This window comes from Mesorhizobium sp. M0048, assembly GCF_040323405.1.
Taxonomy (GTDB): Bacteria; Pseudomonadota; Alphaproteobacteria; order Rhizobiales; family Rhizobiaceae; genus Mesorhizobium.
On sequence record NZ_JAMYUV010000045.1, the window covers coordinates 1 to 44,967 of the forward strand.

The 44,967-nt window shown below is 62.7% G+C and carries 50 protein-coding genes and 3 pseudogenes; 24 read left to right on the top strand and 29 right to left on the bottom strand.

What is annotated here, in order from left to right:
• Positions 1-203, top strand: a pseudogene (groEL, locus tag NKJ84_RS26170) (chaperonin GroEL); the annotation flags it as partial.
• A gap of 311 nt (positions 204-514) precedes the next feature.
• Here the strand turns inward: groEL and NKJ84_RS26175 are convergent.
• The gene (locus tag NKJ84_RS26175) at positions 515-1,123 is read right to left on the bottom strand and encodes a TetR/AcrR family transcriptional regulator (RefSeq protein ID WP_352508846.1); all 609 of its coding nucleotides are present in this window, start codon (positions 1,121-1,123) and stop codon (positions 515-517) included.
• Positions 1,124-1,226: 103 nt separating this feature from the next.
• Between NKJ84_RS26175 and NKJ84_RS26180 the strand changes: the two genes are divergently transcribed.
• The 3 genes from NKJ84_RS26180 to NKJ84_RS26190 are packed head-to-tail and all read left to right on the top strand — an operon-like array spanning position 1,227 to position 3,139.
• Complete coding sequence (locus NKJ84_RS26180) at positions 1,227-2,237, top strand: zinc-dependent alcohol dehydrogenase family protein (RefSeq protein WP_352508847.1); 1,011 nt, start codon at positions 1,227-1,229, stop codon at positions 2,235-2,237.
• Positions 2,238-2,288: 51 nt separating this feature from the next.
• The gene (locus tag NKJ84_RS26185) at positions 2,289-2,756 is read left to right on the top strand and encodes an OsmC family protein (RefSeq protein WP_352508848.1); all 468 of its coding nucleotides are present in this window, start codon (positions 2,289-2,291) and stop codon (positions 2,754-2,756) included.
• On the top strand, positions 2,753-3,139 hold the full coding sequence (locus NKJ84_RS26190) for a nuclear transport factor 2 family protein (RefSeq protein ID WP_352508849.1): 387 nt from the start codon (positions 2,753-2,755) through the stop codon (positions 3,137-3,139). The genes NKJ84_RS26185 and NKJ84_RS26190 overlap by 4 nt, the downstream gene beginning before the upstream one ends.
• A 102-nt stretch (positions 3,140-3,241) precedes the next feature.
• Here the strand turns inward: NKJ84_RS26190 and NKJ84_RS26195 are convergent, their stop codons facing one another.
• Positions 3,242-3,757: an OsmC family protein gene (locus NKJ84_RS26195; RefSeq protein ID WP_352508850.1), complete on the bottom strand. Its 516-nt coding sequence runs from the start codon at positions 3,755-3,757 to the stop codon at positions 3,242-3,244.
• A gap of 54 nt (positions 3,758-3,811) precedes the next feature.
• Positions 3,812-4,227, bottom strand: a pseudogene (locus NKJ84_RS26200) (GFA family protein).
• 191 nt (positions 4,228-4,418) lie between these two features.
• Here NKJ84_RS26200 and NKJ84_RS26205 point away from each other — a divergent pair.
• The gene (locus NKJ84_RS26205; protein ID WP_352508851.1) at positions 4,419-5,453 is read left to right on the top strand and encodes an AraC family transcriptional regulator; all 1,035 of its coding nucleotides are present in this window, start codon (positions 4,419-4,421) and stop codon (positions 5,451-5,453) included.
• A gap of 61 nt (positions 5,454-5,514) precedes the next feature.
• On the opposite strand, the gene NKJ84_RS26210 is transcribed toward NKJ84_RS26205, so the two are convergent.
• Both NKJ84_RS26210 and NKJ84_RS26215 read right to left on the bottom strand, forming a co-directional pair.
• Positions 5,515-6,126 (bottom strand): LysE family translocator, encoded by a 612-nt coding sequence (locus NKJ84_RS26210; protein ID WP_352508852.1) that lies wholly within the window; start codon positions 6,124-6,126, stop codon positions 5,515-5,517.
• Between the two features lie 86 nt (positions 6,127-6,212).
• A complete protein-coding gene (locus tag NKJ84_RS26215; protein WP_254820655.1) occupies positions 6,213-6,632 on the bottom strand; it encodes a nuclear transport factor 2 family protein in 420 nt (139 codons plus the stop codon).
• Between the two features lie 169 nt (positions 6,633-6,801).
• On the opposite strand from NKJ84_RS26215, the gene NKJ84_RS26220 reads away from it, so the two are divergent.
• Positions 6,802-7,722 carry an AraC family transcriptional regulator gene (locus NKJ84_RS26220; protein WP_352508853.1) on the top strand — a complete coding sequence of 307 codons (921 nt, stop codon included), beginning with the start codon at positions 6,802-6,804 and terminating at the stop codon, positions 7,720-7,722.
• Between the two features lie 38 nt (positions 7,723-7,760).
• On the opposite strand, the gene NKJ84_RS26225 is transcribed toward NKJ84_RS26220, so the two are convergent.
• The 8 genes from NKJ84_RS26225 to NKJ84_RS26260 form a co-directional block, all read right to left on the bottom strand.
• Complete coding sequence (locus NKJ84_RS26225; protein ID WP_352508882.1) at positions 7,761-8,099, bottom strand: YkgJ family cysteine cluster protein; 339 nt, start codon at positions 8,097-8,099, stop codon at positions 7,761-7,763.
• Positions 8,100-8,149: 50 nt separating this feature from the next.
• Positions 8,150-8,314 carry a hypothetical protein gene (locus NKJ84_RS26230; protein ID WP_352508854.1) on the bottom strand — a complete coding sequence of 55 codons (165 nt, stop codon included), beginning with the start codon at positions 8,312-8,314 and terminating at the stop codon, positions 8,150-8,152.
• Between the two features lies 1 nt (position 8,315).
• On the bottom strand, positions 8,316-8,723 hold the full coding sequence (locus tag NKJ84_RS26235) for a hypothetical protein (RefSeq protein ID WP_254820653.1): 408 nt from the start codon (positions 8,721-8,723) through the stop codon (positions 8,316-8,318).
• Positions 8,723-8,950, bottom strand: coding sequence for a hypothetical protein (locus NKJ84_RS26240; protein ID WP_352508855.1), 228 nt, complete (start codon positions 8,948-8,950; stop codon positions 8,723-8,725). The genes NKJ84_RS26235 and NKJ84_RS26240 overlap by 1 nt, the downstream gene beginning before the upstream one ends.
• Positions 8,951-9,415: 465 nt before the next feature.
• On the bottom strand, positions 9,416-9,625 hold the full coding sequence (locus NKJ84_RS26245; RefSeq protein WP_010915421.1) for a cold-shock protein: 210 nt from the start codon (positions 9,623-9,625) through the stop codon (positions 9,416-9,418).
• An 84-nt stretch (positions 9,626-9,709) separates the two neighbouring features.
• Positions 9,710-10,081, bottom strand: coding sequence for a hypothetical protein (locus tag NKJ84_RS26250; protein ID WP_352508856.1), 372 nt, complete (start codon positions 10,079-10,081; stop codon positions 9,710-9,712).
• A 48-nt stretch (positions 10,082-10,129) separates the two neighbouring features.
• Positions 10,130-10,918, bottom strand: a complete 789-nt coding sequence (locus tag NKJ84_RS26255; protein ID WP_352508857.1) for an SDR family oxidoreductase — start codon at positions 10,916-10,918, stop codon at positions 10,130-10,132.
• Positions 10,919-10,985: 67 nt separating this feature from the next.
• Positions 10,986-11,447, bottom strand: coding sequence for a RidA family protein (locus NKJ84_RS26260; protein WP_352508858.1), 462 nt, complete (start codon positions 11,445-11,447; stop codon positions 10,986-10,988).
• A gap of 97 nt (positions 11,448-11,544) precedes the next feature.
• Between NKJ84_RS26260 and NKJ84_RS26265 the strand changes: the two genes are divergently transcribed.
• Complete coding sequence (locus NKJ84_RS26265; RefSeq protein ID WP_352508859.1) at positions 11,545-12,396, top strand: LysR family transcriptional regulator; 852 nt, start codon at positions 11,545-11,547, stop codon at positions 12,394-12,396.
• A gap of 19 nt (positions 12,397-12,415) precedes the next feature.
• Here the strand turns inward: NKJ84_RS26265 and NKJ84_RS26270 are convergent, their stop codons facing one another.
• On the bottom strand, positions 12,416-13,171 hold the full coding sequence (locus NKJ84_RS26270) for an SDR family NAD(P)-dependent oxidoreductase (RefSeq protein WP_352508860.1): 756 nt from the start codon (positions 13,169-13,171) through the stop codon (positions 12,416-12,418).
• A gap of 77 nt (positions 13,172-13,248) precedes the next feature.
• Positions 13,249-13,917 carry a glutathione S-transferase family protein gene (locus NKJ84_RS26275; protein WP_352508861.1) on the bottom strand — a complete coding sequence of 223 codons (669 nt, stop codon included), beginning with the start codon at positions 13,915-13,917 and terminating at the stop codon, positions 13,249-13,251.
• Positions 13,918-14,065: 148 nt separating this feature from the next.
• Between NKJ84_RS26275 and NKJ84_RS26280 the strand changes: the two genes are divergently transcribed.
• Positions 14,066-14,245, top strand: a complete 180-nt coding sequence (locus tag NKJ84_RS26280; RefSeq protein ID WP_352479307.1) for a CsbD family protein — start codon at positions 14,066-14,068, stop codon at positions 14,243-14,245.
• A gap of 68 nt (positions 14,246-14,313) precedes the next feature.
• Here the strand turns inward: NKJ84_RS26280 and NKJ84_RS26285 are convergent, their stop codons facing one another.
• Positions 14,314-15,444, bottom strand: a complete 1,131-nt coding sequence (locus NKJ84_RS26285) for a metallophosphoesterase (RefSeq protein WP_352508862.1) — start codon at positions 15,442-15,444, stop codon at positions 14,314-14,316.
• 119 nt (positions 15,445-15,563) lie between these two features.
• Here NKJ84_RS26285 and NKJ84_RS26290 point away from each other — a divergent pair, with 119 nt between their 5' ends.
• Positions 15,564-16,157 carry a hypothetical protein gene (locus tag NKJ84_RS26290; RefSeq protein ID WP_352508863.1) on the top strand — a complete coding sequence of 198 codons (594 nt, stop codon included), beginning with the start codon at positions 15,564-15,566 and terminating at the stop codon, positions 16,155-16,157.
• Positions 16,158-16,205: 48 nt separating this feature from the next.
• Here NKJ84_RS26290 and NKJ84_RS26295 read toward each other — a convergent pair whose 3' ends face one another.
• Positions 16,206-16,817: an LmrA/YxaF family transcription factor gene (locus NKJ84_RS26295; RefSeq protein ID WP_352508864.1), complete on the bottom strand. Its 612-nt coding sequence runs from the start codon at positions 16,815-16,817 to the stop codon at positions 16,206-16,208.
• Between the two features lie 150 nt (positions 16,818-16,967).
• Between NKJ84_RS26295 and NKJ84_RS26300 the strand changes: the two genes are divergently transcribed.
• The gene (locus tag NKJ84_RS26300; protein ID WP_352508865.1) at positions 16,968-17,765 is read left to right on the top strand and encodes an NIPSNAP family protein; all 798 of its coding nucleotides are present in this window, start codon (positions 16,968-16,970) and stop codon (positions 17,763-17,765) included.
• Between the two features lie 43 nt (positions 17,766-17,808).
• Here the strand turns inward: NKJ84_RS26300 and NKJ84_RS26305 are convergent, their stop codons facing one another.
• Genes NKJ84_RS26305 through choX form a run of 3 tightly spaced genes read right to left on the bottom strand, consistent with a single transcriptional unit; the run spans position 17,809 to position 21,046 of the window.
• Positions 17,809-19,257, bottom strand: a complete 1,449-nt coding sequence (locus NKJ84_RS26305) for an amidase (protein ID WP_352508866.1) — start codon at positions 19,255-19,257, stop codon at positions 17,809-17,811.
• A gap of 8 nt (positions 19,258-19,265) precedes the next feature.
• Positions 19,266-20,114: an alpha/beta fold hydrolase gene (locus NKJ84_RS26310; RefSeq protein WP_352508867.1), complete on the bottom strand. Its 849-nt coding sequence runs from the start codon at positions 20,112-20,114 to the stop codon at positions 19,266-19,268.
• On the bottom strand, positions 20,111-21,046 hold the full coding sequence (choX, locus tag NKJ84_RS26315) for a choline ABC transporter substrate-binding protein (protein ID WP_352508868.1): 936 nt from the start codon (positions 21,044-21,046) through the stop codon (positions 20,111-20,113). Before choX ends, NKJ84_RS26310 begins: the two co-directional genes overlap by 4 nt.
• Before the next feature lie 123 nt (positions 21,047-21,169).
• On the opposite strand from choX, the gene betI reads away from it, so the two are divergent.
• The 6 genes from betI (at position 21,170) to NKJ84_RS26345 (ending at position 25,930) form a co-directional block, all read left to right on the top strand.
• A complete protein-coding gene (gene betI / locus NKJ84_RS26320; protein ID WP_352508869.1) occupies positions 21,170-21,772 on the top strand; it encodes a choline-binding transcriptional repressor BetI in 603 nt (200 codons plus the stop codon).
• Between the two features lie 111 nt (positions 21,773-21,883).
• Positions 21,884-22,642 carry an SDR family NAD(P)-dependent oxidoreductase gene (locus NKJ84_RS26325; RefSeq protein ID WP_352508870.1) on the top strand — a complete coding sequence of 253 codons (759 nt, stop codon included), beginning with the start codon at positions 21,884-21,886 and terminating at the stop codon, positions 22,640-22,642.
• 142 nt (positions 22,643-22,784) lie between these two features.
• A complete protein-coding gene (gene fumC / locus NKJ84_RS26330; protein WP_352479297.1) occupies positions 22,785-24,182 on the top strand; it encodes a class II fumarate hydratase in 1,398 nt (465 codons plus the stop codon).
• Between the two features lie 72 nt (positions 24,183-24,254).
• Positions 24,255-24,605: a hypothetical protein gene (locus tag NKJ84_RS26335; RefSeq protein WP_352508871.1), complete on the top strand. Its 351-nt coding sequence runs from the start codon at positions 24,255-24,257 to the stop codon at positions 24,603-24,605.
• A gap of 358 nt (positions 24,606-24,963) precedes the next feature.
• Positions 24,964-25,398, top strand: a complete 435-nt coding sequence (locus tag NKJ84_RS26340; RefSeq protein WP_352472646.1) for a DoxX family protein — start codon at positions 24,964-24,966, stop codon at positions 25,396-25,398.
• A gap of 118 nt (positions 25,399-25,516) precedes the next feature.
• Positions 25,517-25,930, top strand: a complete 414-nt coding sequence (locus NKJ84_RS26345; protein ID WP_352508872.1) for a DoxX family protein — start codon at positions 25,517-25,519, stop codon at positions 25,928-25,930.
• A gap of 171 nt (positions 25,931-26,101) precedes the next feature.
• On the opposite strand, the gene ppx is transcribed toward NKJ84_RS26345, so the two are convergent.
• Positions 26,102-27,634, bottom strand: coding sequence for an exopolyphosphatase (gene ppx, locus NKJ84_RS26350; protein WP_352508873.1), 1,533 nt, complete (start codon positions 27,632-27,634; stop codon positions 26,102-26,104).
• Complete coding sequence (locus NKJ84_RS26355; RefSeq protein ID WP_254820633.1) at positions 27,634-29,835, bottom strand: RNA degradosome polyphosphate kinase; 2,202 nt, start codon at positions 29,833-29,835, stop codon at positions 27,634-27,636. The genes ppx and NKJ84_RS26355 overlap by 1 nt, the downstream gene beginning before the upstream one ends.
• 149 nt (positions 29,836-29,984) lie before the next feature.
• Here NKJ84_RS26355 and NKJ84_RS26360 point away from each other — a divergent pair, with 149 nt between their 5' ends.
• Together NKJ84_RS26360 and NKJ84_RS26365 are read left to right on the top strand one after the other, a co-directional pair.
• On the top strand, positions 29,985-30,230 hold the full coding sequence (locus tag NKJ84_RS26360) for a zinc-finger domain-containing protein (RefSeq protein ID WP_254820632.1): 246 nt from the start codon (positions 29,985-29,987) through the stop codon (positions 30,228-30,230).
• Between the two features lie 19 nt (positions 30,231-30,249).
• A complete protein-coding gene (locus NKJ84_RS26365; RefSeq protein WP_352508874.1) occupies positions 30,250-31,482 on the top strand; it encodes an FAD-dependent monooxygenase in 1,233 nt (410 codons plus the stop codon).
• A 15-nt stretch (positions 31,483-31,497) separates the two neighbouring features.
• Here NKJ84_RS26365 and NKJ84_RS26370 read toward each other — a convergent pair whose 3' ends face one another.
• Positions 31,498-32,169, bottom strand: a complete 672-nt coding sequence (locus tag NKJ84_RS26370) for a TIGR02117 family protein (protein ID WP_352508875.1) — start codon at positions 32,167-32,169, stop codon at positions 31,498-31,500.
• A gap of 104 nt (positions 32,170-32,273) precedes the next feature.
• Between NKJ84_RS26370 and NKJ84_RS26375 the strand changes: the two genes are divergently transcribed.
• Both NKJ84_RS26375 and NKJ84_RS26380 read left to right on the top strand, forming a co-directional pair.
• Positions 32,274-32,537 (top strand): metal-sensing transcriptional repressor, encoded by a 264-nt coding sequence (locus NKJ84_RS26375; protein WP_023719742.1) that lies wholly within the window; start codon positions 32,274-32,276, stop codon positions 32,535-32,537.
• 5 nt (positions 32,538-32,542) lie between these two features.
• A pseudogene (locus NKJ84_RS26380) lies at positions 32,543-33,496 on the top strand (cation diffusion facilitator family transporter); the annotation flags it as partial.
• A gap of 94 nt (positions 33,497-33,590) precedes the next feature.
• Here NKJ84_RS26380 and NKJ84_RS26385 read toward each other — a convergent pair.
• From NKJ84_RS26385 to NKJ84_RS26405, 5 genes are all read right to left on the bottom strand, one after another.
• Positions 33,591-35,507: a multicopper oxidase domain-containing protein gene (locus NKJ84_RS26385; RefSeq protein WP_352508876.1), complete on the bottom strand. Its 1,917-nt coding sequence runs from the start codon at positions 35,505-35,507 to the stop codon at positions 33,591-33,593.
• Between the two features lie 253 nt (positions 35,508-35,760).
• Entirely contained in the window at positions 35,761-36,510 is a 750-nt protein-coding gene (locus NKJ84_RS26390) for an amino acid ABC transporter ATP-binding protein (RefSeq protein ID WP_031212005.1), read from the bottom strand.
• A 68-nt stretch (positions 36,511-36,578) separates the two neighbouring features.
• The gene (locus tag NKJ84_RS26395) at positions 36,579-37,736 is read right to left on the bottom strand and encodes an amino acid ABC transporter permease (RefSeq protein ID WP_352508877.1); all 1,158 of its coding nucleotides are present in this window, start codon (positions 37,734-37,736) and stop codon (positions 36,579-36,581) included.
• A 4-nt stretch (positions 37,737-37,740) separates the two neighbouring features.
• Positions 37,741-38,928: an amino acid ABC transporter permease gene (locus NKJ84_RS26400; RefSeq protein ID WP_352508878.1), complete on the bottom strand. Its 1,188-nt coding sequence runs from the start codon at positions 38,926-38,928 to the stop codon at positions 37,741-37,743.
• Between the two features lie 63 nt (positions 38,929-38,991).
• Positions 38,992-40,020 carry an amino acid ABC transporter substrate-binding protein gene (locus NKJ84_RS26405; RefSeq protein ID WP_254820740.1) on the bottom strand — a complete coding sequence of 343 codons (1,029 nt, stop codon included), beginning with the start codon at positions 40,018-40,020 and terminating at the stop codon, positions 38,992-38,994.
• A gap of 427 nt (positions 40,021-40,447) precedes the next feature.
• Between NKJ84_RS26405 and NKJ84_RS26410 the strand changes: the two genes are divergently transcribed.
• The 4 genes from NKJ84_RS26410 to NKJ84_RS26425 all read left to right on the top strand — a co-directional run bounded on the left by NKJ84_RS26410 (position 40,448) and on the right by NKJ84_RS26425 (position 43,489).
• Positions 40,448-41,617, top strand: a complete 1,170-nt coding sequence (locus NKJ84_RS26410; RefSeq protein WP_352508879.1) for a cystathionine beta-lyase — start codon at positions 40,448-40,450, stop codon at positions 41,615-41,617.
• 245 nt (positions 41,618-41,862) lie between these two features.
• Positions 41,863-42,534, top strand: coding sequence for an RNA polymerase sigma factor (locus NKJ84_RS26415; protein ID WP_352508880.1), 672 nt, complete (start codon positions 41,863-41,865; stop codon positions 42,532-42,534).
• A gap of 104 nt (positions 42,535-42,638) precedes the next feature.
• A complete protein-coding gene (locus tag NKJ84_RS26420) occupies positions 42,639-43,163 on the top strand; it encodes a DUF4142 domain-containing protein (protein ID WP_254820743.1) in 525 nt (174 codons plus the stop codon).
• A 14-nt stretch (positions 43,164-43,177) separates the two neighbouring features.
• Positions 43,178-43,489, top strand: coding sequence for a cupredoxin domain-containing protein (locus tag NKJ84_RS26425; RefSeq protein WP_352508883.1), 312 nt, complete (start codon positions 43,178-43,180; stop codon positions 43,487-43,489).
• 106 nt (positions 43,490-43,595) lie between these two features.
• On the opposite strand, the gene NKJ84_RS26430 is transcribed toward NKJ84_RS26425, so the two are convergent.
• The gene (locus NKJ84_RS26430) at positions 43,596-44,816 is read right to left on the bottom strand and encodes an anion transporter (protein ID WP_352508881.1); all 1,221 of its coding nucleotides are present in this window, start codon (positions 44,814-44,816) and stop codon (positions 43,596-43,598) included.
• Between the last annotated feature and the right edge of the window lie 151 nt (positions 44,817-44,967).

The window sequence follows — 44,967 nt, forward strand, 5'->3', positions numbered from 1 at the left end:
ATGGCGACATGATCGCCATGGGTATCGTCGATCCGGTCAAGGTTGTGCGCACGGCTCTGCAGGACGCGGCCTCGGTCGCCGGCCTGCTGGTCACCACCGAAGCCATGATCGCGGAGGCTCCGAAGAAGGAGTCGGCTGGCGGCGGCATGCCTGGCGGCATGGGCGGCGGCGGCATGGGCGGCATGGGCGGCATGGACTTCTAAGAAGTCTATAAAGCACGCCCATGAACTCACGTTGCTCAAGCCCGCAAGCGGGCTTGAGTGGCGGCATGGACTTCTAAGAAGTCCATAAAGCACGCCCATGAACTCACGTTGCTCAAGCCCGCAAGCGGGCTTGAGTGGCGGCATGGACTTCTAAGAAGTCCATAAAGCACGCCATGAACTCACGTTGCTCAAGCCCGCAAGCGGGCTTGAGTGGCGGCATGGATTTCCAGTCCAGCCCATCTACCTTCAGATACGGAAAGGGCGGCCGAGAGGTCGCCCTTTTTGTTTGCTTTGCTTAGCGGTTTGCCCGCTCAGACGGCGGCGTCAATCCGCCGAGGGTGAGATTTGGCAGGCAAAGCACCCTCAATCAGCGCCGCGACTTCATCGGCTACTGCCAGCACAGGGGCACGGTCGTGGGTGGCGCGTGCGATCACCATCAGCCCTTCCAGCGATGATTCGACCAGCAATGCGAGCGCGTGCGCGCGGCGCTCGGGCACCCCTGCCCTGACGAAGGCGGCCCTGAGCAAGCCTATCCACTGCTCGAAAGCCGAGCGGCACAATTCGGCCAGTTCCGGCACGTCTGCCGGCGAGTCCAGCACCACGGGCGCGATCGGGCAACCGAGCGTGAACTGGTTGTCTTCCAGCATGCGCGCGACCGACTGGTAGATGTGGTGGACAGCCACCGCCGGGTCCTTTTCGGCGGCGAGCGCGGCGTCCAGCCTCTGCGTGACATCGGCGACGCTGTCGCGCGTCACCTCGATGACCAATTGGTCCTTGCCGCCCGGAAAGTGAAAGTAGAGCGAGCCTCTCGGTGCGCCTGAGGCGCTCAAGATGTCGTTGAGCGACGTGCCGTGGTAGCCGCGCTGCCTCAGCAGCCGCGCCGTCGTCTCGATCATGCGGGTGCGGGTGTCGTTCGCCATGCCAACCTCTGTCAGGAGTGAACACTATAGGCCTTGCCTCGAATATAGCAATCGGTCTACATAATATGTAGATCAGTCTACATATTCGAAAGAGAAGGCCGATATGCATAGTTATCGCCTTGAAGGAACCGGCGGAATCGAACGCCTGGTGAGGCGCGACGAGGCGCAGCCGGCGCCGAAGCAACACGAGATCGCCGTGCGTGTGCGCGCCGCTTCGCTCAACCGCCGCGACACGATGATCCTCAACGGCAACTATCCACTGGCGCCACGCCAGGGCGTTATCCCGCTGAGCGACGGTGCCGGCGAAGTCGTTGCCGTCGGCGATTCCGTCACCCGCTTCGCCGTCGGCGACCGCATCACCGGCAGCTATTTTGCGCGCTGGACCGACGGCCGCATCAATGCCGGGCTGATCGACCAGCTCGGTTGCACGCTGGACGGGATGCTGACCGAATACGCGGTGCTCGATGAGCAATGGGCGGTGCGGCTTCCCGATCATCTCGACTGGCATCAAGCGGCGACGCTGACCTGCGCCGGCCTGACCGCCTGGAATGCGGTGACGGCGGCCGAGATGCCGAAGCCCGGCCAATGGGTTCTTGTCATCGGTTCAGGTGGCGTCGCGCTGTTTGCGCTGCAATTCGCCAAGCTGCTCGGCTGCCGGGTCGTGGCCGTCAGTTCGCGCAGCGAGAAGCTGGACCGGATGCGGGCGCTGGGCGCCGACCTCGTCGTCTCGACAGCCGGCATGCCGGAATGGGGTGCTGCGGTGCGCGAGCAGACCGGCGGCATCGACCTCGTCGTCGAGACCGGCGGCCCGCCGACCTTCGCGCAATCGATGATCGCCTGCGCGCTTTACGGGCGCATCGTGCTTCTCACCATACAGGATGCGAAAGGCGGGACGGTGCAGATCCCCGGCCCGATCTACCAGCGCAGCCTCGCCACCATCAGCCGGCTGTTCGTCGGCAATCGCACCAACCTCGAAGCCATGCTGCGCGCCATCTCGGTGCATCGGCTTAAGCCTGTCATCGACAAGGTGTTCGCCTTCGACGAGGCCCAAAACGCCTACCGCTATTTCCAGCAAGGCGACGTCTTCGGGAAAGTGGTCGTCGACGGCGCCTGACTGGTTCACCCCCAAAATTCGATCGAGCCTCAAACTAAAAGGAGAGACGCAATGACCATTCGTGAAGCAGAAGCTCAATGGCAGGGATCGTTGAAGGAAGGTTCGGGTCGGCTGAGACTAGGTAGCGGCGTCTTCGAAGGTGCCTACTCCTTCCCGTCGCGTTTCGAGAACGGTCCCGGCACCAACCCGGAGGAATTGATTGCGGCGGCGCATGCCGGCTGCTTCTCGATGGCGCTAAGCGCCATTCTCGGCCGCGAAGGCTACACTCCCGCGCGCATCCACACGATCGCGAAAGCGCATCTCGGCGCCACCGCGGCCGGACCGACGCTGACCCGTATCGAGCTGGAGACGGAGGCAAGCGTCGCCGGGCTGGCGGCGGGGGATTTCGAGCGGCTGGCGCAGACGGCCAAGGAGAGCTGCCTCGTATCGCGGGCGCTGGCCGGCGTCGCCGTGATCACGCTCACGGCCCGCCTCATCGAAACCGCTACTGATCACCGAAGGGAAAGGAATATGCAATGACACAGGAACTCATCATCGACATCGCCGCGGCCAAACGCTCCGCCGAAACGGCCGAGATCATGCGGCGCTACAACGACGTCTTCCAGCGCCACGACCCATCGGCGCTCGACGATCTGGTGGCGGAAGACTGCGTGATCGAGAACACCACGCCGGCCCCGGACGGCGCCCGCCGCATCGGCAAGGGCGCCTGCGTCGAACTGTGGTCGGCGATCGCGACCGGACCCGGCACGCGTTTCGACATCGAAGAAACCTTCGTCGCCGGCGACCGGGCGACGATCCGCTGGCGCTACTGGATGGCCGACGGCAATTCCATCCGCGGCGTCAACCTGATGCGCGTGGCGGACGGGCAGATCGTCGACGCAATGGGCTACGTGAAGGGATAACGCTTGGCGCGACCAGCTGCATTCAGCCAAGCTGCATTCAGTGAGGCCGCGCTCAGGCCCAGCCCGGAATCCCCAAAGTTTAGGATTCCGGGCAGGGCGCGGTTACCGCACGACTTTGTGAAGCTTCACGAAGGTCTTGGGACTGCGCTGGATCGTCTGGAAGATCACGCAGTAGCGATCGGTGAGCTCGAGCAGGTCAGTCAGCCGGTCTTGCGCAACGTCGGTCTCGATGTCGAACCGCAGGCGGATCTCCTTGAAGCCGACCGGCACACCTTCGGTGACGCCGAGCGTGCCGCGAAGATCGACGTCGCCCTCGGCGGAGATTTCGGCCGACTTGATCGGTATTTCGAGAACGGCGGCCGCGGCCCTCAACGAGACGCCGGCGCATGCGACAAGGGCTTCCAGCAGCATGTCGCCGGAACAAAGCTCCTGTCCGCTGCCCCCGGCCTTCGGATGGATGCCCGCCAGCGCGAGCCCACGTCCTGTCTCGACCTTGCAAGTGACCTTGGAGTCGTCGGCACTGCCCTTGGCCTTCAGCGTAAGAAGTGCCGCGCGCGCATCCTTGCGATAAAGATCCTTGATCGGCTCCTGCGTGGCGCGAAATGTCGTGATGCCCATGCGTATTCTCCTGTCGTGAGATGTGGCTGTTGGAAATCGTGTGTCATTGCCGGGTTACTCCGGCACGCTCACGCCCGAGCCCCTGAGTTCGGCGGGGAAGTCTTTCAGCTTCGGCAATCCGTCCTTCATCGGCAGGACCGTCTCGGCGTAGTTGACGTGAACCCCCGGCGTGAACTTCACCGTCGGTATCGTGGCCGCATAGACGTCGACCAGTCCGAGCGGCGGATGATCGGCCATCAGATGGCCGCCGCACTTCGTGCAGAACTGACGGTCGCTCATGTTTGACTTCTCGAAGCCGGACAGGAACTCCTCGCCCTTGGTGACCTTGACGTTTTCCGGCTTCCACAGCGTGAAGGCGACGCCGACCACGAACGGCAGGAACTGCAATGGCAGTAGCCCATCGCCTCGGCTGCTCCGTGCACTTCGATTTCCACGGCGCCGCAAAAACACCCGCCCTTATGTACCGTCATGACTTAGATCCTCATTTTTCTTGAGTTCGACTGCGCTCAGCAGCTGATTTGAGACAGAGCTCAGCACCGACGGGTGTAAAGCTTCCGGCAATGAACGGAATGACGGGGCGTCCGCCTTACTTGACAGCGCGTCCGGAACTCGAAAGGGATGTCGCGCCGGGTTGCCGCGCAACTTACGGGATATAGATGGAATGGCCGGGGACGCTCTGTCTGACCTCTTGAAAAAGGTGCGTCTCACCGGCGCGACATTTTTCGACATCGCGGCCCAGGACCCCTGGGCGGTCTGCTCGCCCTCCCCCGCCTCGATACTGCCGAGGATACTGCCGGGCGCGGATCACCTGATTTCCTACCACGTGCTCACGGCCGGCCGCTGCTTCGCCCGCATCATCGGCAAGGAGGCGATACCCGTGGAGGCCGGCGAAGTCGTGGTCTTCACCAGGAGCGATCCGCATATCATGTCGAGCAATCCGGCCCTGCGCGCGGATCCGCCGACCGCGGATGTGCTGGATATCGCCGCCGCCAGCCAGACACCGTTTCCCATCAACTACGTCAAGGACGGATCGCTGTCGGCCCGGCTGGTATGCGGCTATCTCGCTTGCGATGCGCTGCCCTTCAATCCGCTGCTCGAAGCGCTGCCGCCGGTCATCAAGGCCGGAGACGTGAAAGGCGACGGCGGCTGGCTCGGCCAGTTCATCAAGCTGGCGGTGTCGGAGGTCGCGGAAAAGCGTGCGGGCAGCGAGACGGTGCTCACCAAGCTCAGCGAATTGATGTTCGTCGACGTGCTGCGCCGTTATGTGGAGTCGCTGCCGCCACAACAAACCGGCTGGCTGGCGGGCCTGCGCGATCCGCATCTGAGCAAGGCGCTGGCGCTGATCCATGACCGGCCGGCGCACAATTGGACGGTGGAGGCGCTGGCGAAGGAGGCCGCGCTGTCGCGCACCGTGCTGGCCGAGCGCTTCACGAAACTCGTCGGCATGCCGCCGATGCACTATCTCGCCAAGTGGCGGATGCAGATTGCCTCGGAATTGCTCAGCGCCGGCAACACTAACGTCGCAAACATAGCGGCGGAAATCGGCTACGAGTCGGAGGCGGCGTTCAGCCGTGCCTTCAAGAAGATGATCGGCGTCCCCCCGTCGGCCTGGCGGCTGGGTGTTCGCGCTGCGCCCGGTTTCGGAGGCGGCGAGGCTTCCGAAACCGCAGGCGGGCCGGCCGATCCGCAGCGGTAAGCAATTCCAGGAAAGGTGTGAAAACGGTTTCCCGTCCGGAATTGCGTCAAAAGAGCGAGAGCTAGCGATCCGCCAGCGCCAGTTTGGCGCCGAGCATTACAAAGGCTCCGGCGAAGGTACGGCGCATCCAGGTCAGCACCTTTGGCCGCGACACGACATGGCTGCGGATTGACGCCGCGAAAACGCCGTAGCCGACAAAGACCAAGAAGGTGAGCAGCATGAAGACGCTGCTGAGTTCCAGCATCTTCGACAGCGCATGCGGTTCGGTGGTGCTGACGAATTGCGGGAGGAAGGCAAAGAAGAAGATCGACAGCTTCGGATTGAGGATGTTCATCAGAATGCCGGAGGCGATCACTTTGCCGGCGGATCGCGGCGCGACATCTTCGTCGACGCCCAGGCCGCCCCTCTCCTTCAGCGTGTTCCAGGCCATGTAGAGAAGATAGGCGACGCCAAGATATTTCAGCGTTTCGAAGGCGACGGCGCTGGTGTGCAGCAGTGCCGCGAGGCCGGTGATGGCGGCCGCCATGTGCGGGATGATGCCGAGCGTGCAGCCGACAGCGGCAATGATGCTGGCGCGCGCACCACGCGAAAGCCCGGCGCTCAGCGTATAGAGAACGCCGGTGCCGGGCGAAGCCACGACAATCAGCGACGTCAACAGGAATTCGATGCTCACGGATGGTCTCCCGGCGTTGGCCCTGCCGCCGGCAGCGTAATCAGCGAAACGTGTGGGCACAAGCCAGCCTGAGAGCCTATGCGCATTCAGATCATGCTGTTGGCGTGCAGCTTGCTGTCCGCGATGGGCTGCCGAACTTCCCAGTGTTCGACGAGTTTGCTGTCCTTCAGCCTGAAAATGTCGACGATGGCCAAGCCCTCCTCTTCGGGTTCGCGTTTTGCGTGCATGTGCACGATGACGAAATCCCCTTCGGCAAAAATCCGCTTCACCTCTCCCCTCACGAGGGGAAATGACTGTTTGAGCTGTTGAAGATAGGCTTTGAAGCCGTCCGCGCCATCCGCAATGTTCGGATTGTGTTGGATGTAGCGTTCGCCAAAATGCATGGAAGCAGCTTCGATATTGCCCTGGTTTACTGCTTTGTCGATGAAGTCCAGGACGACCGTCTTGTTGGTCTCGAGCGAATTAAAGCTCTTGGCTGGAACTGGATTTGATGGTTCGTCACGCATGTTTTTGCTCCGTGGGGTGCCTGCTTTTGCCTGGCATGGACAGGAGTCCGCAGGCCGATATTGCCAACATGATCAGCCACGCTTGTGAGATGGTCGATACGCTATTCGCCTGGATTCTTATCCAATCGTCTAATATCGTCATCTGGTTCATCGTCGGAGGATGGTTCTCATGGACGCCTTGTCCGAAGTTCTTGCTTCGCTGCGATTTGGCAGCGCCATGATCGGCAGCGCGACCCTGCATCGGCCGTGGGGTATTTCGGTCGATCCGACAAGGAATGCCGCCATCCACGTCATACAGAACGGCGAATGCTGGCTGCGGCTAGCCGGTGAAAAGGAGCCGATCCGCTTGGGCGAAGGAGACGTCATCCTTGTCGCGAGCGGTATCGGGCATGCCCTTTGCAATCCGGCGGGTGCACCGACGGCATCGATATCCGCCGTCCTTTCCGCGAATCGGAGCGGACTGGAACCGAAAAGCGAAAGCGGCGCGACAACTCTTCTTTGTGCGAGATATTCACTCGACGGCGTCGGGCCATATCCGATGGTTTCGCTGTTTCCTCCGCTGATTCATTTGACCCGGAATCAGATCCACACCAGCGAGCCGCTGCGGCTTGCCCTGGAACTTCTACAGGTCGAAGCGAAAGGCAATCTCGGCGGCCACGACATTGTCGCCCCACGCCTTCTCGACAGCACATTGATCTTCTTGTTGCGTGCCTGGATCGAACATCAGCCACTCGGAACAGGGGGATGGTTTGGCGCCTTGCGCGACAAAGGCATTGCGCAGGCCTTGCGCCTGATCCACGAGCGGCCGGGCAATCCCTGGACCATCGCTTCCCTTGCCAGCGGCGCGGCACAGTCCCGAGCCACCTTCGCGCGTCGCTTCGCTCAACTGGTGGGACAGCCGCCGCTGTCCTATGTGACCCGGTGGCGGATGAACCTTGCCGCCAGGGCTCTGCGCGAAACGAACCAGCACATCGGCGAGATCGGGCGCGCCGTCGGATATGAATCGGTGCCGTCGTTCTCGCAGGCATTCAAACGGTTGACCGGACGATCGCCCGGCCTCTACCGCAGCGACTTTCGATCATCCGACTGAGGAAATTTAAACTGGGGACGCCAGCGCGTGTGCTGTCATTACAGCGTCGGCAGTCCGTGAGCCCGGCGCGCCATCAGGCAGTCGTCATCGCCCGGCATGCACGCGCGGCAGACGTCGGGACGGATCTCATAGATTCCGCAGGCGGTCGACTTGCCGACCTCGCCGCGCAGTGCCGAACAGCGCGCGCCGTCGCAGCGCATGCCGGCTTCGTCGGCAGCCACGTATTTTTGCGGGATAAGGTCGAGCTGAGCGTCATCCTCGGTTGAAAAGCGCGGCCATCTTGACGAGTAGGCGCAGCAGGCGCCACAGGTCTGGCAATCGAAGGCAACCGGGTCGGCGCCCTCTTGTGGCGACGAAAAATCCTCTGCGACCGCCAAGGCAAGCAGCCTTGGCGCCGATTTCCGGCCGGCATCCTGCTGCAAGGGCGCTATTTCTTCTTCGGCTTGCGCGGCGGCGCTTCGGCCGGCGACCTGAACAGATCGGTGCCCGCTTGGGCGGCTTCGCCGGTTTTTGGCGCGGCGGCCGGCTTGGCCGGCTTCACGGCGGCAGCAGGTGCTGCCGGTTGCCCCTTGGCGGAAAACTTGATTGCCATATCAATCCTCGTCAGAGAAACGCGATGATGGCGCGTTCGGATTGCGAAGGCGGCCGATGAGCGCCGAAACGGCCGTGATGTTCATTTCTTCGGGCGACCAGTTCCTGGCCTCCTCGATGTGCCGGGGGGCCAGTTCGCGATGCGTGCTGCCGCTGTAGGCGGCGTCCTGAAAGGTCACGCGCTCGTGCGTCTTGGCGTTTTCCCGGACGTATTCGATCAGATAATTGGGGCATTCGGCGCGGCCGCGCACGCCGAGCCGCACCTGGGCATCGCCGTGGACACGCCGGCAGCGCTCGAGCTTTTCGAGCACGCGCCGGACATATTCGACCGGCTTGTCGAGTTCGCCCACGACATCGGCGATGGTCGAATCGGCGGCGATCGCCTTTTGAGGCACACGTTTGGTGGCCATCAGCGTTTGCCCGCGCGTTTCGGCGAGGCCGCGAGCGCAACCGCCGCCGCCATGTCGTCGGCTTCCTTTTCCAGGCGCAGTTCGCGCAGCCGTGCGGTCTTGGCTTCGCGGGCCTGGCTGACGGCATCCCGTTCGGAATTGATGCGGTCGAGCGACATCGACTGGGTCCGCGTCTTGCTGAAGATGGATTCGGCCTGGTCGCGAGGTTTTTTTGAAGGTTCGGTCAAGGTCTTTCTCCCGGTTCGGAGCGCGCCGCCCAAACGGTGACGAGACTGGTCTTCGGCCAGGATCCCGCACAAAGCAATACGGCAGCCGGTTTCAAATTGCTGGGAAATTCTCCTCTGACGGCCATTTGATGGCGTTTTCCGCGCTTCCGGTGCTCACGGGCCAAATGTCCGCTGCGCTCCGGTTCTCGAACCCACCATATGACTCGCCAGAGCGAATTTCGAAACAGCCTCTTAGCACGTCCGGGCCGTCGAGCAGCGCTCTTTCGGCGGTCGAAGCGCAAAAATGAAAAAGGCCAGGCACCGCCTGACCTTCCATGAGAGCGCCTGCGCATCCCGAGAGACGCGCAAAGAGACGCTCTTCTCATGCGCATGAACTGGGACTTAGCCTCCCCGCGATCATGCGCTGGAATTAGCCATTCACCGGTGCCAGTACATCCGTGGTCACCGGTGAGGCTGAATTCCGTTTTAGGCCGCCTTCAACTGGTCGGCGGACATCTTGCCCGACTTGTTGTCGCGGACCATCTCGTAGCCAAGCTTCTGGCCCTCGACGATGTCGCGCATTCCGGCGCGCTCGACGGCTGAGATGTGGACAAAAACGTCGGCAGAACCGTCGTCAGGCTGAATAAAACCAAAACCCTTGGTGGCGTTGAACCATTTAACTGTGCCTGTGCTCATAACGAACCCTTTCCATGGCAAATATTCGTTCGTCGTCATGCGGATGCACAACAACGTTTGTCTCGATTTTGATGGGGAAGTTCGTCAAAGGCGCGCCTTGGCACGCGGATAACAAAAGTCGGTCAAACAAACATCGACAAAGTTCTTATAGGACTTCTTTGCGCGCCGTGTCAAATTTTTTGATTTGCGACACTCGTGGAGACGCGCGGCGGCGACCCTCGCGCCGGCGAATCCGACAGCAAGGGCCGGACTATTGCCTGCCAAAAAACCACTTGGAGCTCTTTGTTTTTGCGCAATTCCGGACGGAAAATCGTTCACACTTGTCCTGGAATTGCTCCAGCCGGGAACCATTTTGGCGCCGGGGCATTTTTTCGGTGTCGAAAAGCCTTTCTCGAAAGAGCGATCTTGAGAAAGGCGGACGACAAACAGGACGCCCCCCGCGCAGATAAAAGGCACGAGGGGCGTTCCTGTGTGATGCGACCATCCCGCCGCTGCTCGTGCTCCTCACAGCATGCCGCGGCTGAGGCCGCCATCCACCGGCAACGCCACGCCGGTAATATAGGCGGCGTCGCTGGCCAGGAATGCGGCAACAGCGCCGAACTCGGCGGGGGTGCCATAACGCTTTGCCGGGATTTCGGCCTGACTCTCGGCGGCGATCACGGCGGCGTCGACACCCCTGTCGGCTGCGTCCATGGCGTCGAACTCTTTCGTCCGATCCGTCGCAAAACGGCCCGGCAGCAACAGGTTGACGGTGACGCCGTCCGCCGCCACATCGCCGGCCCGCGTCTTGGCCCAGCCGGCGAGCGACGCACGCAGCGCATTCGAAGCGGTGAGGCCGCGGATCGGCTCGCGGACGGAAGTCGAAGAAACGGCGATGATGCGCCCCCAGCGCTGCGCCCGCATGCCTGGCAGGAAAGAAATGGCGATGCGCATCTGGCTCAGCACCATGCTGGTGAACTGCTTCTCCCAGACGCTCGCATCGAAGACGCTGGCCGCGAAGGGCGGCGGGCCGCCGCCATTGAGCAGGACGATGTCGATCCGCTGATGCTCGTCCTCGACGGCACGGATCAGTCGGGAGACGCTGTCGTTGTCCGAGAGGTCGGCGCTGAAGGTCGAGCAGATGTGGCCGGCGGCCTCGATCGCGCGCCGTGCCGCATCCAGGGTCGCCTCCCCTCGTCCGACCAGAATGATCTCGGCACCTTTCGTCGCGAGCGCTTCGGCAACGCCGAAACCGAGGCCCTTGCCTCCGCCAAGAACAAGCGCCTTCCGTCCCTCAAGATTTGCACTTATCAAGCCAAGCCTCCTCCTGGTTCGACTGCGTAGCCTCGGGTTAGGCCCGAGGGCATGCTTTGGGGGTGCATCAGCGGACATGCACGATAGCGTCGGCTTCGACCGGAACATTGGCCGGCAAGCCGGCCATGCCGAGCGAGCAGCGGGCGTGCTCGCCACGCCCGCCGAAAACATGGAGCAGAAATTCGGATGCTCCGTTGCCGACCTCCGAATAGGCCGAAAAGCCGGCCGCCGCATTCACATAGACGGTCAGCTTGGCGAATTTCACGACGCGGTCGAGATTGCCGTCCAGTTCCTTGTCCAGCCAATAGACGACGTTGGCCGCGCAAAGCCGGGCGGCGTTGCGCGCAGCAGCCAGATCGATCTCTGCGCCAACCCGGCCGATTGCGGCGATATCCGACCCGATCTCGGGTATCTGGCCGGAGACATAGACGATGTCGGCGACGCGAACCGTCGGCGAGAACGGCAAAGCGGGCCGCTCGAGCGACGGCCAGGCGACACCGAACTCCTCAAATCTTCTTCTGTAGGACAAGGTGGCTGCTCCTGTTTTCGTTCGCGCGAGCAGACCTTGAATTCAGATCTGGCTTTCGGATAGCCTGATAATGCTGACACAGCTATCAGGAATTCTTATGACCGGAGATATCGACGTCAGACTGCTGCGCGCCTTCGTCACCGTGGCCGATACCGGGACGGTGAGCCGGGCAGCCGATCGGCTTGCCCGCACCCAGGCGGCGGTGAGCATGCAGCTTCAGCGCCTCGAGGGCGAAGTCGGCGCGGAGCTGCTGCACCGCTCGCCGCGGGGCGTGACGCTGACCGAGGCCGGCGAGATCCTGCTCGCCTTCGCCCGCAAGGCCATCGCGATCGGCGACGATGCCAGGCGTGAGATTGAAGGCCGCAGGCTGGTCGGCCGTGTCCGGCTGGGCATCGTCGAGGATTTGGCGGTAACGCGGCTGCCGTTGATCATCGCCGACTTCCGGCGCCGGCATCCTTCCGTGGAGATCGAACTGACATCGGCCAGCAGCAGCGATCTCAGCAAGGCGTTGGGCGAAGGAAGATGCGACATCGTCATGGCCGATCCAGCGCGCTTCACAATGGCGCCGCGAGGCCATCTGTCGCGACAGCTGGTCTGGGCGGCAAGCCGCATGATCGAGATCGACGACGAGGTCGACCTGCCGCTGATCATCTTCGACGGCGCCTGCTCCTGGCAGGACAGGATGCTGGCTTCGCTCGCCGAGGCCGGGATCGGCTGGAAGATCGGCTGCCGCGTGTCGACCTTCGCGACACTAATCTCGGCGCTGAGGGCCGGGCTTGGCATCGGGCTTCTGCTGCAGGAGGGGCTGCCGCCCGATTGCCAAAGCCTCAACGGACGCTTCAACCTGCCGCCGGCGCCGACGGCGGATTTCGGCGTCTACCTCGCGACGGACCCGTCGCGGCTGGTCGAGGAATGTGGGGACTTCCTGCGGGCGGGATTCGAGGCGTAGCGAAAAGATCCGACGCCGTTCATCGTTCCTGGTCGGTCGGGCGGATGACGATCTCGTTGACGTTGACGTGCGGCGGCTGGCTCACGGCGTAGAGAATGGCCGCGGCGATGTCCTCGGCGGTCAGCGCCTCCATGGCGGCGAGCCGCTTGTCCAGATCAGCCTTGAACGCCGGATTGGTGATGTGGTCGCCGAGCTCGGTGCGCACCAGGCCGGGCTCGATGACGGTGACGCGAACCTTGTCGGCGTAGACTTCGCGGCGCAGCGATTCGGAAAAGCCGACGACACCGAACTTGGTTGCTGCGTAGCCGCTGGCCCCCGGATTGGCGACACGGCCGGCGACCGACGAGACGTTGACGATGTGACCCTTGGCGGCCCTGAGATGCGGCAGCGCCGCCTTGGTGACCCCCATCAGCGCCAGCAGGTTGAGCTCGACCATGCGGCGCCAGTCGTCGAGCACCGCTTCGGCGGCCGGCGACAGAAGCATCACGCCGGCATTGTTGACGAGGATGTCGAGGCGGCTCCATTCGTCGACAACCTTGTCGACCATGCCGGTGACATCATCGTTGCTGGTGACGTCGGCCTCGATGCGGAGCGCCGCGCCGCCGGCCTTTTCTATACGCACGGCCAGCGCTTTGAGGCGATCGGCGCGGCGCGCCGCAATCGCCACCTTGGCCCCGGCGGCGGCCAAAGCCGCAGCGGTCGCCTCGCCAATGCCCGACGATGCGCCGGTGACCAGCGCAACCTTGCCGGCCAATGCGGAAGGAACAGATATCATTGTGAAGTCTCCAAGGCCCCAGCCCGATCTTCAGATAGGCCGCGGGCGGCGAAGTGGAAGACCAGCTTTGCTCGGCTCTATTCGTCTGGGCCGGGCTCCGGCCAAGGCTCTTTCGCCGCCTCGGCATACCAGTGGCGCATCGCCGGCATCGAAAGCACGGCGTCGACATAGGCGCGGGTATCGGTTGCCAGCGTGCCGCCATAGGTGTCGAAGCGGGTGACGACCGGCGCGTACATGGCGTCGGCCGCGGTGAAATGGCCAAACAGGAACGGGCCGCCTTTGCCGTATTTTTCGCGGCATTCGCGCCATAGCTCCTCGATGCGCGCCCGTTGTGCCTCACCTTCGGCGTCGAGCGGCTTGTGGCCTTTTGGCCGGCGCAAATTCATCGGCCAGCCGTAGCGGACCTCGCGAAAGCCGGAATGCATCTCTGTCGCCGCCGAGCGGGCCAGCGCGCGGGCGCCGATGTCGGCCGGCCAGAGCTTTTTCCCGGGAAACAGCTCGGCGAGATATTCAAGGATGGCAAGGGTTTCCCAGACGATCCGGACCTCGCCATTCGGCAGCCGATGGTTCAGCACCGGCACCTGGCCTGTCGGCGATATCCTGGCCAGATTGGCCGCGGTCTCGGGCGTGCGCAGGCGCACAAGACCTTCCTCGAACGGGATCTCCAGATACTTCATCGCCAGCCACGGCCTCAGCGACCACGACGAAAAACATTTGTTGCCGATGAAGAGCGTGAATTCAGCCATTGTCCCTCCGGCCCCTGTCTGTTCGGGCGTCCTGGCGCACCCTATCCTGTCGGCTGCGCGGCCGGAAGCTATCCCAATCGACGGGCAGAACCCGGAACCTAAGCGATCCGCAACCGTTTCTCCAGGCGAACGGTTCAGGAGATGCGAGATGGTGAACAAGGATCAGGTTGCCGGCGTTGCCAAGCAAGCCAAGGGCTCGGTCAAGCAGACCGCCGGCAAGGCCACCGGCAACAGGCGCACCGAGGCCGAAGGCGACGTCGACAAGGCGACCGGCAAGATGCAGAAGGCTTACGGCGACGTGAAGCACAAGGTGAAGAAGGCGCTTTGACGCCGAGCCCTTCGCAAACCAGAAAAAAAGGCGGCTCGGCCGCCTTTTTTTGCGCCCTCTCCTTCCCGTCAGAAAGTCAGACTTTTGCTGTACGCATTGGTGAAGGCGACCTCGCCATGATCTCCGGCGGCTTCGCCCAGCACCACATCCATGCTGCTGCCGGTCACCCGCGCCAACGCGAAGCCGCCCATGAAGGCAGCCTTCGGCTTGAACAAATCGAGCCCGTCACGGTGGTAGATCATCGGCGTCGCGTGCTGATGGCCATGGAAGATGCCGACGACATTGTAGCCCTTCAGCACGGCCAGCAGCGCCTGCCTGTCGGCTTCGCTCCACCAATGCGGTGGGCCCGTGCCGTTGTCGTCGAAGGTCTTCTCGGCGGCATCCCATCTTTCGATCGAAAAAGTATCCCAACCATAATGCTGGAACAGGATGACCGGGCGGCCGTCGCCGGCATAGGTCGCCAGGTCCTGCTTCAGCCATGGCAGGCTGCTGACTGCGCCATGGCCGGTATCGCCGGCGAAACGGTGCGTCTGGACAAGATGCAGACCGCCCCAATCCCATGAATAGCAATCGGTCTCGAGATCGTAGTTGGTCGCCGGCGCGGGCGGCTTGAAGAAAACGCCGGGGCGGTGATTGACCTCGACGTAGTCGCGCATTTCGCGGCGGTACCAGTCGACATGCGAGCGCGGGCCGTTCTGGTCGAGGTCGTGATTGCCGAGGCCGACATAGACCGGCATGTGCACGCGGTCGGGGCCAACGCCCTGCTGGTAGCGCTGGCTGAACTGGAGCAGCTGCGTGCCTTCGCTGGGCTGGGTGATCTGGCCGCCACCATCATCGGTGATGTCGCCGCCAACGACGAGGCCGAGCGGCGTGCCGATATTGCCCGTCGAATGCAGACCGGTGGCGACGCCGTTGATTTCAACCGGCCATTGCCTGTCACCGACGCCGTTGAGCGCGGCGACATTGCGCAGCAGGGCGGCGTCGGTCTTGCCCTCCTGCTCGCAGTGCGGGCTCAATCCGTTCGCCATGCGGCAGGCATGGACATCAGCGATAAACAGGAAGGTGGCGTCGATCGGCGGAATGCGCTGCCCGGTCTGGCCGAAGGCCGGGCGCGAAACGGCGCCGGCCGCGGCAACGGCCGCTGCCTTCATCAGGAAACTGCGCCGGGAGACCGGTCGGGCGGAAATGCGATGCATCATGCGCTAAAATTCAGCACGACGCGAACCGGCAGTCCAGTTGCTCGCAAAGTGTGTCGACACGTTCTCCCAGGTCTGGCATTGCTTTCGGAATTCAACTTGCGCGGGCAGAGGAGGACGCCATGAAAACTGCATCCATCGGCATGACAATGGCGATCCTGGCGATGACGAGCGCAGCGCACGCCTCCGCGTGCATCGACGCCAAATCGGCCAAGGCCGGCTTCGTTCTCGAAAGGCCTGGCATCCACAGCGAATTTCGTCCGGCGGCGGGCGGAATGGTGGCGGTTGCCAACAAATACCAGTCGCAATCGCCGCAGTCGCAGTACCTGTTCGGCGGGCTGATCGAAGTGTTTCGCGACAGCAGCACAGGGCAGATGGCGATGATCCCGTTTTCCGATCTCAGGAAGGTGTTCCCACTGAAGGCGGGGGCCAAGAGCAAGATCGTGTTTGCCCGTCTTGCACCGAACAAGCCGCCGAAGGGCACCGAGACGCTGGAGATCAACGTCAAGGGCAAGGAGACGTTCAGCCTGGGTGATTGCAAATACGCCGTGCTTGCGGTCAAGCAGACGATCAGGAGCGAGGCCGGCGCGACGCGGGACGAGTTCACCGCGCTTTACGCACCCGATCTGCAGGCAGTTGTGGCCAGGCGCTATGACGAGGGCACCAGTGCCGAAAGCGTGGTCGGCTACGAGTTGATCAAGCCGCTGCCGAATTAAGCGTTCGGCCTCCCGCCTCGGTCATAGTGAGCGACTGTGCTGCCGGCGTCAAAGGGCTCTGTGCAGTATCCTGCTACGTCGCCTCGTTCCCGTTTTGGACGACATAACTCCCTGCTCCAACCCCATCAGGCAGTCGCGCAGCACGCTTGCGTCCTGTGCGGTCTTGGCCATCGACATGGCGCCCGAATAGCTGGCGACGGCGAGCGCTGCGAAGCGCTGCGGATCAGTGCCCAGCTCCCGTCCCGCCCGCTGGTCGGCGCTGATCTTGTCGGCGATCGCCTGGCGCCAGGCCGAAAAAATGCCGGCAAGGGCAATGCGGAAATCCGGATCGGCAAGCGACAGTTCATGCGCCAGGTTGTTGAGCGGGCAACCGCGCACGAAACCTTGCCGCTCCAGCTCCGCCGCGACGGCCGCGAACACGGAGCGCACGCCCTCGCGCGCTGAGGGAGCCATCCGCACCGGTGCGATCCATGTCTCTTCGACCGCGGCGGCGACCCGCTCCTCGATCACTGCAAGCGCCAGCGCCTTCTTGGTCGCGAAATGGTGGTGCAGCGCACCACCGGTGACGCCCGCCGTCGCCATCAGGTCGCCCATGCTGGACGCATGATAGCCGCGTGCCTGAAACGCCTCCTCGGCGACGTCGAGCACTTTCTTGCGCATGCCTTCGGGGTCGTTGGTGCGTTTTTGAGCCCGCGACCTTGGGCGAGCGGATATCTCTGCTGACATCTTCACACGGTAGCAGATTGACAAAACAGGACAACCGGTCTGTTTTGTAAAACAGGATGACTGTCCTGTTTTGGAGCTCCCGCGATGAACCTGCCTTTGAACGCCCTACCTAATCCCGATCTGCTCGCCTCGCCCGTCGTCGAACTCAGGCAATACACGCTGAAACCCGGCCGGCGCGAGACGCTGATCGGCATCTTCGACAATCACCTGATCGAGGGGCAGGAAACCGCGGGAATGACCATCATCGGCCAGTTCCGCGATCTCGACCGGCCGGACATGTTCGTCTGGCTGCGCGGCTTCGACGGCATGGAAGCGCGGAAAAACGCTCTGACCGCCTTCTATGACGGACCGGTCTGGGCAGCCTGGCGCGACGCCGCCAACGCCACGATGATCGATTCCGACGACGTGCTGCTGCTGAGGCCGGCCTGGCCGGGCGCCGGCTTCGATCTCTCGGGATCGCAACGAGCAATCCAGACGGATCTCGAAGAACCAAGCACAAGCAGTGCTTTGCAGACAATTGTTGTCATCAAGATCCATCATCTGCGACCGGGCCTGGAAGCCGGCTTCGCCAGGGACTTCCAGATCGCGGCTCTTCCGGTGCTTGCCGCACTTGGCGCACAGCCGCTGGCCGTCTTCGTCACCGAACATGCCGAAAACAGCTTTCCGCGGCTGCCGGTGCGGGCCAGCGAAAACGTCTTCATCAGCGTCACGGGTTTCGCCAGCGCCGAAGCGTATGCCCGGCACGAAGCGGCCTTGGCCGCCTCCCCGGACTGGCAGGCGCTTCAGCAGACCGTACAAGGGGAATTCGCCAGGCCCGCGGAGGTTTTGCGTCTGTTACCGACGGCGCGATCGCTGCTCGGGCAGCACCCAATTTCGGTATGAACCAACATCGTCGACGCCCCCTACGTCGCCGGAGCCTCCTGGTTCATGCCTGAAAGTGTCTGGCATGGATCGCCTGGTAACGCGCCGTCCATGCGGTTGCCTGCTCCAGGTCAAAGGAAACGCGCAGCAGCCGGTGATCCTCGTTCTTGCGGCCAATAAGCTGGATGCCAATCGGCAGGCCGCCCTTCGACGGAAAAAGCGGCAGGCTGGCGGCCGGTTGCCCGGTGACATTGAAGATTTCGGTGAAGGGCGCAAAGCCGTAGGCCCGGCTCGCCCAAGCCTCGTAATCGAAGAGAGCACCATCGCCATGGATGGCGCCAAGCCGGGGCGTAAGCTCGGCCGTCGTCGGCGTCATGATCAGGTCGAACCCATCGAACGCCATCGCCATCGCCAGCGAAGCGCTGTGCACATGGTCCTGCGCCCTGAGATAATCGGCGGCCGAGGATCGCCGAAAACTGTCGAGAGCGTGACGAGTCAGGCTTTCGATTTCGCCGGCCCCCGGCATCCGCCCGATCTCGTCGGCGCGCTCGTCAACCAGCCGCGCGACCTCCGACATCCAGAAGATGCTCCAGTCCGCTTCGGCACTGGCTTCCCGCGGGAACCGCGCCTCTGTGACCTCGTGTCCCATTTCCTCGAGGAGGATCATGGCTTCCTGGAATTTTCCCCCGATCTCGGACGCGACGGGCGTGCCATCCGGCCGGTGCGCCAGGCACGCGACGCGCAGACGCTCGCCGGGGGAAGACAGCGAGTCCAGGTAGGACGGCACCGATTTCGGCACGGAGTAAGGCGCTCCTTGTTCTGGACCGGCAGTCATGTCCAGCATGGCGGCGCTGTCCCGAACGGTGCGGGATAGGACACTGTCGGCGTAGAGCCCGGCGCCGACCTGACCTCGATAGGGGCCGACCGGCGTGAGCCCGCGCGACGGCTTCATGCCGAACACGCCGCAACAGGCAGCCGGCACCCGGATCGAGCCGCCGATGTCGGAACCGTGGGCGACCGGCACCATGCCGCTTGCCACCGCGGCGGCAGCTCCGCCGCTTGAGCCGCCCGCCGTCAGCGAAGGATCCCAGGGGTTCAAGGTGGGGCCGCGAAAGCTGGGTTCGGTGACGAAGTCGTTGGCAAATTCAGGCGTGTTTGTCTTTCCCAGCAAGATCAGACCGGCGGCCCGCCAGCGCCGGACGATCTCGCTGTCGGGCTTCGGCGCGGCATCCTTGAAGTAGAGCGACGAGTGCGTCGTCGGCCACTCCCGTACATTGACGCCGGTGTCCTTGACCAAGAAGGGAATGCCGGCGAGTGCGGCCTGCCGGTTGCAGCTTGCCGCCGCGGAAAGCGCCCGGTCCGCATCGATCAGTGTCACGGCATTGATGGCGGGATTGATGCTTTCGATCGCTTCGATAGCCGCCTCAACGACCTCGACAGCCGACAGTTCACCCGAGCGAACATGCCCGGCCAGGGCGACGGCATCCAACGCCACGTATTCGGAAAGGTGCATGACTGCTCTCAGCTCAGATTGCCGGTCGCTTCGAGGTCGGCTTCATTCCAGACCTTGAAATACCGGGCGATGGCTGCCGCAACCAATGCCGGATCCTCCCAGTGCGGGTTGTGTCCGCATCGCACCGCGCTTACAAACGCGGCGGCGGGGATTTCTTCGAGGAGCCGCCGTTGGTGCGTTTCGTCGAAGAGCAGGTCGCGCCCGCCCGCAATGACAAGCGCCGGCAGGTGCAGCGTGCGCGCCTTGTCGGTCAGATCGACGCGCCGAACCTGCTCCAGGATTGCGCACCAAAGTGCCGCCGGCATGGCTGACGCTTCCTTTGCAGCCATGGTCAGGAAGTCCGCTGGAACCTCGGCCTCGCAGGCATGCCAATATTCATAGAACGGATCGGCCGGCGATATCGGGTCTCGAAGTGCCCGCACACCAACGGTCATCGGGTGATCCTCACCGATCTGCGGCCGCAGCGTTCCGGCCATCAGCACCAGGCCACCGATCATCTCGGGGTAGCGCGCGGCTGCCTCGATCGCCACCATGCTGCCCAGGGAATGCCCGACCAGAACCGGCCGCTCGAGCCGCAATCGCTCGATCAAACTCGCCACATCTTCCGCGAAATCCGCCGGGGCGAAGCCGCGTGTCCCGGCCGGCGAGGCGCCATGCCCGCGCAGGTCTGGAATGACACGCCGGCGCCCGGCGAGATGCGGCGCCAGCAGCGAGAAGCTGCGGCTCGTGTCGGAGAAGCCGTGCACCAGCACCAGCGCGGGCTCCTGCCCGGCGATTTCGACGCAGGCCGTTTCAGTGCTGCCGATACCGACCTTGCGCTTGCGGCCGTTCCAGCCCGCCTGATCGGCCGATATCACAGGCCGAGCTGCTGCTTGACTGCGTCGAGCGCGGGCTTGCCATCGAATGTGGTGACACCGGCAAGCCAGGCGCCGAGCCTATCCGGATTCTCCTTGACTGCCTTGAGGCCGGCTTCCTCCGGCTTCATGCCGTCATTGATGAGATAGCTCATGCCGAGATTTTCGAAATCGATGTCGAAGGCGAGATTCTTCAGCAACTGCCCGACATTCGGGCATTGCTGCAGATAGCCCTTGCGCACCTGCGTCGTCACCGTCGCGGCGCCGAAGTTCGGGCCGTAGAACTTGTCGCCGCCGCTCAGATATTTGAAGTCGTACATCGTGTTCATTGGATGCGGCGCCCAGCCCTGGAAGACGATGAAGCGCTTTTCCTTGATCTCGTAGCCGACCTCGGAAAGCATGCCGGCTTCACTCGATTCGACGACCTGCCAGCCATCGAGGCCGAGCGACTTATCAGCGATGGCGTCCATCATCAGCTGGTTCGAGCCCGGCTCGATGCCGTACATCTTCCTGCCGAACTTGTCGGCGAACTTTTGCAGGTCGGCAAAATCCTTGACGCCGGCCTCCCAGACGTAAGTCGGCACGGCAAAGGTGTATTTGGCGCCGACGAGATTGACGCGCACATCGTCCACCGAGCCGTCCTTCTTGTAGGGCTCGTAGTAGGTGATCATCGCCGGATCCCAATAGCCAAGGAACACGTCCAAATCATTGTTCTTCAAGGATTCATAGATGACGTTGATGCCCAGAAGCGAGCTTGCCGGCTTGTAGCCGAGCGCATCGAGCAAGACGCTGGTGACGCCGGTGGTGAAGGCAAGGTCGTTCCATCCAGGCTCGGCCATGCGCACGACCTTGCATTGCTCGGGTTCGGCCGCAAAGGCCGGCTGGATCGCCAGCAGGACGCAGAGCGAGGCGCCTATTCCAAGGCAACGAAGCATTTCGGTTCTCCTCATTTCACCAACGACGTTGACCATTCGGTTTTTAAATTGTCCCAACGGTCAATCATTGATCTCGGCGGACAAAAATGTCAACGTCGGTTTTCGATGCATGGATCCCGGCCCGTGAAACTCAAGCGTCTCAGCGACATACGCCGCAAGGAGCTGCGGCAAGCCGCCTTTGCCGTGCTTCAGCGCGAAGGCATAGCTGGCGCCACCATAGAAAAAGTGGCGGCACAGGCCGGCGCGTCGAAGGGCATCGTGCTGCACTATTTCAATAGCAAGCGGGAGCTTTTCGAGCATGCCATGCGCGAATCGAACCTGGTGCTGCGTCATGCGGTGGTGGAGCGGTTGAGGCAGGCGCGTACGCCAATGCAACGGATAGATGCCATCATCGAAGGCAATTTCGAGCCGCATCTCTTCCAGCCGTCCCTCTGCCACGCTTGGCTTTCGCTTTGCGCGGAGGTGCCGCGCGACGAAAAGCTTGCCCGCATCCAGAAGGTGATCCATGCGCGCATGCGCTCCAACCTGCTGTCCGGCCTGCGCGGTCTGGCGCCGGCGCGCGATGCTGATGAGATCGCTTTCGGCGTCACCGCCCTGATCGACGGGCTGTGGGTGAGGCTTGGCCTGCAGCCCGGCAGCGTTACGCGTGAACAGGCCATTCATCAGGTCAAGGATTTTGTCGCTACCCGGCTGGCTGTTCGGCGCGGTGCAGCCGCTGCCGAATAGCCAGGCGCATCAGCCGAAAGTTCATATTGTAGGATAAGCCGGAGGCTTGACCACAATCGGCAACGGCGCTGCTCTCCTTACCAGACAAGACGGCAAAGCGCGGAGTGTTGGATGAGACTAGGCGGCAAACGGGCACTGGTCACCGGCGGTTCGGAGGGGATCGGGCTGGCAATCGCCGAGGCTTTCTCGCGCGAAGGCGCTGGCGTGCTGATCGTCGGCCGCGACGGCAAAAAACTCGACGTCGCCCGCGAGCAGCTCGGGAATAATGTCGAAACGCTGTCGGCCGACCTGTCGGCCAGCGCCGGCATCGACGCCGTGGTCGAGCATGCCAGGCGCGGCCCACCTCTCGATATCCTCGTCAACAACGCCGGCGTGGCATTCCTGGTGCCGTTCGAGACCGTCAGCGAGGACCAGTTCCAGCAATCGTTCGCGCTCAACGTCACGGCCGTATTCTTCCTCACCCAACGGCTGTTGCCGCATCTCGCGCAAGGCAGGGCTTCCGTGATCAACATCTCGTCCTATTTTGCGCACAAGATGATCCCGAAGCGGCCGTCCAGCCTCTATTCGCTGTCGAAGGGCGCGCTCAATTCGCTGACCAAATCGCTCGCCTTCGAGCTCGGGCCGCGCGGCATAAGGGTCAACGCCATCGCGCCCGGCACGGTCGACACAGCGATGCGGCGCAGGTCGATCGAAAACCTGCCGGAAGCCGCGCAAGCCGAGCTCAAGGCCTATGTCGAGCGCAGCTATCCGCTCGGCCGCATCGGCCGGACCAGCGACCTTGCCGGCATCGCGGTCTATCTCGCCAGCGACGAGGCGGCGTGGACCAGCGGCGGTATCTTTGCCATCGACGGCGGGTATACGGCGGGGTGAGGAGCGCGCCCTCCTCCTCGCTTATGGGAGAAGGAAAAGGCGCGGCTTCAACCGATTTGCATCTCCATCGCCCGCAATCTCCGCTTGAAGGCGTTTGTGCAACGCGATACGCCGTTTGCAAATTGCAAACCGGAGAGACTGCGTGAGCGCGCCAGAGACCAGAACCGAAACCGACACGTTCGGTCCCATCGAGGTCGCCGCGGACCGCTATTGGGGCGCGCAGGCGCAGCGTTCGCTGGCCAATTTCAAGATCGGCTGGGAGAAGCAGCCGGCCTCGATCGTGCGGGCGCTGGGCATCGTCAAGCGGGCGGCCGCCGAAGCCAATATGGAGCTGAAGCGGCTCGATCCGGCGATCGGCAAGGCCATTATCGAGGCCTCCCAGGAGGTCATCGACGGCAAGCTGAACGACCATTTCCCGCTGGTCGTCTGGCAAACCGGCTCAGGCACCCAGTCCAACATGAACGCCAATGAGGTGATTTCCAACCGCGCGATCGAGCTTTTGGGCGGCGTCATGGGGTCGAAGAAGCCGGTGCATCCCAATGACCACGTCAACATGAGCCAGTCGTCGAACGACACCTATCCGACGGCCATGCACATCGCCTGCGCAGAGCGCATCATTCACGACCTGCTGCCGGCGCTAAGGCATTTGCATGCGGCACTCGACGCCAAAACCAGGGCTTTCGCCCACATCGTCAAGATCGGCCGCACCCACACGCAGGATGCGACGCCGCTGACGCTCGGCCAGGAATTCTCCGGCTATGCGGCGCAGGTCGCCTCGTCGATCAAGCGCATCGAAATGACCCTTCCCGGCCTGCAGGAATTGGCGCAAGGCGGCACCGCGGTCGGCACCGGCCTCAACGCGCCGGTCGGTTTTGCCGAAAAGGTGGCGGCGCGCATCGCCGCGATCACCGGCATCGATTTCGTCACCGCGCCGAACAAGTTCGAGGCCCTGGCCGCCCATGATTCCATGGTGTTCTCGCACGGCGCCATCAATGCCTGCGCGGCGGCGCTGTTCAAGATTGCCAACGACATCCGCCTGCTCGGCTCCGGCCCGCGTTCGGGCCTCGGCGAATTGTCGCTGCCGGAAAACGAACCGGGCTCGTCGATCATGCCTGGCAAGGTCAATCCGACCCAATGCGAGGCGATGACACAGGTTTGCGTGCAGGTGTTCGGCAACAATGCGGCGATCAGCTTCGCCGGCAGTCAGGGCCATTTCGAGCTCAACGTCTACAATCCGCTGATGGCCTATTGTTTCCTGCAATCGGTACAACTGCTGGCCGACGCTTCGGTGTCCTTCACCGACAATTGCGTCGTCGGCATCGAGGCCCGCGAAGACAACATCAAGGCGGCGCTCGACCGTTCGCTGATGCTGGTGACGGCGCTTGCGCCGACGATCGGCTACGACAACGCCGCCAAGATCGCCAAAGCGGCACATAAGAACGGCACCACGCTGCGCGAGGAAGCGCTGGCCACCGGGCTGGTCAGCGAAGCCGACTATGAGCGGCTGGTGCGGCCGGAGGACATGACGCATCCGGGCTAGGCGGCGTGGACAAATTTGAGCGGCCTGCAAATCGCTCGTTGTGTGATTTTCATGGCTTTGGTTAGATGAGGCATGCAAGCAGCCACACGCTCCTCTTGGAAAACGCTCCCCCTCCCAGCGCAGCAAGATCGGATAGATCTTGCATTGCTGTATTCGGACGCCGAAGGCGAGAAGATCAGGCTTGGGCACGTTCCGCGGGATATGGACGATAAGTGGTTCATTTTTTTTGAGAATGGCTGGCTCTATTTTCATCGTTCGTGGACAGGAGCCTGCATCTATGGCGTCCGTCTCGAGGGTTCGCCGAATGGTATTCGTGTGACTGATGCATGGGTCAGCGGGGATAAAGAGTGGTACCAATCGCCCGGCCCTGAGCACGACGCACGTTTGATCCAGCAACTCATCTCCGGCCGCCTGCTGTCGTAAGGTCGACACGCACTGCCAAGCCTTGCGCAGCGGCTATTGACGACGTCTCACTGTATTGATTCAAGGCTGCTTTTGGAGGCGGACTTGAGCAGAGGCGATCTGACAGAGGCGGAATGGCGAATTCTGAAAGGATTGCTGCCGATCAATGGTCCATACCGCCACCGCCAGATACCGGCTAAAATTTGTCCACGCCGCCTAGGGTGTTGATATGCCTGGATCACAACATCCATGTTCATCGCGAAAACGTTACCTGGGTGAACAATCCGTAACCAATCTGACGTCTTTGGTGAACAGTCGACCTGCGCTAACTAGGCGGGTATCCCAAGCCGTTTGGCCAAACCCTTCTGGAGAGTTACGCATGTCCACCAATACGTCCACCAACACTTCGTTTGCCGGTTCCGGCACCGCCGCCGGCGCCTCGGGCACGATCCTGCTCGGCCGCATCCTGCTTTCTGTCATCTTCCTGCTTTCCGGTTTCGGCAAGCTGACGGCGATTGCCGGCACCGCCGGCTATTTCGGCAGCCTTGGCCTGCCGCTGCCGATGGTGACCGCCATTGTCGTCGGCCTTATCGAACTGCTTGGCGGCCTGGCCATCCTCGTCGGCTTCCAGACCAGGATCGTCGGCTGGGTAATGGCGATCTTCACCGTCGCCACCGCGCTGGTCGCCCACACCGGCTGGGCCGATCAAATGCAGATGATCAATTTCATGAAGAACCTCGGCATTGCCGGCGGCTTCCTCGTGCTCGCCTCCTCGGGCCCAGGCGCGTATTCGATCGACGCCAAGCGCGGCTGAAGCAGTCCAGCGTTCCTGAACAAAGGGGCGCGGAATTTTCCGCGCCCCTTTTTCGTTGTCGGTTCATATCCGCTGGCTGGAACTCTGCTAGGATCGGTCGCCGATATCGGAGGAGACCATGCCTCGCAATGCGCTGCTCTTGCTTTCCCGGCTGCTGCTCGCCGCGCTGTTCGTGCCGTCCGGCTTCCATGCGCTTGCCGACATCGCGGGCACATCAGGCTATTTCGCCGGCCTCGGCCTGCCGCTGCCGACGCTGGTGGCTTGGGCGACAGGCCTGTTCGAGTTGATCGCCGGGCTGCTCATCCTCGTCGGCTTCAAGACGCCGGTCGTGGCGCTGCTGCTCGCTGCCTTCTGCATCGCGGCGGGCTTCCTCGGTCATTATGGCCAGGGCGGCGACGATCCGACGCTGACCTTCATGCATTCACAGATGCTGATGAAGGACATCGCCATAGCAGGCGGTTTCCTGGCGCTGGCAATGGCTGGTGCGGGCGCCTGGTCGGCCGACGGGCGGCTGGTTGCAGCGAGCGCCTAAGCTGCCGCCCGGTTTATTCGGTGTTCAGAAAAACGAACTTTGCGAGACGGCTCACATTGACGGGCCAGCGAAGAGGACGAAGATCCCGGCAACCAACAGCTGCAGAACCTGCCTGGATTTCACGGCGTTTTCCTTCTTTCCTCAACGGTCGCGACGCGACAGCGCGGGCGTCTATTTGACAGACATGCCAGGCCCGCCCTCGACCGCCAGCACCAGCCGGCGGTTGGTGACCCTTGCCAGCTGTGCCAGCCGGCCGGCCGGCCGCTCGCCGTAAAGATCGGCCAGCGCTGCCGGCAGCACCAGCGCCAGTACGCCATTGCCGCGGTTTTCCCATTTCAGTCGCGGCATGACGCCGGGCATTGCCGCGCTCAGCAAATAGACGACGCGCAGCAGCGCGGCCAGCACGCGGGCGCGCTCGAGATAGCGCGGTGTCGCCAGCCCGCGGATTTCCGGAGCGGCTTCATTGAACACGCCCTCGTGGCGAAACAGGCTGACAAGCGCCAGGAAGGCGCGGCCGGGATGGTCGACGCCAATAAACGAGGCGTGAGCGATGATGTTGAGCGATTGCTTGCCGCGATATTCGGGATGGGCACGCCAGCCGATATCGGCGAGCAGGCAGGCGGCGTGGCGGTAGCGCGCCTCATCCCTGGTCTCGTCGATGCCGAAGGCGGCGAATGCCTTGCCGGTCCATTCGACAAGCTCATGCGCGTGGTCGACCGAGCGCGAGCGCAGGCGGGCAAGCTCTTCCGCAGCCGAGATCAGCGGATCGGCCTTCTGCTCGGCCTTGTCGAGCAGCGAATAGAGAAAGCCCTCGCGCACGCCCAGCGCCGACACGATGATCTTCGACGGCTGCATCGCCGCCATGATCTCCTGCAGCACGATGGCGCCATAGGGCAGCAGCGAGCGGCGGTTCTTGGAGATGCCCTCGATGCCTTTGATCTTGTCGATCTCGGCTTTGGCGGCCTGCCGGAGGAAGTTCGCGGCGCTTTCGATGCCGATCTCGTAGTGGTGCATGACGCCGAGCGGGTAGTTGGTCATTTCCATGTGCAGCCGGGCCAGGTTTCGCCAGGTGCCGCCGACTGTGTAGAAGGCCCTGCCCTGCCCGCCCTTCAGCAATTTCGCCCGCGCCAGTTGCTCGCGCGTGATCCTTGCCGCCTGGGCCAGCGAGTTCTTCGCCATGTCCTGCAGGCGCAAGCCGCCCAACGGCAGCGTGATGCCGTCACCGATCGTCACACCGTCGATATCGATCAGTTCGAGGCTGCCGCCACCAAGGTCGCCGGCGATGCCGTTGGCCGGATGGAAACCGGAGATGACGCCGAGTGCTGAATAATGAGCTTCCTCGCGGCCGCTCAGCACCTGGATCTCGGTCCTGAGCACATCCTCGGCGCGGTGGATGAAGTCGGGGCCGTTGACCGCCTCACGAGCGGCGGCGGTCGCCAGCACATACATGCGCTCGGCGCCGGCCTGGTCGGAGAGCGCGCGGAAGCGGCGGAACTCTTCCATCGAACGAGTCACCGCCTCGGGATCGAGCTTTCCGGTCGAAACGATGCCGCGGCCGAGGCCCGCCAGCATCTTTTCGTTGAACAGCAAGGTCGGCGAACGCGCCAGCCCCTCATAGATCACAAGACGGATCGAGTTCGACCCGATATCGATGATGGACAGCGGTCGGCGGTCCTGGAGCCGGCCCTGGGACGCTGAAATCATCAGCCCGTCGCTGCGTTCTGTTTCTTGCGGCGTTTGAACTGCGCGATGCGCTTGGGCGCATGCGACTTCAACGCATCGCCCCGTCCGGACAGGCTCGGATTGGTCATGAAATATTCCTGCGCGTTGAACGGTTCCTCGCCCTCTTCCAGCACGACGCGCCGGGAGGTTCCATCAGCCAATACGTCGAAACTTTGCTGGTTGTCCATGATGTTGCCGAGCATGATCTGGCCGAGCACCTGCTCATGCACAGTTGGATTGGTGATCGGCACCATGGTCTCGACGCGGCGATCGAGATTCCGCGGCATCAAATCGGCCGAGGAGATATAGACGATCGCCCCGTCCGAGGGCAGGCCGTGGCCGTTGCCGAAGCAATAGATGCGGCTGTGCTCGAGGAAGCGGCCGACGATCGACTTCACCCTGATGTTCTCCGATAGGCCGGGCACCTGCGGTCTCAGGCAGCAGATGCCGCGCACGACGAGATCGATCTCGACGCCGGCGCGGCTGGCATCGTAGAGGGCATCGATGACGATCGGGTCGACCAAGGCGTTCATCTTCATCCAGATGCGGGCCGGTCTGCCCTCCAGCGCGTGGCTGATCTCATCCGAAATGTGCTGGAGGATGCGGTCGCGCAGCGTGAACGGCGAGATGGCCAGCCGCATCTGCTCGGCCGGCTCGGCATAGCCGGTGATGAAGTTGAACAACTGGGCGACATCGCGCGCGATTGTCGGGTCCGTGGTGAAGAAGGACAGATCGGTGTAGATGCGGGCGGTGACCGGGTGGTAGTTGCCGGTGCCGAGATGCACGTAATTGCGCAGCCTGCCGTCCTCGCGCCGCACGACCAGCGACATCTTTGCGTGGGTCTTCAGTTCGAGAAAGCCAAAGACGACCTGGACGCCGGCGCGCTCGAGGTCGCGCGCCCAGCGGATGTTGGCCTCCTCGTCGAAGCGCGCCTTGAGCTCGACCAGCGCCGTCACCGACTTGCCGGCTTCCGCCGCATCGACCAAAGCCCGTACGATCGGGCTGTCGTTGGAGGTGCGGTAGAGCGTCTGCTTGATCGCCACCACTTCCGGGTCGGCCATTGCCTGGCGCAGAAACTGCACCACCACGTCGAAGGATTCGTAAGGGTGGTGGACGATGATATCCTTCTCGCGGATCGCGGCAAAACAGTCGCCGCCATGCTCGCGGATGCGCTCGGGAAAGCGCGGATTGTAAGGCGTGAACTTCAGATCGTCGCGGGCGACGGCGACGATCTCCGAGATCTGGCTGAGCGCCAGCGGACCGGTGAGCACGCTGATCCGGCTGGCCGAGACGCCGAGCTCGCCGGCGACGAAATCGCGCAATTCGGCCGGCATCGACCTGTCGAACTCGATGCGGATGACCGAGCCGCGGCGTCGCCGCTTCAGCGCCGTCTCGAACAGCCGCACCAGATCCTCTGATTCTTCCTCGACCTCGATATCGCTGTCGCGGATGATGCGGAACGTGCCGGAGCCCTTGACCTCATAGCCGGGAAACAGCTTGCCGATATAGAGACTGACCGCCTCTTCGAGTGGAATGAAGCGGACATGATGCTTGCGATCCGGCAAACGGATGAAGCGCCTCAGCGCCACCGGCAGGCGCAAAAGCGCGCTCATTTCCTCGCCGTTCTTGCGGTGGCGCAATTGCAGCGCCATCGAGAAACCGAGGTTGGGAATGAACGGGAACGGATGCGCCGGGTCGATCGACAGCGGGGTCAGGACCGGAAATACCTGCTCCTGGAAATGGTCCTCGAGCCAGGTCTTCTCGTCCTTGGTCAGCGCATCGCGGGTGATGCTTTCGATGCCTTGTTTGTCGAGCAGCAGCATCAGCGCCGAAAGGCTGTTCTGCTGGTCCTCCTGCAGGCGCTCGACCTCGCGCAGCAATTGTTCGAGCTGCTGCTCGGGAGTGCGCCCATCCGGGCTCTTCAGCACGATGCCCTCGCGCACCTGGCCGGCAAGACCGGCGACGCGGACCATGAAGAACTCGTCGAGATTGGCTGCCGATATCGACAGGAAGCGAACGCGCTCGAGCAGCGGATGATTGGCGTTCAGCGATTCTTCGAGCACGCGCCGGTTGAATTGCAGCCAGGAAAACTCGCGGTTGACGAAGCGGTCGGGGTTGCCGCCTTCGCGGCTCGCCGCCTCGACGGTGATGAATTCGCTCTGCACCGGCTTCAGTTCGTTCATGGTTTCCGCTCTTCCCACACCGTTCGACGACCACAGCCTTAACCGGCTTAACTTATCCTCTGACAGGCTTTTGCGACAGTTTCATTTCATCGATCTTGCAAAGAGATGGGTTATGATCCAGATGCAATCGACAAGATCAGGAGACGACGATGGCAGGCGGTTCCATTCCCCATTTCCAGAACGATGCGGGCTATCCGGCAATCGACATCGGCGTCAAGGAATTCATGTGCACCGGCGCCAATCCGCCTTTCGACCACCCGCATGTATTTCTCGATATGGGCGACGACAATGAAAAAGTCTGCCCCTATTGCTCGACGCTCTATCGCTATTCGCCCAAGCTGAAGGCATTGGAAACGCAGCCGCCGGGCTGCCTCTATATCGACCAGGCCGCCTGATTCTTCCGCGACAAGCCTGATGCGAGAAACGCAGTCCCGGCAGGTGGTCATCGCCGGGGCGGGCGTCGCCGGACTGACCGTGGCACTGGCCTTCGCCGAGCGCGGCTATCGGACAAAACTGTTCGAACAGGCGCAGCACCTCGAGGCTGCCGGTGCCGGCATCCAGCTTTCACCCAACGCGACATGCATCCTTCGACAATTCGGCCTACTCGATCGGCTGCTGCCGACGGCGGTGCGGCCGGAGGCGGTCGTGCTGAAGGATGCCGTCACGCTGCGCGAGCTGGCGCGCGTACCGCTTGGCCAGGCGGCTGAAACGCGCTGGGGAGCACCCTATCTCGTCGCCCACCGCGCCGACCTGCAGTCAGCGCTGATGGCGCGGATAGCCGAGCGCTCCGAGGTCGAGCTTGTCACTGGTGCCCGCGTCGGCGGCGTCGCAACCGGACCGAATGGCATCACCGCAACAGTCGAGATTGCCGGCACGACCATCGAAGCCGAAGGATCGTTGCTGGTCGGAGCCGATGGCGTCTGGTCGTCGGTGCGAGAAACGCTCGCCCGCAAGGCGGCCGATTTCCGGAGAAGCCGCTTCTCGGGCGAGCTTGCCTGGCGCGCAACGGTGGCCGCGGACAGCCTCGCCGGACAAGCCTTCAGGGTGATCGGAGCGCCCGATTGCGTTACCGCATTCCTCTATCCAGGCTTCCATATGGTCGCCTATCCGGTCAGCCGTGGCGCGGTCTTCAACCTCGCGGCCTTCACCAAGGGCGAGCGCATCGCCGAGAACTGGTCGGGGCATGCCGACCCCGCCATCCTCGCCAACGCCATGCGCGGTACCGCGCCGGCGCTGGTCCGTCTGGCGAGCGAGGCCGCGCCATGGACGGCATGGCCGATCCATACCGTCGAGCAGCGGCGGTGGACGACGCCGGAGGGCATAGCGCTGATTGGCGATGCGGCGCATGCGATGACGCCGTTTGCCGCACAGGGAGCGGCGATGGCGATCGAAGACACGGTAACCCTTGCCGGTTTCGTTGCCAGCTCGCCTGCCGACCTCAGCAGCGCGCTTGTCGCCTGGGAACAGGCGCGGCGGCCGCGCGTATCCCAGGTCGCCCGCCGCGGCGCCCTCAACCGCCTCGCCTGGCATGCGGCCGGGCCGGTGGCGATGGCCCGCAACCTGTTCCTGGCGATGCGCTCACCCGAAAAACTCGCCGCTGATCTGGACTGGCTCTATGGCTGGCGGGCGGACGCTCGGCGGTCCTAAGTCATCGGAGCCTTGTCAATTGTAAAGCCGCATCGACAGGCTAAGCGAGGCCGGCAGCGGGTTCCACCAGCCGGTGCGCAGGCCGGCGGTGCGCAGTGCCGCCGCCGCCCAGGTGTTGCAGCCGACCAGCGCGTTGAAATGGCCATTGGCTTCGAAGAAACGATCGAAACGGGAGTAGGCCGCATCCTCGATCGGCATGGCCCCGTTCGGTCCCTGCTGAAAACTCGCTGCAATGAAATCGAGCAGCGCCGCAAAGCGTTCCTCACTTACGTCGAAGCCGGCGACGTCGGGATGCGGCTCGGCGATTTCGCCTGAAATGTCGACATGCATCACCGAGGCATCGACGGTCAGCGCCTTCATCACCGGCACTGCCTTCAGTTCCGACCAGGTCGGCGTCTCGAGATAGAAGGCGCGGCCGCCCCAGCCGAAGACGATGTAGCGGACCTCCGCCATGTCGGCCGGAATGCCGGCATCGACCAGGAAGTGGAAGCGCCGGCGCACATCGTCGTCGACCGGGATGGCGATGTCGGTGTGGATCGGATTTTTCAGCACCACGATGCGGTGGCTTGCGCCGATCGGATCGGCAGCGGCCGCCGGCCAGAGCGGGCGCGGCAGCAGCGTGCCCAGCGCCACCGCAAGGACTGCTGCAACGACCAGCAGGTCGAGAAAACGAGCAAGCTTCTTCATGGGGAAGGCATAGGCCAAGCAATGTTCAAGGTGAAGCCTCTCCGGAAATTGCACAGCTGACTTAGCGCTTGACGCGTATCCTCCCGGGGAGGATATGCAGAGGCATGTCAGATCACCTCCACGCTTCGCATCCTTCCATCATAAAGCGCCTGAAGCGCGCGCAAGGCCACCTCGCGGCGGTGCTGGCGATGATCGAGGCGCATCGCCCTTGCGTTGATCTGGCGCAGCAGCTTCATGCCGTCGAACGGGCCATCAGCAGCGCCAAGCGCGAGCTGATCAATGATCACATCGAGCATTGCCTGACGGACAGCGTCGAAACCGGCGGCAACTCGCTGGCGGAACTCAAGCAGCTGGCGAAATATCTATGAATGCCATCGTAGCCCGCATTCTGGAATGGCTCGGGTTCGGCTCGCACGCCGCACATCATCACGGCGATCACGGTCCGCACGGCCACAGCCATGGCGTCATCGATGCGACAATTGCCACCACCGATCGGGGCATCTGGGCAATCAAATGGTCGTTCGTGATCCTGGCGATCACCGCAGCATTGCAGATGGTCGTGGTTGTGCTGTCGGGGAGCGTGGCATTGCTGGCCGATACGATCCATAACATCGGCGATGCGACCACGGCGATCCCGCTATGGATTGCGTTCGTGCTGGCGCGGCGCAAGCCGTCGCGGACCTTCACCTATGGCTTGGGCCGGGTCGAGGATCTGGCCGGCATCATCATCGTGCTCATCATCCTGTTCAGCGCTGTAGTCGCCGCCTACCAAGCCATCGACAGGCTGATCAATCCACAAGCGGTGACGCACCTGGGCTGGCTGGCGGCGGCGGGCATTGTCGGCTTCCTCGGCAACGAGGCGGTTGCCGTGTTCCGTATCCGCGTCGGCCGCGAAATCAACAGCGCGGCACTGATTGCCGACGGCTATCACGCCCGCACCGACGGACTTACCAGCCTTGCCGTGGTCATCGGAGCCACCGGCGTCTGGCTTGGCTTTTCCTTGGCCGACCCGATTGTCGGCCTGCTGATCACGATTGCGATCTTCGGTATCGTCTGGCAATCGGCCCGCTCGGTGCTGACCCGCGTGCTGGATGGAATCGAACCCGGTGTGATGGATGAAATCCGACATGCCGCCGAGCACGTTCCGGGCGCACGCATTGTCGATGCCAAGGCGCGCTGGATCGGTCATAGATTGCACGCCGACATCGCAATTGCCGCAGACGAAACCCTGCCGCTGTCGGAAGCGAATAACATCGCGGCGGCGCTGAAGGACGAACTGTCCCAGCATATGCCGGCCTTGGCTACGGCGAATGTGCGGTTTTCAACCGAACGTGGAGAGAACGACCATCCTCACCCTCACGAGACGTGCATGACGAAAACCACGGCCACGAGCACTGAAGGTCCCTTTTAGACGGCTACGGTCAGGTGACATCGATGACGACCATCAGCCCGCCGCCGCCCTTCTCCTCGACATTGTTGTTCGTGGTGTGATGCGGGATGTGGCAATGGATCAGCCATTTACCCGGACGCTGCGCCTTCCAGATCACGTCGTAGCGCTGACCCGGCCCGACATTGACCGTATCGGCAAGGAAACGACCGGAGGCAGGGATCGTTTCGCCGTCGCGGGCAACGACCTCGAACGGTCCGCCATGGATATGCATCGGATGGATGAAGCCGTTGTTAGTGCCGATGAACCGCACCTTGAGCGTCTCGCCGACCTTCATTTTGATCGTCTCGGTCGAGGGATAGGCCTTGCCGTTGATGGTGAAGAAATTCGGCATGCCGCCGTCCATCGGCATCGACGGGTAGGTCAGCCCTTCCCGCACCAGCCATTCCTGAAGCTCGATGACGTAATCATGGTCGGCCGCGACCTCATCGGCGGGATTGGCGGGATCGATGATCAGCGCACCGTAGAGGCCGAGCGCCTGGGTCCGGTCCGGCTTGGCATGGGGGTGGTAGAAATAGGTTCCGTGCTGGGTTGCGGTGAATTCGTATGAATAGGATTGGCCGGGCTCGATCGGCGCCTGCGTGATCTCGGCCGGCCCATCCATCTGGTTCGGCAGGATCAAGCCATGCCAATGCACCGTCGTTTCCTCAGGCAGGCCGTTGGTGACGTTGATCCTGACCCGATCGCCCTGGCGAATGTGAATTCGCGGACCAGGAATCTGGCCATTATAGGCATAAGCGTCGACTGCAACATCCGGCAGGATCTGCCAGCGGACCACCGAAGGCCTGAGGTCGAATACCTTGATGCCGTTCTCCATCCGAAACGGCAGGTCCTGGTCACCCCTTGTCGACAGACCATAAGAGGCGGCAACGAGGCGCGGATCGGTAGCGGCCATGTCGCGCATTGCGTCGGCCGGCGTGTCGCGATCCATGATCATGCCCCGCGCCATGATCACCCCGCCGACGTCGCGTGCCGACAGCGTCAGGTTCAGCCAGTTCGCCGGCGCGACCATGCCGATGGCGAGCGCCAGCAGGGAGACGGCACCCAGGGCAGCGACCTGCGGCGTCGTGGCATCTGTCTCCATGTGATGGCCGCCGCCTTTGCCTTTGTGGGAAGCCATATCGTGGCGCTGCCCGCGATGGCCGCTGGCGTCGGCCTGCTGCATTTGCATCTGCGCATGTTGCCTCGTCGCAGGCTGCTCCTGACCATCGATGCCGGCTGCCTGCGCGCGCTGCGTCATCAGCCCATGCTTCAGCCCCCGCGCGACCAGCCAGACATTGGCCGGATAGGCAAGCGCAAAACCGGCGATGACGCCGATCGACATCACGCCCCAGAACAACAGCTCCATCGGTTCCATCGCGCGCATGTCGCGGCCCATCATCAGGAAGCTCATGACCGGCGCCATGCCGGCCATCATGAAGTTCATGGAGATGAACTCGGGCAGGAAGCTCTTGCGCACGTTCTCCCAATAGGTGCCGCCCATCATCGATTTCATGAACAGCGATTGGAAGATGAACAGGCCGAAGGCAAAGCCGGCCAGATATTCGACGATCAGGTCGATCCACATCGGCAGGCCGAGCGCCGCCGTGACGGCGGCGGCAAGAATGATGCCGGTGGCATCGCCGGCGACGCAGTGGATGGTGGAGCCGACGCCCTGCTTCCAGAGCGGGCGGGTGAAGAGTTCATGCTCGCCGGGCCGGGGCTCCTTGTCGGCGAGCACGTAGAGCAGCAAGCCGAGCGGACCCATATAGAGGGTGACCAGAATGAAGCCCCATTTCATCACCACCGGCTCGGGATTGTTGCGATATTGGTCGAAGCCGACATAAAGCGTCGAAGCCAGCGCCAGCGCGAACCAGACGACGAGGAAATAATCGATCGGTTGGATGAGCATCAGGATGAACCCGTGACCTGCCGCCGCACGCGCCCACGCGGCTCGCTATACAACTCCCAATGGCAATGAACGCAGCCGGCGCGCTTATGATCCGCGCCGGCCTTAGTTACCAGGTTGCAACGTGACCACTCGAACGACCTGAAGCGCGCTTGCTATCTTCTCGCGCAGTGCACGGTCAGCGCTCGTCGAATACGCGCGAAGCCAGCAAGACAGAGGCTTGATCCGCCGCTCTTGTCCGAACCGGGGTACAGGATCAGTGCAGGATCTGGGACAGGAACAGCTTCGTGCGCTCATGGCGCGGGTGGTCGAAGAACTCGGCCGGCGTGTTCTGCTCGACGATCTGGCCTTGGTCCATGAAGATCACACGGTTGGCGACTTTACGCGCAAAGCCCATCTCGTGGGTGACGCAGAGCATGGTCATGCCTTCCTCCGCCAGCCCGACCATCGTTTCCAGCACTTCCTTGATCATTTCCGGGTCGAGAGCCGAGGTCGGCTCATCGAACAGCATGATCCGCGGGTTCATGCACAGCGAGCGGGCGATCGCCACGCGCTGTTGCTGGCCGCCGGAAAGCTGGCCGGGATATTTGTTGGCCTGTTCCGGGATCTTGACGCGCTTGAGGAAATGCATGGCGATTTCCTCGGCCTGTTTGCGCGGCATCTTGCGCACCCAGATCGGCGCCAGCGTGCAATTCTCCAGAATGGTCAGATGCGGGAACAGGTTGAAGTGCTGGAACACCATGCCGACCTCGCGGCGCACCTCGTCGATCTTCTTCAGATCGTTGGTCAGTTCCTTGCCGTCGACGATGATTTTGCCCTTCTGGTGTTCCTCCAGCCGGTTGATGCAGCGGATCATCGTCGATTTGCCGGAACCCGACGGGCCGCAGATGACGATCCGCTCGCCGCGCATCACCTTTAGATTGATGTCCTTCAGCACATGGAATTCGCCGTACCATTTGTGCATGGCGATGATGTCGATGGCGACATCGGTGGTGGAAATGTGCATCTTGGCGGCATTGACCTTGATCTCTTCCGCGCTGACGGCATTTTCTATGGCCATGACAAGGTCCCCTTTTAGCGTTTGTGGCCGGTGTCGAGACGGCGTTCCGTATACATTGAATAGCGCGACATGCCGAAGCAGAACAGCCAGAAGATGAAGGCCGCGAACACCAGGCCGGATCTGGCCGTCTGCGGCGTCGCCCAATTGGCGTCGGAGAAATTCTGCTTGACGATGCCGAGGAGGTCGAACATCGAGATGACGATGACCAGGCTGGTGTCCTTGAACATGCCGATGAAGGTGTTGACGATGCCGGGAATGACCAGCTTCAGCGCCTGCGGCATGACGACCAGGCCCATCTTCTGCCAGTAGCTGAGGCCGAGCGAATCGGCGCCCTCATACTGGCCTTTGGGGATCGCCTGCAGGCCGCCACGCACCACTTCGGCCATGTAGGCGGCGGCAAACAGCGACACGCCGATCAGCGCGCGCAGGAACTTGTCGAAGCTGACACCGGCCGGCAGGAACAGCGGCAGCATCACGCTGGCAAAGAACAGCACCGTAATCAGCGGGATGCCGCGTACCGTCTCGATGAAGATCACGCACAGCAGCTTGACGATCGGCATGTTCGAGCGCCGGCCGAGCGCCAGCACGATGCCGATCGGCAGCGACACGGCAATGCCGACGAAGGACAGGCTGAGCGTCACCAGCAGTCCACCCCAACGCGACGTCTCGACATGCGGCAGGCCGAATAGGCCGCCGACCAACAGAACGAAGGCGACGACCGGCAGTACAAGAAAGAGAAGAATGGCATTCAGCCCCTTGCGCGGTACGCGCGGAATGAGCAGCGGCACCAACAGTGCCACGAACAGGATGGCCACCACGATCGGCCGCCAACGCTCCTCGATAGGATAGGTGCCGAACATGAACTGGCCGAACTTGGCGTTGACGAATGCCCAGCAAGCACCGGTCCAGCCATCCGGCTGGATGCCGCCTTGCGCCACGGTGGCGCAGACCGAGCGATCCGGTCCGGTCCACTGGGCGTTGATGAAGGCCCAATTGATGATTTGGGGCAGGATCATAGCGACCAGCGCGATGCCGACGATGGTGAGAATGGTGTCGCCCGTGGTGGCAATCAGGTTCTTGCGGATCCAGGCGGTGAGGCCACGCTCGCTCGACGGCGCCGGTTGGGCCAGCGCCATCTCAGTCCGCACCCAGGACATGTCGTGTTCCTGCATGGTCCTACCTCTCCACCAGCGCCATCCTGGCATTGACCACGTTCATGATCGCCGACGTGATCAGGCTTAGCGCGAGATAGACAGCCATCATGATCACCACGCCTTCAACCGCCTGCCCGGTCTGGTTCAAGACAGTGCCGGCAGTTGCCGTCAGGTCCGGATAGCCGATGGCGATGGCGAGTGAAGAGTTCTTGGTCAAGTTCAGATACTGGCTGGTCAGCGGCGGAATAACGATGCGCATCGCCTGCGGCACGACGACAAGCCTGAGGATCGATCCCGAGCGCAGCCCAAGTGCCGCGGCCGCCTCGGTCTGGCCCGTGCTGACGCCCCTGATGCCGGCGCGCACGATCTCGGCGATGAAGGCGGCCGTATAGCAGGACAACGCCAGATAGAGTGACAGGAACTCCGGTCTGACCTGGAAGCCACCGACCAGGTTGAAAGTCGATTGCTTCGGGAATTCGAAGCTCAGTGGAAAGCCGCTCAGCGCGTAGGCCAGCAGCGGCAGGCCGACAATCAACGCTATCGATGTCCAGAGCACCGGGAATGGCTGACCCGTCGCCATCTGCCGCTGCCGCGCCTTGCGGGCGACGAACCAGGCCATGGCAATGCCGAGCAGCAGGGCGACCAGGATCAGCCAGGAGCCCTCGCCCCAGACGGCGCGCGGAAAATAAAAGCCGCGCTGGTTGAGAAAGGAGCCGAACGGCAAATTAATGCTCTCGCGCGGCGGCGGCAGCACGGCGAGCACGCCGGAATACCAGAAGAAGATGACCAGCAGCGGCGGGATATTGCGGAAGACCTCGACATAGACCGTGCAGATCTTCCTGATCAGCCAGTTGCGCGACAGTCGGCCGATGCCGACGATGAAACCGATGATGCTGGCGGTAATAATGCCGACGACGGCCACGATCACGGTGTTGATGAAGCCGACCAGGATGGCTCGGAAATAAGTCGAATCCGACGAATAAGCGATGGCGCTTTCGCTGATGTCGAAGCCGGCGCGGCCCTTGAGAAAGCCGAAACCGGAAGCGATGTGCAAGCGCGTCAGATTGACGATGACATTGTGGGTAACCCACCAGACCCCCGCTACCAGCAGGACGAGGACCAGCGCTTGAAAGAATATACCGCGGACACGAGGATCATTAAGGAGGGAACCGCGGCTTGGCCCCTCGCGAAGAACTTCCTGCGATGCCATTCGACAGTCCCCTGGAAAGAGAGACCGGAAGGCAGACGATCTGCCTTCCGAATCCATTTTCGATCAGCGGATCGGCGGAGCGTATTGCAGACCACCCTTGGTCCACAGCGCGTTGATGCCACGCGCGATCTTCAGCGGGCTGCCCGACCCGACATTGCGCTCGAACATCTCGCCGTAATTGCCGACGGCCTTGACGATGTTGACGACCCAGTCGTTAGAGACGCCGAGATCGGTGCCGATCTTGGTGTCGGCTTCCTGGCCGAGCACGCGCTTGATCTCGGGACTGTCCGAGTTCTTCATCTCGTCGACATTGGCCTTGGTGATGCCGAGTTCCTCGGCGTCGAGCAACGCGAAATAGGTCCACTTGACGATGTGGTACCATTGGTCGTCGCCCTGGCGTACGGCCGGCCCAAGCGGTTCCTTGGAGATGATCTCGGGCAACACGACGTGGTCGGCCGGCGCACCGAGCGTCAGGCGGATGCCATAGAGGCCCGACTGGTCGGTGGTGTATACGTCGCAGCGGCCGGCGTCATAGGCGGCGTTAACCTCTTCCAGCTTTTCGAAGACGACAGGATTGTACTCCATCTTGTTCGACTTGAAATAGTCGGCAAGGTTGAGCTCGGTCGTGGTACCGCTCTGCACGCAGACCGCCGCGCCCGAAAGCTGCAGCGCCGAGTTCACGCCCGGAAGCTTCTTGGCGTTGATCATGAAGCCCTGGCCGTCATAATAAGTCGTGCCGATGAAGTTCAGGCCGAGTGCGGTGTCGCGATTGATGGTCCAGGTGGTATTGCGCGACAGGATGTCGATCTCGCCCGACTGCAGAGCGGTAAACCGCTCCTTGGCACTGAGCGGCGTAAACTTCACCTTGGTGCCATCGCCGAACACGGCGGCCGCCACAGCGCGACAGAAGTCCGCGTCGATGCCTTGCCACTCACCCTTGTCGTCCGGCGCCGAGAAGCCGGCCAGACCGGTCGAGACGCCGCATTGGATGAAGCCCTTCGCTTTGACATCGTCGAGCGTGGCCGCCGAAGCCGCCGAAGCCGCGAATCCAAACGCGGCGGCGCCCAAAACGCCGATTGCAATGTGTTTCATGACCCACAGACCCTTTTCTGTTTTTTCCAGGCGAACCTGACTTTTTCCCGTGTGAACGCAGCTATGTATCCCGGCCCATTACCGGAATCGCGCATCGTAACCAACGCGCTGCCTCCCATTCACGAACAACATCGAAGGCGATTATTCCTGTGAGGTCAAGGGAAATGACCAAATCCGAAAGACTTTGAAAACCAACCGCCTGAAATGCCTGAAATTGCAGACAAACGCGCTCGCAAATTGGTCAGCGCGCCAATTAAGCCGGCAAAGTCCGACCGTGACTTGCCAAGCGCACCTGGCAGCCGTTCAGAGGATCTACGGCGCATTGCTGAATTGGCATATTCAAGACCTTGGCCTGGCGAGTGCGGTGCGGTTGTGCGGCCAATGCCGCCGCACTATGGCTAACGACCAACCCATGGGACGAAAAGCAATGGCAAAAGACGACAGCGAGATGGGCGTCAACACACGGCTCGCCCATTCCGGCAACAACCCGCATGACTATTTCGGCTTCGTCAATCCGCCGGTGGTGCATGCCTCGACCGTGCTCTATCCCAATGCGGCGGCGATGGCTTCACGCAGCCAGAGATACACCTACGGCACGCGCGGCACGCCGACCACCGATGCGCTGAACAGCGCGATCGATGCGCTGGAAGGTTCGGCAGGCACGGTCGCGGTACCGTCCGGCCTGGCGGCGGTGACGCTGCCGCTGCTCGCCTTCCTGTCGGCCGGCGATCATCTGCTGATCGTCGATTCCGTTTATCATCCGACCCGCAACTTCGCCGACACGATGCTGAAGCGGCTGGGCATCGAGGTCGAGTATTACGAACCGCGCATCGGCGCCGGCATCGCGGCGCTGATCAAGCCCAACACCAAGGTGGTGTTCACCGAATCGCCGGCCTCCAACACTTTCGAGGTGCAGGACATACCGGCCATCGCCAAGGCAGCACATGCCGCCGGCGCCATCGTCATGATGGACAACACCTGGGCGACGCCGCTCTACTTCCGCCCGCTCGACCACGGCGTCGACATCTCGATCCACGCGGCGACGAAATACCCGGCCGGCCATTCCGACGTGCTGCTCGGCACGGTGTCGGCCAATGCAGCTTGCTGGAATCAGCTTTGCGAGACGTTCAACACGATGGGCTGCTGCGCCGGACCGGACGACGTCTACCAGGTGCTGCGCGGCCTGCGCACGATGGGCGTGCGGCTGGAGCATCATCAAAAGAGCGCGCTTTCCCTCGCCGGCTGGCTGGAGGATCAGCCCGGCGTAGCGCAGGTGCTGCATCCGGGGCTGCCCAGTCATCCCGACCACGCTATGTGGAAGCGAGATTTTTGCGGATCGAGCGGCATCTTCTCGATCGTTCTCGCGGGCGGCGGACAGAAGCAGCAGCACGCCTTCCTCGACGCGTTGAAGTTTTTCGGCCTCGGCTATTCCTGGGGCGGCTATGAGAGCCTTGCCGTGCCGGTATTCCTTGGCGACCGCACAATCGCCAAGGGCCCGTATGACGGGCCGCTGGTGCGCCTGCAGATCGGGCTCGAGGATGTCGAGGATTTGAAGGCCGACCTGGCGCGCGGGCTGGCGGCGGCCGCTGATGCCTGAGCCAGCACCATTCCAGACTGAGTCAGAAAATCGGCGTAACAGCCTGGAAAAATTGCGATCCTGAGCGATATCACGGCGACCGATCGGTCGACTCTACAAAACAGGGGCGGCAGTGTGGTGAAGGCGGTAGAATAGTCTCTGCCAGTCCTTGAAACGGATCGAGGTTGGCCGGCGGGATCGGTCGGGAACCTTTTGTCGGCCGATGCATCCAATGTCGCGATGAGAAGCCTATCAGGAGATCGGCCATGCCTGCTGCGTTGACGGCAACGCCCGCCGCTTCCGGCGATATGCAGCTTGTCGGCCGCGCGCTGGCACGTGATGGCGATGCATTTCGCACCATCATCAAGACGCACAACCAAAGGCTCTACCGCATCGCCCGCGGTGTTGTGCGGAACGACAGCGAGGCCGAGGACATCGTCCAGGAGGCGTATGTCAGCGCCTTTGCCCATCTCGAGTCCTTTCGCGGCGATGCCTCGCTCGCCACATGGCTGTCGCGTATCGTCATCAACGAAGCCCTCGGCCGCTTGCGCAAAAGGCGGCGAATGGTAGCGATGCCTGAAAACCCGCAAGCCGAAATCATCCGGTTTCCCCTCAACCCGAGCGACGATCCGGAGCGGACGATGGCGCAACGGCAGATCCTTGAGCTTGTCGAACGGGCAACCGACAGTCTGCCCGATGTCTACCGGATCGTGTTCGTGGCGCGCGTCATCGAGGGATTGAGCATCGAGGAGACCGCCGAACTGCTTGGCGTGCGACCAGAAACCATCAAGACGCGGCTGCACCGCGCCCGCGCGCTGGTGCGCAAGGCGCTGGACGACCAGATCGGCCCGGTGCTGCTCGACGCCTTTCCGTTCGCGGGCCGGCGCTGCGAACGGCTGACCAATGCCGTGATGCAGCGGCTTGGTCTTTCCGGATAGGCCGCGGCGATTTTCGCGGGAACGTTTTCCCGTGACCTGCATCCAATGAGCATCACTGAAAACGAAGCCCGATGCAGTTCCGCGTCGGGGCGAAGGAGAGCATCATGTTTATTCGATCGACCACGGCACTGGCCGCAATTTTCCTGCTTGGCGCAGCGCCCTCGTCGCAAGCTGCCGACAAACCGACCGACCCGCAGATCGCACATATCGCCTACACAGCGGGCGTGCTTGACGTCGAGGCGGCCAAGCAGGCGCTGAAGAAATCGAAAAACAAGGAGGTCGTGGATTTCGCCAAGGACATGGTGCGAGATCACGAGGCGGTCAACAAACAGGCTCTCGACCTGGTCAAGAAGCTCAAGGTCACGCCTGAGGATAATCCGACCAGCAAAGCGCTGACCAAGGCGGCGGCCGAGGAACGTGCCAAGCTTGCCAAGCTCAAGGGCGCAGCGTTCGACAAGGCCTATGTCGCCAGCGAGGTGGCCTACCACAAGCAGGTCAATGGCGCGCTCGAAACTCTGCTGATCCCGTCCGCCAGCAATGCCGAGCTGAAGAGCCTGCTGGAAACCGGCCTGAAAATATTCCAGGGCCACGAACAGCACGCCGAACACGTCGCCGGCATGCTGAAGTGAGGATCGAGCCAATGATGTCGCGGCGGCATCTGTGGGTTGCTCTGGCATTGGCCATGGGTGCCGCGCCGGCCAAGGCCGAAACCATCGAGGTGACGATCGAGAAGCTTGTGTTTTCGCCGGCGAAGATCGAGGCGAAGGTCGGCGACACGATCAGGTGGGTAAACAAGGACGTGTTCGCCCACACGGCAACCGTCAACGGCGCCTGGGAAGTGATGATCCCGCCGAAGAAGGCGGCGAGCCTGACGGTGAAGAAGGCGGAATCGGTCGATTATTTCTGCCGCTTCCATCCCAACATGAAAGGCCATCTGACGGTGACATCGCCCTGACCGGCTAATGCATGCCGCGCAAAAGTGTGCAGCGGTTTTGCGACAACGACATGATGAAAAAGAGCCTAATGCGCGCCGCATGAGGTCGGTCGAATGCGACGCGCTTCTAGGCCGCCAGCCATGCCGTCCCGGCAAGAAGGGTGACCAGCGTCAACGGCAGGCCGACCTTGAAGAAGGCGATGAAGCCCAGCGGTTTGCCGGAGACCCGCGCGTGCTCGGCAACGATCAGATTGGCGACCGAGCCGAGCAACGTGAAATTGCCGGCCAGCGTCGAGCTCATGGCGACGACCAGCCAGGCCCGCTCGGGGTTTTCCAGTCCGGGCACGAACGGCTTCAGCGCCAGCACGGCCGGGACATTGCTCATGATGTTGGACAGCACCGCGGTGAAGCCGGACAGCCGCCACACATCATTCAGCCCAAGGTCTTTTGCCGAAGCGACGATGTCGGGCGTAAGCAGCGTCTTCTCGGCTCCGGCGACGACGATGAACAGCCCGGCGAACATGAACAGCAGCGGCCCATCGATCTCGCGATAGATGCGCTCAGGTTTGATGGCGCGGGTCAGCAACAGAATCGCGCCGCCGATCAGCGCCGCCTTGGCAACCGGAACGCCGGCAAAGAAGGCGATGGCCAAACCGATACAGACGACCACCGCCTTCAGCACCTGTCCCGGCAGCATGCGGCCTCGGTAGACTTCGGGGCTGAGCTCGGCCTTGCGCGAAAATTCGGCATGGTAAACGATGCGGACGATGACGATGACGGCGACGAGGCCGAACAGGGCCACCGGCGCAAGCGCCGCCGAGAAGGCCGGATAGGAAATCCCCGACAGGGCGCCGATGACCATGTTCTGCGGATTGCCGGTGATGGTCGCGACACTGCCGCAATTGGATGCGGTCGCCGTGGCGATCAGATAGGGAACCGGGTTGCGGTTGATGACGCGGGTGACATGGACGACGATCGGCGCCATGACCAGGCAGATAGCGTCGTTGACGAGGAATGCCGACAGGACGCCGGTCAACAGCGTCACCATCACCAGCAGCATGAATGGCGCATGCGCATGCTCGATGGCGAACCCGCCGAGCGCGCGAAAGGCGCCCGACACTTTCAGATGCGCCACGACGATCATCATGCCGAGCAGAAGCGTGATGGTGTCGAAGCTGATGGCGCGGTAGGCGTCTTCCATGTCCAGCGCGCCGATGGCGATCATCGCCGCACCGCCGAGCAGTGCTATCCCTGCCCGGTCGAGGCGCAGCCCGGGTATTCTGCCGACGGCAACGCCGGCATAAGTCAGGACAAGGATCAGCAGCGCCGCCGCGCCCATCGCTGTCATGTGTCGGAAATCCTATGCGACTGGCGAGTGAACCTGTCCCGAATGGACCTGTTGAGCGGCCCGAGACATAGGTGACGATTTGTACCGGACACATAGGTAACACTTTTCGGTTTTTGCCGGGAGGTGTTGATGCCGTGGAGAGAGTGTTCGG

What these genes read in the sequence shown, in the direction of transcription:
- NKJ84_RS26430 (WP_352508881.1), bottom strand. Translation starts at nt 44,816, where the DNA reads ATGACAGCGATGGGCGCGGCGGCGCTGCTGATCCTTGTCCTGACTTAT.
- NKJ84_RS26415 (WP_352508880.1), top strand. Translation starts at nt 41,863, where the DNA reads ATGCCTGCTGCGTTGACGGCAACGCCCGCCGCTTCCGGCGATATGCAG.
- NKJ84_RS26345 (WP_352508872.1), top strand. Translation starts at nt 25,517, where the DNA reads ATGCCTCGCAATGCGCTGCTCTTGCTTTCCCGGCTGCTGCTCGCCGCG.
- NKJ84_RS26360 (WP_254820632.1), top strand. Translation starts at nt 29,985, where the DNA reads ATGGCAGGCGGTTCCATTCCCCATTTCCAGAACGATGCGGGCTATCCG.
- choX (WP_352508868.1), bottom strand. Translation starts at nt 21,046, where the DNA reads ATGCTTCGTTGCCTTGGAATAGGCGCCTCGCTCTGCGTCCTGCTGGCG.
- NKJ84_RS26325 (WP_352508870.1), top strand. Translation starts at nt 21,884, where the DNA reads ATGAGACTAGGCGGCAAACGGGCACTGGTCACCGGCGGTTCGGAGGGG.
- NKJ84_RS26190 (WP_352508849.1), top strand. Translation starts at nt 2,753, where the DNA reads ATGACACAGGAACTCATCATCGACATCGCCGCGGCCAAACGCTCCGCC.
- NKJ84_RS26285 (WP_352508862.1), bottom strand. Translation starts at nt 15,444, where the DNA reads ATGATGCATCGCATTTCCGCCCGACCGGTCTCCCGGCGCAGTTTCCTG.
- NKJ84_RS26370 (WP_352508875.1), bottom strand. Translation starts at nt 32,169, where the DNA reads ATGAAGAAGCTTGCTCGTTTTCTCGACCTGCTGGTCGTTGCAGCAGTC.
- NKJ84_RS26180 (WP_352508847.1), top strand. Translation starts at nt 1,227, where the DNA reads ATGCATAGTTATCGCCTTGAAGGAACCGGCGGAATCGAACGCCTGGTG.
- NKJ84_RS26220 (WP_352508853.1), top strand. Translation starts at nt 6,802, where the DNA reads ATGGACGCCTTGTCCGAAGTTCTTGCTTCGCTGCGATTTGGCAGCGCC.
- NKJ84_RS26385 (WP_352508876.1), bottom strand. Translation starts at nt 35,507, where the DNA reads ATGCTCATCCAACCGATCGATTATTTCCTCGTCGTCTGGTTCGCGCTG.
- NKJ84_RS26230 (WP_352508854.1), bottom strand. Translation starts at nt 8,314, where the DNA reads ATGGCAATCAAGTTTTCCGCCAAGGGGCAACCGGCAGCACCTGCTGCC.
- NKJ84_RS26400 (WP_352508878.1), bottom strand. Translation starts at nt 38,928, where the DNA reads ATGGCATCGCAGGAAGTTCTTCGCGAGGGGCCAAGCCGCGGTTCCCTC.
- NKJ84_RS26395 (WP_352508877.1), bottom strand. Translation starts at nt 37,736, where the DNA reads ATGCAGGAACACGACATGTCCTGGGTGCGGACTGAGATGGCGCTGGCC.
- NKJ84_RS26245 (WP_010915421.1), bottom strand. Translation starts at nt 9,625, where the DNA reads ATGAGCACAGGCACAGTTAAATGGTTCAACGCCACCAAGGGTTTTGGT.
- NKJ84_RS26305 (WP_352508866.1), bottom strand. Translation starts at nt 19,257, where the DNA reads ATGCACCTTTCCGAATACGTGGCGTTGGATGCCGTCGCCCTGGCCGGG.
- NKJ84_RS26280 (WP_352479307.1), top strand. Translation starts at nt 14,066, where the DNA reads ATGGTGAACAAGGATCAGGTTGCCGGCGTTGCCAAGCAAGCCAAGGGC.
- NKJ84_RS26300 (WP_352508865.1), top strand. Translation starts at nt 16,968, where the DNA reads ATGAACCTGCCTTTGAACGCCCTACCTAATCCCGATCTGCTCGCCTCG.
- NKJ84_RS26340 (WP_352472646.1), top strand. Translation starts at nt 24,964, where the DNA reads ATGTCCACCAATACGTCCACCAACACTTCGTTTGCCGGTTCCGGCACC.
- NKJ84_RS26425 (WP_352508883.1), top strand. Translation starts at nt 43,178, where the DNA reads ATGTCGCGGCGGCATCTGTGGGTTGCTCTGGCATTGGCCATGGGTGCC.
- ppx (WP_352508873.1), bottom strand. Translation starts at nt 27,634, where the DNA reads ATGATTTCAGCGTCCCAGGGCCGGCTCCAGGACCGCCGACCGCTGTCC.
- NKJ84_RS26270 (WP_352508860.1), bottom strand. Translation starts at nt 13,171, where the DNA reads ATGATATCTGTTCCTTCCGCATTGGCCGGCAAGGTTGCGCTGGTCACC.
- NKJ84_RS26215 (WP_254820655.1), bottom strand. Translation starts at nt 6,632, where the DNA reads ATGCGTGACGAACCATCAAATCCAGTTCCAGCCAAGAGCTTTAATTCG.
- NKJ84_RS26290 (WP_352508863.1), top strand. Translation starts at nt 15,564, where the DNA reads ATGAAAACTGCATCCATCGGCATGACAATGGCGATCCTGGCGATGACG.
- NKJ84_RS26275 (WP_352508861.1), bottom strand. Translation starts at nt 13,917, where the DNA reads ATGGCTGAATTCACGCTCTTCATCGGCAACAAATGTTTTTCGTCGTGG.
- NKJ84_RS26175 (WP_352508846.1), bottom strand. Translation starts at nt 1,123, where the DNA reads ATGGCGAACGACACCCGCACCCGCATGATCGAGACGACGGCGCGGCTG.
- NKJ84_RS26390 (WP_031212005.1), bottom strand. Translation starts at nt 36,510, where the DNA reads ATGCACATTTCCACCACCGATGTCGCCATCGACATCATCGCCATGCAC.
- NKJ84_RS26365 (WP_352508874.1), top strand. Translation starts at nt 30,250, where the DNA reads ATGCGAGAAACGCAGTCCCGGCAGGTGGTCATCGCCGGGGCGGGCGTC.
- NKJ84_RS26195 (WP_352508850.1), bottom strand. Translation starts at nt 3,757, where the DNA reads ATGGGCATCACGACATTTCGCGCCACGCAGGAGCCGATCAAGGATCTT.
- NKJ84_RS26265 (WP_352508859.1), top strand. Translation starts at nt 11,545, where the DNA reads ATGACCGGAGATATCGACGTCAGACTGCTGCGCGCCTTCGTCACCGTG.
- NKJ84_RS26410 (WP_352508879.1), top strand. Translation starts at nt 40,448, where the DNA reads ATGGCAAAAGACGACAGCGAGATGGGCGTCAACACACGGCTCGCCCAT.
- NKJ84_RS26235 (WP_254820653.1), bottom strand. Translation starts at nt 8,723, where the DNA reads ATGGCCACCAAACGTGTGCCTCAAAAGGCGATCGCCGCCGATTCGACC.
- NKJ84_RS26185 (WP_352508848.1), top strand. Translation starts at nt 2,289, where the DNA reads ATGACCATTCGTGAAGCAGAAGCTCAATGGCAGGGATCGTTGAAGGAA.
- NKJ84_RS26420 (WP_254820743.1), top strand. Translation starts at nt 42,639, where the DNA reads ATGTTTATTCGATCGACCACGGCACTGGCCGCAATTTTCCTGCTTGGC.
- NKJ84_RS26375 (WP_023719742.1), top strand. Translation starts at nt 32,274, where the DNA reads ATGTCAGATCACCTCCACGCTTCGCATCCTTCCATCATAAAGCGCCTG.
- NKJ84_RS26295 (WP_352508864.1), bottom strand. Translation starts at nt 16,817, where the DNA reads ATGCGCAAGAAAGTGCTCGACGTCGCCGAGGAGGCGTTTCAGGCACGC.
- NKJ84_RS26405 (WP_254820740.1), bottom strand. Translation starts at nt 40,020, where the DNA reads ATGAAACACATTGCAATCGGCGTTTTGGGCGCCGCCGCGTTTGGATTC.
- NKJ84_RS26205 (WP_352508851.1), top strand. Translation starts at nt 4,419, where the DNA reads ATGGCCGGGGACGCTCTGTCTGACCTCTTGAAAAAGGTGCGTCTCACC.
- NKJ84_RS26355 (WP_254820633.1), bottom strand. Translation starts at nt 29,835, where the DNA reads ATGAACGAACTGAAGCCGGTGCAGAGCGAATTCATCACCGTCGAGGCG.
- NKJ84_RS26335 (WP_352508871.1), top strand. Translation starts at nt 24,255, where the DNA reads ATGCAAGCAGCCACACGCTCCTCTTGGAAAACGCTCCCCCTCCCAGCG.